Origin of the sequence: Vibrio sp. MACH09 (assembly GCF_033238805.1) — a bacterium.
In the GTDB taxonomy this organism is placed as follows: domain Bacteria; phylum Pseudomonadota; class Gammaproteobacteria; order Enterobacterales; family Vibrionaceae; genus Vibrio.
Window position 1 is genome coordinate 56,744 of the sequence record NZ_BSFZ01000002.1, and the last position, 57,671, is coordinate 114,414.

Annotated in this window: 54 protein-coding genes and 2 pseudogenes (2 of these 56 running past the window's edge); 26 read left to right on the plus strand and 30 right to left on the minus strand. The window is 42.7% G+C overall.

Annotated elements, in window-relative coordinates:
• The 7 genes from CHJ_RS15445 to CHJ_RS15475 all read right to left on the minus strand — a co-directional run.
• Nucleotides 1–432, minus strand: the 5' portion of a protein-coding gene (locus CHJ_RS15445) for a cytochrome D1 domain-containing protein (RefSeq protein ID WP_317918179.1). It extends 2,484 nt beyond the left edge of the window; only the first 432 of its 2,916 coding nucleotides appear in the window; its start codon is at nt 430–432; its stop codon lies off the left edge, out of view.
• A gap of 92 nt (nt 433–524) precedes the next feature.
• The gene (locus tag CHJ_RS15450) at nt 525–1,988 is read right to left on the minus strand and encodes a hypothetical protein (RefSeq protein ID WP_317918180.1); all 1,464 of its coding nucleotides are present in this window, start codon (nt 1,986–1,988) and stop codon (nt 525–527) included.
• Nucleotides 1,988–2,581 carry a hypothetical protein gene (locus CHJ_RS15455; RefSeq protein WP_317918181.1) on the minus strand — a complete coding sequence of 198 codons (594 nt, stop codon included), beginning with the start codon at nt 2,579–2,581 and terminating at the stop codon, nt 1,988–1,990. Before CHJ_RS15455 ends, CHJ_RS15450 begins: the two co-directional genes overlap by 1 nt.
• Before the next feature lie 34 nt (nt 2,582–2,615).
• Entirely contained in the window at nt 2,616–4,037 is a 1,422-nt protein-coding gene (locus tag CHJ_RS15460) for an FAD-dependent oxidoreductase (protein ID WP_317918182.1), read from the minus strand.
• The gene (locus CHJ_RS15465; RefSeq protein ID WP_317918183.1) at nt 4,034–4,852 is read right to left on the minus strand and encodes an FTR1 family protein; all 819 of its coding nucleotides are present in this window, start codon (nt 4,850–4,852) and stop codon (nt 4,034–4,036) included. The genes CHJ_RS15460 and CHJ_RS15465 overlap by 4 nt, the downstream gene beginning before the upstream one ends.
• Nucleotides 4,853–4,883: 31 nt before the next feature.
• Nucleotides 4,884–5,375 (minus strand): hypothetical protein, encoded by a 492-nt coding sequence (locus tag CHJ_RS15470; RefSeq protein ID WP_317918184.1) that lies wholly within the window; start codon nt 5,373–5,375, stop codon nt 4,884–4,886.
• A gap of 111 nt (nt 5,376–5,486) precedes the next feature.
• Nucleotides 5,487–7,502, minus strand: a complete 2,016-nt coding sequence (locus CHJ_RS15475) for a hypothetical protein (RefSeq protein WP_317918185.1) — start codon at nt 7,500–7,502, stop codon at nt 5,487–5,489.
• 351 nt (nt 7,503–7,853) lie between these two features.
• On the opposite strand from CHJ_RS15475, the gene CHJ_RS15480 reads away from it, so the two are divergent.
• From CHJ_RS15480 to CHJ_RS15535, 12 genes are all read left to right on the plus strand, one after another.
• Entirely contained in the window at nt 7,854–8,984 is a 1,131-nt protein-coding gene (locus tag CHJ_RS15480) for an S-(hydroxymethyl)glutathione dehydrogenase/class III alcohol dehydrogenase (protein ID WP_171751576.1), read from the plus strand.
• 108 nt (nt 8,985–9,092) lie between these two features.
• A complete protein-coding gene (gene fghA, locus CHJ_RS15485; protein WP_317918186.1) occupies nt 9,093–9,941 on the plus strand; it encodes an S-formylglutathione hydrolase in 849 nt (282 codons plus the stop codon).
• Between the two features lie 288 nt (nt 9,942–10,229).
• Complete coding sequence (locus CHJ_RS15490; RefSeq protein ID WP_317919194.1) at nt 10,230–12,059, plus strand: ABC transporter ATP-binding protein; 1,830 nt, start codon at nt 10,230–10,232, stop codon at nt 12,057–12,059.
• Nucleotides 12,060–12,170: 111 nt separating this feature from the next.
• On the plus strand, nt 12,171–13,079 hold the full coding sequence (locus tag CHJ_RS15495) for a dienelactone hydrolase family protein (protein WP_171751572.1): 909 nt from the start codon (nt 12,171–12,173) through the stop codon (nt 13,077–13,079).
• A 206-nt stretch (nt 13,080–13,285) separates the two neighbouring features.
• Nucleotides 13,286–13,666 carry a hypothetical protein gene (locus CHJ_RS15500; protein ID WP_317918187.1) on the plus strand — a complete coding sequence of 127 codons (381 nt, stop codon included), beginning with the start codon at nt 13,286–13,288 and terminating at the stop codon, nt 13,664–13,666.
• Nucleotides 13,667–13,794: 128 nt separating this feature from the next.
• Nucleotides 13,795–15,129, plus strand: coding sequence for a TolC family protein (locus CHJ_RS15505; RefSeq protein WP_317919195.1), 1,335 nt, complete (start codon nt 13,795–13,797; stop codon nt 15,127–15,129).
• Nucleotides 15,126–16,829: an efflux RND transporter periplasmic adaptor subunit gene (locus tag CHJ_RS15510; RefSeq protein ID WP_317918188.1), complete on the plus strand. Its 1,704-nt coding sequence runs from the start codon at nt 15,126–15,128 to the stop codon at nt 16,827–16,829. The genes CHJ_RS15505 and CHJ_RS15510 overlap by 4 nt, the downstream gene beginning before the upstream one ends.
• Nucleotides 16,826–19,951, plus strand: a complete 3,126-nt coding sequence (locus tag CHJ_RS15515) for an efflux RND transporter permease subunit (RefSeq protein ID WP_317918189.1) — start codon at nt 16,826–16,828, stop codon at nt 19,949–19,951. Before CHJ_RS15510 ends, CHJ_RS15515 begins: the two co-directional genes overlap by 4 nt.
• A 59-nt stretch (nt 19,952–20,010) precedes the next feature.
• Nucleotides 20,011–20,511 (plus strand): copper-resistant cuproprotein CopI, encoded by a 501-nt coding sequence (copI, locus tag CHJ_RS15520; RefSeq protein WP_317918190.1) that lies wholly within the window; start codon nt 20,011–20,013, stop codon nt 20,509–20,511.
• 36 nt (nt 20,512–20,547) lie between these two features.
• Nucleotides 20,548–21,126 (plus strand): c-type cytochrome, encoded by a 579-nt coding sequence (locus CHJ_RS15525; RefSeq protein WP_317918191.1) that lies wholly within the window; start codon nt 20,548–20,550, stop codon nt 21,124–21,126.
• 8 nt (nt 21,127–21,134) lie between these two features.
• Entirely contained in the window at nt 21,135–21,599 is a 465-nt protein-coding gene (locus tag CHJ_RS15530) for a DUF411 domain-containing protein (RefSeq protein WP_317918192.1), read from the plus strand.
• A 69-nt stretch (nt 21,600–21,668) separates the two neighbouring features.
• Nucleotides 21,669–22,139 carry a hypothetical protein gene (locus CHJ_RS15535; RefSeq protein WP_317918193.1) on the plus strand — a complete coding sequence of 157 codons (471 nt, stop codon included), beginning with the start codon at nt 21,669–21,671 and terminating at the stop codon, nt 22,137–22,139.
• A gap of 153 nt (nt 22,140–22,292) precedes the next feature.
• Here the strand turns inward: CHJ_RS15535 and CHJ_RS15540 are convergent.
• From CHJ_RS15540 to CHJ_RS15560, 5 genes and pseudogenes are all read right to left on the minus strand, one after another.
• Nucleotides 22,293–22,747, minus strand: a pseudogene (locus CHJ_RS15540) (hypothetical protein).
• 40 nt (nt 22,748–22,787) lie between these two features.
• On the minus strand, nt 22,788–24,128 hold the full coding sequence (locus tag CHJ_RS15545; protein ID WP_317918194.1) for a heavy metal sensor histidine kinase: 1,341 nt from the start codon (nt 24,126–24,128) through the stop codon (nt 22,788–22,790).
• Nucleotides 24,125–24,808 carry a heavy metal response regulator transcription factor gene (locus CHJ_RS15550; RefSeq protein WP_317918195.1) on the minus strand — a complete coding sequence of 228 codons (684 nt, stop codon included), beginning with the start codon at nt 24,806–24,808 and terminating at the stop codon, nt 24,125–24,127. Before CHJ_RS15550 ends, CHJ_RS15545 begins: the two co-directional genes overlap by 4 nt.
• A gap of 34 nt (nt 24,809–24,842) precedes the next feature.
• The gene (locus CHJ_RS15555; RefSeq protein WP_317918196.1) at nt 24,843–25,178 is read right to left on the minus strand and encodes a P-II family nitrogen regulator; all 336 of its coding nucleotides are present in this window, start codon (nt 25,176–25,178) and stop codon (nt 24,843–24,845) included.
• 155 nt (nt 25,179–25,333) lie between these two features.
• Nucleotides 25,334–25,615, minus strand: coding sequence for a hypothetical protein (locus CHJ_RS15560; protein ID WP_317918197.1), 282 nt, complete (start codon nt 25,613–25,615; stop codon nt 25,334–25,336).
• Nucleotides 25,616–25,803: 188 nt separating this feature from the next.
• Here CHJ_RS15560 and CHJ_RS15565 point away from each other — a divergent pair, with 188 nt between their 5' ends.
• Nucleotides 25,804–26,202, plus strand: coding sequence for a DUF302 domain-containing protein (locus tag CHJ_RS15565; protein WP_317918198.1), 399 nt, complete (start codon nt 25,804–25,806; stop codon nt 26,200–26,202).
• 118 nt (nt 26,203–26,320) lie between these two features.
• Nucleotides 26,321–27,215, plus strand: a pseudogene (locus CHJ_RS15570) (IS5 family transposase).
• 698 nt (nt 27,216–27,913) lie between these two features.
• Here the strand turns inward: CHJ_RS15570 and CHJ_RS15575 are convergent.
• From CHJ_RS15575 to CHJ_RS15605, 7 genes are all read right to left on the minus strand, one after another.
• Nucleotides 27,914–29,866, minus strand: a complete 1,953-nt coding sequence (locus CHJ_RS15575) for a methyl-accepting chemotaxis protein (protein WP_317918199.1) — start codon at nt 29,864–29,866, stop codon at nt 27,914–27,916.
• A gap of 174 nt (nt 29,867–30,040) precedes the next feature.
• Nucleotides 30,041–30,313 carry a hypothetical protein gene (locus CHJ_RS15580; RefSeq protein WP_317918200.1) on the minus strand — a complete coding sequence of 91 codons (273 nt, stop codon included), beginning with the start codon at nt 30,311–30,313 and terminating at the stop codon, nt 30,041–30,043.
• Between the two features lie 102 nt (nt 30,314–30,415).
• Complete coding sequence (locus CHJ_RS15585; RefSeq protein ID WP_317918201.1) at nt 30,416–30,742, minus strand: hypothetical protein; 327 nt, start codon at nt 30,740–30,742, stop codon at nt 30,416–30,418.
• A 176-nt stretch (nt 30,743–30,918) separates the two neighbouring features.
• Nucleotides 30,919–33,639, minus strand: a complete 2,721-nt coding sequence (locus tag CHJ_RS15590; protein WP_317918202.1) for a heavy metal translocating P-type ATPase — start codon at nt 33,637–33,639, stop codon at nt 30,919–30,921.
• A 2-nt stretch (nt 33,640–33,641) separates the two neighbouring features.
• Entirely contained in the window at nt 33,642–34,127 is a 486-nt protein-coding gene (locus CHJ_RS15595) for a MerR family transcriptional regulator (RefSeq protein WP_317918203.1), read from the minus strand.
• A 329-nt stretch (nt 34,128–34,456) separates the two neighbouring features.
• Complete coding sequence (locus tag CHJ_RS15600) at nt 34,457–34,624, minus strand: SHOCT domain-containing protein (RefSeq protein ID WP_317918204.1); 168 nt, start codon at nt 34,622–34,624, stop codon at nt 34,457–34,459.
• Between the two features lie 59 nt (nt 34,625–34,683).
• A complete protein-coding gene (locus CHJ_RS15605; protein ID WP_317918205.1) occupies nt 34,684–35,007 on the minus strand; it encodes a hypothetical protein in 324 nt (107 codons plus the stop codon).
• 180 nt (nt 35,008–35,187) lie between these two features.
• Here CHJ_RS15605 and CHJ_RS15610 point away from each other — a divergent pair, with 180 nt between their 5' ends.
• The 4 genes from CHJ_RS15610 to CHJ_RS15625 all read left to right on the plus strand — a co-directional run bounded on the left by CHJ_RS15610 (nt 35,188) and on the right by CHJ_RS15625 (nt 38,889).
• On the plus strand, nt 35,188–35,913 hold the full coding sequence (locus CHJ_RS15610) for a response regulator (RefSeq protein WP_317918206.1): 726 nt from the start codon (nt 35,188–35,190) through the stop codon (nt 35,911–35,913).
• Nucleotides 35,906–37,306 (plus strand): HAMP domain-containing sensor histidine kinase, encoded by a 1,401-nt coding sequence (locus tag CHJ_RS15615; protein WP_317918207.1) that lies wholly within the window; start codon nt 35,906–35,908, stop codon nt 37,304–37,306. Before CHJ_RS15610 ends, CHJ_RS15615 begins: the two co-directional genes overlap by 8 nt.
• A gap of 226 nt (nt 37,307–37,532) precedes the next feature.
• A complete protein-coding gene (locus CHJ_RS15620; protein WP_317918208.1) occupies nt 37,533–38,219 on the plus strand; it encodes an SDR family oxidoreductase in 687 nt (228 codons plus the stop codon).
• A 238-nt stretch (nt 38,220–38,457) separates the two neighbouring features.
• Nucleotides 38,458–38,889: a GNAT family N-acetyltransferase gene (locus CHJ_RS15625; protein ID WP_317918209.1), complete on the plus strand. Its 432-nt coding sequence runs from the start codon at nt 38,458–38,460 to the stop codon at nt 38,887–38,889.
• Nucleotides 38,890–39,036: 147 nt separating this feature from the next.
• Here CHJ_RS15625 and CHJ_RS15630 read toward each other — a convergent pair whose 3' ends face one another.
• Nucleotides 39,037–41,133, minus strand: a complete 2,097-nt coding sequence (locus CHJ_RS15630; RefSeq protein ID WP_317918210.1) for a diguanylate cyclase — start codon at nt 41,131–41,133, stop codon at nt 39,037–39,039.
• A gap of 302 nt (nt 41,134–41,435) precedes the next feature.
• Between CHJ_RS15630 and CHJ_RS15635 the strand changes: the two genes are divergently transcribed.
• Nucleotides 41,436–41,786 (plus strand): putative quinol monooxygenase, encoded by a 351-nt coding sequence (locus CHJ_RS15635; RefSeq protein ID WP_171751564.1) that lies wholly within the window; start codon nt 41,436–41,438, stop codon nt 41,784–41,786.
• A gap of 98 nt (nt 41,787–41,884) precedes the next feature.
• Here CHJ_RS15635 and CHJ_RS15640 read toward each other — a convergent pair whose 3' ends face one another.
• From CHJ_RS15640 to CHJ_RS15650, 3 genes are all read right to left on the minus strand, one after another.
• A complete protein-coding gene (locus CHJ_RS15640) occupies nt 41,885–42,634 on the minus strand; it encodes a metallophosphoesterase family protein (protein ID WP_317918211.1) in 750 nt (249 codons plus the stop codon).
• Between the two features lie 275 nt (nt 42,635–42,909).
• A complete protein-coding gene (locus tag CHJ_RS15645; protein ID WP_317918212.1) occupies nt 42,910–44,454 on the minus strand; it encodes an alpha-glucoside-specific PTS transporter subunit IIBC in 1,545 nt (514 codons plus the stop codon).
• A 56-nt stretch (nt 44,455–44,510) separates the two neighbouring features.
• Nucleotides 44,511–45,839, minus strand: a complete 1,329-nt coding sequence (locus CHJ_RS15650) for a 6-phospho-alpha-glucosidase (RefSeq protein WP_317918213.1) — start codon at nt 45,837–45,839, stop codon at nt 44,511–44,513.
• A 186-nt stretch (nt 45,840–46,025) separates the two neighbouring features.
• On the opposite strand from CHJ_RS15650, the gene CHJ_RS15655 reads away from it, so the two are divergent.
• The 5 genes from CHJ_RS15655 (at nt 46,026) to CHJ_RS15675 (ending at nt 51,195) form a co-directional block, all read left to right on the plus strand.
• Nucleotides 46,026–46,742: a GntR family transcriptional regulator gene (locus CHJ_RS15655; RefSeq protein ID WP_317918214.1), complete on the plus strand. Its 717-nt coding sequence runs from the start codon at nt 46,026–46,028 to the stop codon at nt 46,740–46,742.
• A gap of 55 nt (nt 46,743–46,797) precedes the next feature.
• Nucleotides 46,798–47,154 carry a MerR family transcriptional regulator gene (locus tag CHJ_RS15660; protein WP_317918215.1) on the plus strand — a complete coding sequence of 119 codons (357 nt, stop codon included), beginning with the start codon at nt 46,798–46,800 and terminating at the stop codon, nt 47,152–47,154.
• A 57-nt stretch (nt 47,155–47,211) separates the two neighbouring features.
• Nucleotides 47,212–47,601 carry a carboxymuconolactone decarboxylase family protein gene (locus tag CHJ_RS15665; RefSeq protein WP_171751562.1) on the plus strand — a complete coding sequence of 130 codons (390 nt, stop codon included), beginning with the start codon at nt 47,212–47,214 and terminating at the stop codon, nt 47,599–47,601.
• Nucleotides 47,602–48,024: 423 nt separating this feature from the next.
• Nucleotides 48,025–48,756, plus strand: coding sequence for a transporter substrate-binding domain-containing protein (locus CHJ_RS15670; protein WP_317918216.1), 732 nt, complete (start codon nt 48,025–48,027; stop codon nt 48,754–48,756).
• Between the two features lie 24 nt (nt 48,757–48,780).
• Nucleotides 48,781–51,195, plus strand: a complete 2,415-nt coding sequence (locus CHJ_RS15675; protein ID WP_317918217.1) for an EAL domain-containing protein — start codon at nt 48,781–48,783, stop codon at nt 51,193–51,195.
• Between the two features lie 74 nt (nt 51,196–51,269).
• Here CHJ_RS15675 and CHJ_RS15680 read toward each other — a convergent pair whose 3' ends face one another.
• The 3 genes from CHJ_RS15680 to CHJ_RS15690 form a co-directional block, all read right to left on the minus strand.
• Nucleotides 51,270–51,716 (minus strand): GNAT family N-acetyltransferase, encoded by a 447-nt coding sequence (locus tag CHJ_RS15680; protein ID WP_317918218.1) that lies wholly within the window; start codon nt 51,714–51,716, stop codon nt 51,270–51,272.
• Between the two features lie 69 nt (nt 51,717–51,785).
• A complete protein-coding gene (locus tag CHJ_RS15685) occupies nt 51,786–51,968 on the minus strand; it encodes a hypothetical protein (protein WP_317918219.1) in 183 nt (60 codons plus the stop codon).
• A 132-nt stretch (nt 51,969–52,100) separates the two neighbouring features.
• A complete protein-coding gene (locus tag CHJ_RS15690) occupies nt 52,101–52,454 on the minus strand; it encodes a tRNA-binding protein (RefSeq protein WP_317918220.1) in 354 nt (117 codons plus the stop codon).
• Nucleotides 52,455–52,569: 115 nt separating this feature from the next.
• Here CHJ_RS15690 and CHJ_RS15695 point away from each other — a divergent pair, with 115 nt between their 5' ends.
• Nucleotides 52,570–53,481 carry a LysR family transcriptional regulator gene (locus CHJ_RS15695; RefSeq protein ID WP_317918221.1) on the plus strand — a complete coding sequence of 304 codons (912 nt, stop codon included), beginning with the start codon at nt 52,570–52,572 and terminating at the stop codon, nt 53,479–53,481.
• Between the two features lie 30 nt (nt 53,482–53,511).
• On the opposite strand, the gene CHJ_RS15700 is transcribed toward CHJ_RS15695, so the two are convergent.
• Together CHJ_RS15700 and CHJ_RS15705 are read right to left on the minus strand one after the other, a co-directional pair.
• Nucleotides 53,512–54,381 (minus strand): hypothetical protein, encoded by an 870-nt coding sequence (locus CHJ_RS15700; protein ID WP_317918222.1) that lies wholly within the window; start codon nt 54,379–54,381, stop codon nt 53,512–53,514.
• Between the two features lie 55 nt (nt 54,382–54,436).
• The gene (locus CHJ_RS15705; RefSeq protein ID WP_317919196.1) at nt 54,437–55,291 is read right to left on the minus strand and encodes a LysR family transcriptional regulator; all 855 of its coding nucleotides are present in this window, start codon (nt 55,289–55,291) and stop codon (nt 54,437–54,439) included.
• Nucleotides 55,292–55,451: 160 nt separating this feature from the next.
• On the opposite strand from CHJ_RS15705, the gene CHJ_RS15710 reads away from it, so the two are divergent.
• Nucleotides 55,452–56,102 (plus strand): glutathione S-transferase family protein, encoded by a 651-nt coding sequence (locus CHJ_RS15710; RefSeq protein WP_317918223.1) that lies wholly within the window; start codon nt 55,452–55,454, stop codon nt 56,100–56,102.
• A 59-nt stretch (nt 56,103–56,161) separates the two neighbouring features.
• Here the strand turns inward: CHJ_RS15710 and CHJ_RS15715 are convergent, their stop codons facing one another.
• Together CHJ_RS15715 and deoC are read right to left on the minus strand one after the other, a co-directional pair.
• Nucleotides 56,162–57,052: a DeoR family transcriptional regulator gene (locus CHJ_RS15715; protein ID WP_317918224.1), complete on the minus strand. Its 891-nt coding sequence runs from the start codon at nt 57,050–57,052 to the stop codon at nt 56,162–56,164.
• On the minus strand, nt 57,039–57,671 hold the 3' portion of the coding sequence (deoC, locus tag CHJ_RS15720) for a deoxyribose-phosphate aldolase (protein ID WP_411861584.1). 27 nt of this gene lie beyond the right edge of the window; only the last 633 of its 660 coding nucleotides appear in the window; its start codon lies off the right edge, out of view; its stop codon occupies nt 57,039–57,041. Before deoC ends, CHJ_RS15715 begins: the two co-directional genes overlap by 14 nt.

Below are 57,671 nucleotides of genomic sequence, written 5' to 3' on the forward strand. Positions count from 1 at the left end.
TTCACCTGAACGATTAATTACCAGTAATTTACTGCGCTCAAAACTGGTGACATAAAACACCTGATGGCGGGCGCTAAAAACCACACCGAACGGACGGGATGGCACGGTTGTTTTCTGCACCACTTTTAATGTTTTGGCATCAAGCAACAGCACTCGGTCATTTAAATAGTCCGTCACCATCAACAACTTTTCATCATCACTTATGGCAATACGACGAATATCTCTCCCTACCGTGGCCTCTTTGAGTAAAGAACCATCAGACCTTGAGAGAATACTGACGCTACCAGTATCAAAGTTTGCACTGTAGATCTTGTTGTTATCCTGACTAAGCCGAAAAGAGCTGCTTTTGTCTGCAGCGACCGCTAACTGAGTCACACACGCGAGCATAAACAAAACTAACCATCGCGCCATTTGATACTGATTACTAACCATTATTTGCCTTTCACATTTACTCTGAGCCAGAGCAGATCTGACTCATGTTATAGATATCCCACCTAACGCTATTCACGTCAGGCAGATACACCTTACTCTTTGTTCTTATTCAGCCGATAAAGATAGAGTGATCGTTCTCCACTAAACCGGGCAGGAAACAGACCTTCTAACGTCTGATCAGCTAATTTTGTTGCGCTCAGTCGCCACGCTCTATCCGCTTGATTAAGCGCCAACTGACTACTGGCGTAATACATGTCAAATATCGACCGATCAGCCAACTGATCCCGTAACAAATTAACGCTGTAATTCGTGCCAATGACTTGTATTTCATTTCGCGCAGATATCCATTCAATCGCCTGCTGTGAAGGGGATTTTGTTACACTCAAGGTGATATTTTGTAGCCCTGCCAATGCAAAATAAGCCAGTATGCTGATGGCCAACAATGGCATATAAACCGAAAACGGTGAGGAAGTAGACGCCACTGATTTGCAGAGAAGTGGCCCCATTGCGTACTGAGACGAAGGCTGACTCACTCGACACAACTGCAATGCGATCAATAGGGAAAACAGCACCACAATAGGTAACCAATGACGCAAGTTGTCTGGGTTTTGCGCCACAAACACCCAGATTAGATAGCTGACCGTAATACAAGTGACCACGCTAACTTGTGACGATTGGCGACAATATTCCGTGTTTACAGCGACGGTTGATGTGCTCTTTACAGCAGATAGATATTTAAAGGTAGAGACAACAGCAATGCACAGAGAAGCGAACATCACGCCCAAACCGACAGCACCATATTGAGGTAGCAAAGAGTGTAACCATTGAATCGGCAAAGCCAAATCACTTGCTTTAGTATTACCCCAAATTGAAAAGTGTCCCTGAGTAAACCGAATACCTTCATCAATATAGGTTGCGCCATCCGTTAACCAAATGAAGATAAAACTCAGCAAGCCAACCAAGGTTATGCCGGCTATAGACGATAGATAATTGTTCAATACTGAACGGCCATTTCTCACTATCAACGGCGCAATAACAAACCCTATCGCTAACGGAAAATAAGAGGGACGAGTTGACAACATTAGCCCTACACACAATCCCGCCAGCCCATATCGACCACGAAACAACGCCACTAAACTCAGTAATAAGCAGGCCACTCCTAGTGAGTCAGTTAATCCACTAAGAGCAACGGATGCCATTAAAGGTTGAAGCAAAATAATCAGCGCAGCAAAGCCCGACCAGAAATAGTCCCCACAACAACGATAAACCACAGCAAACACCAGCGCAGGAATCGCAATCGCAGAGAGATAAGAGATCCATACATTGGACACCTCTCCGTCCACCAGCAAAGCAGCGATACGACTCGCAGATACAAATGCAGGATACCCCGGGAAATGAGGTCGAAACTCCAGTACAGAAAATCGCTCTACCGCACGAGAAAAGTTAACAGCATCATCACCGGTCAGGTCAAAAGGATAATGACCAAGCCAACTTAGCCAGATTAGATACAGTAACGACAGTACAAGTAGATAACTGCGACCGGACATAGCATTCATTAATGAAGTTTCATCTCATCAAGTGCCAGCAATAGCTGTGCTTTTTGCCGAGCAAACTGCTCTGGGTCCGCTGGCGCCTGACCGACACCAAATACCCCAGGGTTACCGATTGACGCTAACACTCCTTGAATAGCTGTCGTCGCAACGTCTCGGTTGTTGTCTGACAACTTTGGCAGCAGCAGATCAAGGAAGAGCTTACTTTTCACCACCAACACTTTGGCCACTTGATAATCAGCAAGATTTTTCTCCGCTCCCTCTAAGCGACGAATGATCTCCTCGACCAATGCTTGATCAATCACGGCGATAATTTGCTGTTCATTTTTAACATCAATGGCGCTTTTCATCGGTGTGTAGAGATCAACATTATGATCAGTTAATAAGTAATCAAACTCCTCTTTTAAATTAACCACTGCGCTATTTATCGAGTCATAATCTCCACGACTTAACGCCGTTAAAATTGCTTCTCTTTCTTCAATTAATGGCTCTTTACCCGCAGCGGCATATGAATAAGCTGACGCCGTAGCGTGAAACATTAGCCCGATCATAATAGCGATAACCGCGACAACATATCGGCTGTAACTGGCTGTTTTCATTTATCATTCCTACTTATTTAAATCGGTGTTTGGCTTACGCCACACTTTGCACTTCAATGACGATATTCTCGTTTCGATAATCAAAGATTTCTCTACGCCTATCTTTCCCGTCAATAATGGACTCCGCCGCCATTAATCCCATTTCCATGGCGGTATCAGTAAATATGTAACGGAATGTACCTTGGCGGCCGGTCATGATCAGGTTATCGAACTGGCATAAGTGGCTAATGGCTTTCTCCCGCTTATCTTGATAGTCCATGTCCATCAGCGGATAGGCGTGTTCGCTGTATTCGGTAAAGTACTCTCCGGTCGCCAATGTCGAGTTGACTCCTAAGTTATCTAGGTCACTCAGCACTCTTTTTTGTAACTCCTCACCCGGCATCGTCCACACGTCATCCCCCTTGTTACAAGGGATTTCGATCATGACTGAGGTTTTGCCTTGAGGTGACATATAACTGGAGCGCCGTTTTGGTTCTTGCAGTCGGGTGCCAATAATTTCGGGATCAGATAAGTATTGCCATGTGTTGTCGGAAATATTGTCGGTGTCCATCGGCATATTCAAAAAACGCAGTGAACGGAAAGAGAGGCCACTTTCAAAATCGGTAAAGCCACACATCAGCGGCAATGGCAGTGTTGAAATTACCTTATCGCTGTTAACAACGAATAACTTGCCGTCTTTTTGGTAGGTAACCGCACTGATCTGCTTAGATTCATTAATCGTTAACTGGGTAACCTCACTGGATAAATGAATCGTTACCCCCTTCTTTTGCAGCTCTTCAGCAAGTCGGGAATAGAGTTGGCCAAAGCCCCATTTAGGATAACGATATTGTCTCGCATAGGTTCTAACATTGGACTTTTTGCCGGGAAGCAACCGTCGGGCGATATCTTTTAAATCGATGAGGCTGATCCGTTGTGATGCCCAATCCCCTGACAAGAACTTAGGGTCGATACCCCATAATTTTGCGGTGTAGCCTTCAAAGAAATGCTTGTACAACGTTTTGCCAAAGCGACTTTCAATCCACTCAGCAAAACTGACTTTTGAACGCTGTTTTGGTTTTGTGACGAAAAGCTGTTTAACCAGATCCAACCCTCCTCCAACAAGCAGAGATAGCGGAGCATTCTTAATAAGATCGGTAAGAACTAATGGGTATTGATACACTCTTCCCCGGTAGCGAATGACACTTTTTCGTTGGGCAAATAACAGCTCTTCTCCCATCAGTTCATCGACAAACTTCAGTAGCTTGGGGTTCTTCGTTATAAAGCGGTGTCCACCAAAATCAAAACGATACTCGCCCTGTTTTCCGGTAAATGTCTGTGTGGCACACATTCCTCCGGTATAGGACTCTTTCTCTAAAATAGTTACCGAATAACCCGCTTCAACCAGTTCCCATGCTGCCATCAACCCAGCTGGGCCGGCGCCGAGAATAACCACCTGTTCTTTTTTTATCTGATTCATGCTGTTTTATATCCTTTTTTCCAGAATAGAGTGAATATCAGCATGTATCCCAACCACACCATAAGTTGAACCAAACCCGGTGAGGAGTTATAACCAAACAGCGCACGCAGGAAGGTTCCAAAAACGCCTCTGTCATCAAGAATATGCGAAATATCAAAAACTTGAGCATACACAATAGGCACTAGATTCGCCGCTTGTAACATATTGATGGCTGACGACAGTAGACCCGCGGCAATAATGATAATCAGCAAACTGGTCCATTTAAAAAACTGAGCAAGCGGGACTTTTTTGGCACTCTTCATCATTGCCCACACCATCACATACGCCAGCACTAACCCCAAAACCGCGCCAATTAACGCATCTTGAGTTGATAATTCTCCAAAGCTTGAATACATCAAAGCAGAGAAGAACAGTATGGTTTCAAACCCTTCTCTCAATATCGCCAACATGGACAAAAAAACCAATCCCATCAAATTACCCGTGCTTACCATTTCGGTAATGTCTTGTTGAACCTGCGCCACTTGACTCTTAGCCTGCTTTTGCATCCAAATCGCCATATAGGTCAAGACCACGGTTGCAAACAGCAAAATGCCCGCCATGAGATAATTTTGGTATAGCGCATTGCTAAACTGATCAATAACCACTTGAAAAACAAAGGCCACAGCTAACGACAGCACCAGCCCCACGGCCACGCCTAGATAGATATACTTGTTATAATGACGTGCATTTAACTTAGCTAGATAAGAGAGTGCGATTCCCACCAATAGAAAGGCTTCCAATCCTTCACGTAGGGTAATTAAAAAACTTGCAAACATAATTCCTCACAGGCTCGTTATGAGCTCACTATTACGACTTTGTTTTTGATTTTATTATTTTAAGAATGCTCCAGCGCATTGCGTGTCGAAACACTAATGGAGCCAATAACCAAGATGAGTAAAAATGAATATCTGAAATAATGACACCAAGCGTGTTACCCGGCGTACCATAGAAAAACAGGTAAAAACCCGTTAATGAACAGACAATCAACAGCCACTCAATAGCCGTACCTGTTTGACGCAAAAAGGGTTTCTTGCTTGATACGATTAATCGACGATGAGATGCCCAAAACGCCCCCACAATCACGCTGAATAAAGAGACACCCATCAGCATATGGACCAACAAAATCCAGCGTTCCGCCATCCAACTGACTTCAATACGAGACCAGAGCAAAATGCCGCTGATAAACATCAGATATAAGGTGGCTTCTGCCCACTGGTGATGATAAGCAAGGCGCTTCCACCAGTGACTCAATCGACTTTCGTCCGCCTGAGATTGTGACGACATTAAATGACTAGACATTTTTATTACCTACAACAGTCAATAAACCCGTTTTTTGAAACGACAAAAGCAGCGATGATTTATCGCTGCTTGTTTTGTCAAATTAGGTGTCATACTTCCATAAAAGAAGTATTACTTAACGCTGACTTTGTTCGCCATTGTCATTGCAGTCCCAAACTGACCACCAGCAGCGATGACTTGATGAACGCCATCTTCGTCTGTATCCGTAGAATCACTGCCTTTGATCTGGTTTTCACCTGAATCACCCATCCACTCAGACAACTGCATACCACCATTGATCACGCCTCGGAACCAGCTCACATAACGATCTGTTAATGCGGTTAGTTCTAGCGCTGGCTCATTTTCACCCTCTTCATTTTTAAGGTGTAAAATCGCTTCGCGCAGGCCAGCAGAAATAGCGGCTGAGGTGTAAGGCGTATGTATTGTCGCTTGGCCCGGCTTCGCTGCCCATGTATTAATGCTGCTATCAAACATGTTCTTCTCTACCGCTAGGTAAATAGAACGCGCTGCTTGCTTATATTTCACATCATCAGTGGCCAAGAAAGCCGCAACCAGTCCGCGAATAGCCGCAAACTGAGCGTCTAGTGATTGGCTACTATCCGCTTTGCTTCCCAATGTCATGCCGTCTGCAACCAATCCATTTTTCGCGACTAAGTTGGCGAGGATAAAGTCCGCTTGCGCTTTTATCATTGCCAGTGCTTTCTTACCTGATGCCGACTTAAGGTTCACATCTGTGGTTTCAGCAGAGGCATAACCAACAGGCAGTGCATCTTTTGCACGCTGGTAAATTGAAAGAGCGACCATAGAGTAAGCGGCGTCATACAGATCAACGCGGTTACCTTGTTTGCCGTTTTTATATTCCGTCACAAAGCTGCCACTCTCTTCGTTAAAGTGAAGTGCCGCCATGTTTTGGAAAAGTAAGTTTGAAATATTGTTTGCTAATGAGAATGCATCTGTTGCAGTAACATCATTACTCTCATTTGAATCGATGTTCGCAGCAGGAGCTGCGGCAAAAGGTTTGCCATCAAATACCGCTTTAAACGCTGGGTTTTGCACACTGTTCGCGATACGCTGATCAGTAAAGGCAAAGAACTCCGCAGTTGGCCACAGCATCAACCATGTGTCACGTAGTTGAGATGAACCATCACTCACGGTTAGGCCTTTAATAGACTTAACCCCATTTTTAGTTCCCTCTTCTACGGCAACTTTATGAGCAAACCAAATCGGGCCGTTTTTAGGGTTATAGTCAGGAGTAAATTTCACTCCTAATGTCTTACCATCAAAACCTAACTGCTGTTGCATAATTTGCAGCTTATCGATAGACATTTCCGTTAGCATCATGCCATTAAAGCCGTCAGCTGCTGACACCCCTAAGCTATGCTTACCGTCTTGATCCATTGTCGCTGAATCAGCTTCAACTTCTTCATCACTTTCTGTTACGTGCATTCCACCAAGAAAGTCTTGTGACCACATCACTTCTTTCAGGAAAATACCGCCAGTTGCAGCCGGGTTAAATGACGTATCAAACGAAGCCGGATTCCATGCCAGAGTTTTGTAGTCACGAAAATAGGCAGGCACAACCACCTGAACGGTTTTGCTGTTACCCTTTGCCGTTGTGATCTCAACTTCGTCACCGTTTACGGTCGTAGTATCAGGTGCTTGAGCGAACTCAGGGCTACCAGATACATAAGGAACAGAAATTGGGTACATGTTCTGTGGCACTTCACTTGGCGAGAAGCCAACTGCATTTGCCATTTCAATCACGCGTTTACCCAGATCAGCCATGGTGCCACCACGCGCCATGTTAACGGGACCATTAACCAGATGAGGTCCCATTTGTGATTGGTAGTTTAGAGCGTACATCGCTTCTTCAGAATACTCATAACTTTCAATACCAGCAGCGAAGTCAAAAGGGGTTGGATCATTGGCTACATTCGGGTCTAGTACATCAAGGTCGAGTCCTAAAGACTCCGCTAAAGGTTCTCCAGATAATTCAAATTCGGTATAAGCAAGGAAGCTACCTGCTGGTTGGTGAGTCTTATCCAACACGGTAACTTGGGGTGCGGCTTGAACTGCGGCGGCAAATACGGCGGCAGAAACAGCTAGGCTAATTGAAGACTTTTTCACGACTAATCCTTTGTTTTCTTGGGTATTTATTAACGTTATGATATCAATTCGCACATGCTATTGATATTCATTATCATTTACAATGCCACTTTAGGGGTAGAGTATGCAATGCATTGTCCCAGATCAATAAAATGCGAATTATTTGCATTCTCAATAGTTAACATGGAGCAATTACAGACTTTTCTGAATAGCCTGGCTCTGTCCGATTGTTACCACTGAGTAAAAATAATTTACCATTTAGGCCGATTATCATTCTTTCGCAAATAAATATACTGTATTCACCGTTGAGTGAGTCGAGAAAAATCGACTACGCTTAAGTTTTCATTCCAAAGATTTTAAAAAGGACAAAAAATGGCTGACCAATTTATTAAATCTCGTGCGGCAATTGCTTGGGGACCAAACCAACCTTTAAGCGTTGAAGAAGTCGATGTCATGCTGCCAAGAGCGGGAGAAGTTCTGGTAAGAATCGTGGCAACTGGTGTTTGTCACACAGACGCTTTTACTCTCTCAGGCGAAGATCCGGAAGGCATATTTCCGTCCATTTTAGGTCATGAAGGTGGCGGTATTGTTGAACAAGTTGGTGAAGGTGTAACCAGCGTAAGCGTTGGTGACCATGTTATTCCGCTTTACACTGCCGAGTGTGGCAAATGCAAATTCTGTCTCTCTGGTAAAACCAACCTTTGTCAGGCTGTACGCGAAACACAAGGCAAAGGCTTAATGCCAGATGGAACCACCCGTTTTTATAAAGATGGTCAACCTATTTACCACTACATGGGCTGTTCAACCTTCTCTGAATATACTGTCCTGCCGGAAATTTCTCTGGCTAAAGTCAACAAAGATGCACCGCTTGAAGAAGTGTGCTTGTTAGGCTGTGGCGTTACCACCGGAATGGGTGCGGTACTGAATACCGCTAAAGTAGAGAAAGGCGATACCGTCGCTATCTTTGGTTTGGGTGGCATAGGTTTGTCTGCCATTATCGGCGCAAGAATGGCGGGGGCGAGCCGTATCATTGGCATTGATATTAATGAGAGCAAGTTTGATTTAGCAGGCCAATTAGGCGCGACCGATTGTATTAATCCACAAAAAATTGATAAACCCATCCAAGATTACATTGTTGAGTTAACTGATGGTGGCGTTGACTACTCATTTGAATGTATTGGTAACGTTAATGTGATGCGCCAAGCATTAGAGTGCTGCCATAAAGGTTGGGGCGAGTCCGTCATCATCGGTGTTGCGGGCGCAGGGCAAGAGATCTCAACTCGACCTTTCCAACTGGTAACCGGAAGAGTATGGCGTGGTAGTGCGTTTGGTGGCGTGAAAGGCCGTTCAGAACTGCCTGAAATTGTTAACCGCTATATGGATGGTGAGTTTGGTTTGCAAGAATTCATCACGCACACAATGAGCCTAGAAGAGATCAACGACTCTTTTGATCTGATGCATAAAGGCGAAAGCATTCGTACTGTCATTCATTTTGATAAGTAGTCGCTTTGAAAGGCTGTACTACTAAAAGTAAGCTTGCAAGCATCTTGCACCTCTAACCTAGACGCCTTGGTTTAATCTAAGGCGTCTCTATTTATTTAGGTGAACTAAATGAGCATTGAAAACATCAGCCAAGCTAAAGTTGCTGGCGGTTGGCACAAACAATATACCTTTCACTCCAAGTCATTAAATGGCACCACTCGTTTCGCTATTTTTTTACCGGAGAATGCAAGCCAAGAGACTCCCGTTCCCGTTATGTACTGGCTATCAGGACTCACTTGTAGCGATGAGAACTTTATGCAAAAGGCTGGCGCATTTAAATCGGCCGCAGAGCACGGCATTGCTATCGTCGCCGCAGATACTAGCCCAAGAGGTGATGATGTTCCCGATGATGCGGAAGGCGCATACGATTTTGGCCTAGGAGCAGGGTTTTATGTTAATGCCACGGAATCGCCGTGGAACAAACATTACCATATGTACGACTTTATCGTTAATGAACTCCCAGACGTGATCGAAGCGAACTTTCCGGTTTCTGATCAGCGTGCTATTAGTGGTCATTCTATGGGGGGTCATGGTGCGCTGATGATTGCGCTACGCAACCCTCAGCGATATTCATCGGTTTCTGCGTTTAGTCCAATCGTCAACCCTATCGCTGTTCCGTGGGGACAAAAAGCCTTTAGCCACTATTTAGGCAACAATCGCCAAGAGTGGGAAAAATACGACAGTTGTAAGTTAATGGCGTCGTTTCAAGACACAGCCGTTCCTGCACTGGTTGATCAAGGTGATAAAGATGACTTCTTACAGAACCAACTAAAAACCGAGCTATTGGCCGCCGTTGTTAAAAAAACCGCCTACCCAATGACGATAAGAATGCAGCCCGGTTACGATCATAGCTACTTCTTTATCTCTACCTTTATCGCCGATCATATTCAGTTTCATGCTCAACATTGGAAAAAATAACCTTCCAATAGGCTGTTCAATATCTGCTATAAACAACAAACGCTCTTGCCACTAAAGAAGGGCGTTTATTGTTAACATCCACGGCTATCCCCTGCTGTTGTTATCCGGTTCTGCTTGTTCTGTTCGCCTTCTCTTTTCTGCACCACTAATATGTGAATCTCATCACTAAATAGTGTTATTTTATTGTTATATGCGGTAAGTTATTATCCCCTCCTAATCACTCTTTTTCATATTCAACCTTAATTAGCAAATGCGCTAATCGTGGAGGGAAAACAAAGGATAATAATGATGTACAAATTCTTTGAAGGCTTAACAAAAGCTTTCCCACAACAAGAACCCGAACAACCGCCAACAGGGATCTACGCTTTTTGTCGACATTACACAAAAGGGTTTGAGAAGCCATTACTGTTGATGGCACTGCTTAGCACCATTGTCGCCATTATTGAGGTTTCTCTCTTTGGGTTTATGGGGCAATTGGTAGATTGGCTCTCCAGCAGTAACCCCGACACTTTCTTAGAAGAGAATAGCAGCACACTTTGGGGCGTAGGAATTGTGCTTTTGGTTGTGATGCCGATATTGATTACTGTCTATTCCCTGTTGATCCACCAAAGTTTATTAGGCAACTACCCAATGTCGATTCGTTGGTTAGCGCATCGTTACCTGTTGAAACAGAGCTTGTCATTCTACCAAGATGATTTTGCAGGTAGGGTTGCGACCAAGGTGATGCAAACATCATTAGCCGTGCGTGAAACGGTTATGAAAACTGCCGATGTGTTTGTTTATGTCATTGTTTATTTCACCGCAATTGTCGTGATGCTGGCGCAGGCCGACTGGCGCTTAATGATGCCTATGCTGGTTTGGCTGGCCGCTTATGTCGCCATTCAGATATATTTTGTTCCAAGATTGAAAGCGGTCTCTTCTGAACAGGCAGATGCCCGCTCATTGATGACTGGGCGTATTGTTGACAGCTACACCAACATCACCACTGTAAAACTCTTCTCCCACAGCAAAAGAGAGACCGAGTACGCCGAAGAAGGGATGGATGGTTTTCTCGATACCGTACATAGACAAATGCGTCTGGTGACGGGTTTTAATATCAGCGTAGAAATTACCAACTATGTCTTGGTGTTCTCTATTGCTTCTATTTCCATCTACTTATGGATGCAAAGCGCAATCACCATAGGCGCGATCGCGATTGCTATCAGCTTGGCGTTACGTCTTAACGGCATGTCGATGTGGATCATGTGGGAAGTCGGAGCCCTGTTTGAGAACATGGGCACCGTGGTTGATGGTATGTCTACCCTATCAAAACCTATTGATATTAAAGATAAAACCAACGCTCAACCTCTGAATGTAGAAAAAGGGGTGATTGAGTTTGACAATGTAAGCTTCCACTACGGTGAAAAAGATAAAGGTGTCATTAGCAACCTTAACCTAAACATCAAACCGGGCGAAAAAGTCGGTTTGGTTGGTCGCTCAGGTGCCGGCAAATCCACTCTGGTGAATCTGCTGTTGCGTTTTCATGATGTGGAGAGCGGTAATATTAAGATAGACGGGCAAGTTATCTCGGATGTCACTCAAGATTCGCTACGCAGTAACATAGGTATGGTCACGCAAGATACGTCATTGCTGCACCGCTCCATACGCGAGAACATTTTGTATGGTAACCCTGACGCAACTGAGCAGCAGTTGATAAAAGCGACCACACAGGCACAAGCCCATGAGTTTATCGAAACCTTGACTGATCCGCATGGTAACCGTGGCTATGATGCTCAAGTGGGAGAACGAGGGGTTAAGCTATCCGGCGGACAGCGTCAGCGTGTCGCTATTTCTCGTGTTCTGTTAAAAGATGCACCACTGTTGATTCTGGATGAGGCAACCTCTGCCCTAGATTCCGAAGTTGAGTCTGCTATCCAAGAGAGTCTTAACGAGCTTATGGAAGGCAAAACCGTTATCGCCATTGCCCACCGTTTGTCTACCATTGCCGCGATGGACAGATTAATTGTGCTGGATAAAGGTCAAGTGGTTGAGCAAGGCACACACCAAGAGCTGATCCATGGCGACGGTATTTATGCTCAGTTATGGGTGCACCAAACCGGTGGTTTTATCTCAGATTAGTGGCGTTGAACGGCTAACCGCCGATAAAAGCAATAAAATTGATTGATCGTTCAAATTCGTTTTTTTTCTACTATAGTTAATTTGCTCAACAACTCACAACAAGGAAAAGTTATGAATAAAAACACCGAGTCTCAATCAACATCAACTAGGCTTATCCCTCAAGAAGCATTTGATTGGTATGACGAATATGCGCACGGCCTAATTGATCGAAGAGAGTTTATGGCTCGACTATCAGGCCTGACTGTACTTGGCTTAACCATGACAACATTAACTTCTGCTCTGATTCCTAATTATGCAAAAGCAGAACAAATTTCTTTCAATGACCCTTCCATCAAAGCAACTTACCAGAATTTTCCGTCTCCTAAAGGGCACGGAGAAGGGCGTGGTTACTTAGTCGTACCAAAAGAGCTAGAAGGAAATGCACCGGTTGTATTAGTTATTCATGAAAATAGAGGCCTAAATCCGTATATAAAGGATGTAGCACGACGACTCGCGTCGGCTGGGTTTATTGCGTTTGCACCGGATGCACTTCATTCGCTTGGAGGATATCCTGGCAATGATGATGAAGGTCGAGCGATGCAGAAGTCTCTATCAAAAGAGCGCATTGAAGAGGACTTTATAGCCGCTGCGAACTTTTTGAAATCTCATGAGAAAAGTAACGGAAAACTAGGCGCGGTTGGGTTTTGCTTTGGTGGCTATATCGTGAATATGTTGGCTGCGGTAATGCCAGAGCAGCTAGATGCAGGTGTTCCATTTTATGGCACTCCGGCAGCACCTGACTTAAGAAAGAATGTGAAAGGACCACTACTTATCCAATTTGCTGGGCTGGATAAACGTGTTAATGCAACTTGGCCCGACTATGAGACAGAACTCAAAGAGATTGGTGCTGAATATACCGCTTACACCTATGATGGTGTGAACCATGGCTTTCACAACGATTCAACTGGCCGATACGCTGAAGAAGAAGCAGAGTTAGCATGGACACGTACGATTGAGTTCTTTACTAAGCAACTTTCTTAAAGGGTAATGCTACCGCACTAATCTCTATCCAGAACCTTCACAGTAGGCACTTCGTAGCTCCGAAGCGCCTTATTATCATGTTGAGCCGCTGTTTATCAGTACATCATAAGTTTGTGTTTGAGCAAATCTGTTGCTGAAATATCTTCTTGACAGAATACCGATGCTAATAGATATTTATAATGTTTTGCTAAATATAAGAGTTTGTGATGCGACAAAAAATGCACACAATTTGGGTAACAGTACTGACGTTAGTGACAATTCTGCTTTCTAGCGTAGTAAGTAGTGCCCCTCTTATGCCTTTGCAAATGCTCGCAGACTCTCAAATGAGCATGTCAACAAGCTCAAGTAGTTCGCACTGTGCTTCACCCCACGAAAATGTCTCTAACGAACAGCAAGAGTGTTGTGATGGAAACAGTATGACCTCCGAACATCAATGTTGTTACAGCAGTTGTGTCACCAACTATTCTGTTCTCACCACACCAAACTATGAGTTGTCGCAGACCTCAGATCTCGTTCTTATCTCAAAAGATCCAATAAGTCGCGTCAGTTCTATAGCCAGCGCTCTGTTTCGGCCACCCATCGCTTAAATTCCAACGGATGACCTAAGGTCATCATCTTCGTTTCACGCGGTTTTTCCGTGTGCCTTATTCTATTTGCAAACTATTGGTTTCGGCTAACTGTTTGCATCAGTAAACGATTGGAATTAAAAGTGAAAATTAAACCAGTTGCGTTAGCACTTGTATTGAATGCAGTGTTGACACCTTCCTATGCCAGCGAAGGTCAATTTACTCTAAACAACATTATTGAGCTTGCTGTATCCCGTGACCAAGGGTTAGTTCAGCTCAATTCACAAGCACTCTCACTTAAAGAAACCGGTGCTGCCAGCGCAACATTGATGGATCCGAAGATTAAGTTTGGGGTTGGCGGTCTGCCTGTAGACAGTTTTAAGTTTGATGAAGACGCCATGACCAACATTTCTGTAGGGCTCTCTCAACAGTTTAGTCGCGGCGCTACTCTCGACTTATCCAGAAAACGATATGGGCAGCAGGCTCAGATTGTCAGTTATCAAACGGAATTACGAAAACTTGATATCGCAAGAAGCATTACTCAACTCTGGATAGAACTTAAACATCTGATCCGAACAAGTGAGCTTACTGAAGAGATGCGTGGTCTCATGATAGAAATGAGTCAGTTTATTGAGACCAACTATTCTCTCGGCAAGAGCGAAATGCAGGACTTACTATATGCAGAGCTTCAAGTCAGTCAGCTCGACGAGAAACTTCAGAAAAACCGACAAATGCAGCAGCGTATTCGCGCTCAACTCTCTGAGTGGGTAGAGCCAGAATACGTTCGAGAAGCTCAGCTAAATACCTCTCTTGAGCCCCATTGGCAGTCGTTACTCGATATCGAAAAAGTAACCAAAACTAATTCAACGGAATATTATGATGTACTGGTTACCCACCCGAAAATCAAAGCCGCTGAACAAAATATACAAAGTAAGGTAACTCAGGTCTCTATCGCCGAGCAATCTTACACTCCTCAGTTCGGTGTCGAGGTAGCGTATGCCTACAGGCAGGCAAACGGAATGAATGGTCAACCGGCCTCCGATTTAGTCAGCGCTTATCTGACCATGGACATTCCTTTGTTCACAGAAAAGAAACAAGACCGAAAATATGCAGCAGCTCAACATCAGGTTGGCGTAGCCAAGTCTCAAAAAGATCTCCTTCTGGTTCAGATGAATGCCAGAGTCAACACCCTCATTTCCGATAAACATAATCTGGAAGAGCGTATTCAGCGCTACCAAAAAGTACTGGTTAAGCAAGCGAAAGAGCGCACTCAGGCAATCGAACGTGGATACGAAAACAATACAGTTCAGTTTAGCGAACTGATAACCGCCGCCAGAGATGAACTCATGATCGCGAAAGAAGAGGCGCGGCTAATGGCCGATCTGAATAGTACCCAAAATGAACTTGCCTATGTTCTTAACCAATATGACCAGAATATCGCCGAACTAAGCGCAGCTTATGAGCTTGAGGAGAACAATCAATGAAATCATTACCTGTAGCCACACTGGCACTGCTTATCGGTGGCGTTTTAGGTTTTGCCGGAAATCACTATTTGATGGGTGGACATGATATGTCGTCAAGCTCTATGTCCGATTCAGGAGAAAAAGAACCACTTTATTGGGTTGCACCCATGGATCCTAACTATCGCAGAGACGCTCCGGGCAAATCTCCGATGGGGATGGACCTAATCCCGGTTTATAAAGAAGAGTCCGGAGGTAACGCAAAAAAAGGAACGGTTAAAATTGACCCAGCAGTAGAAAATAACCTTGGAGTTAAAACCGCCAATGCCTCCTTCAACAAATTGGCACCACAGATTGATACCGTGGGATACATCAATTTTGATGAAAGTCGTTTGTGGCAAACCAACAGCCGGGTGAGTGGCTGGGTGGAAAAACTGAATGTGGATGCAGTTGGAAAACAGGTATCTAAAGGGGATGTTCTTTTTACCCTTTATTCTCCTGAGCTGGTGAAAGCTCAGGAAGAGTTGCTCAACGCCTACCGCTCTGGCCGTAAAGGGCTGGTTAACGGAGCAAGAGAACGCCTGATTGCCCTAGGACTGGATAAAAGCCAGATTAACCAAATTGTAAAACGAGGACGAGCGAGCCAGAACGTTGCCATAAAAGCCCCGGCTGATGGGGTGATTGCGCAACTGAATATTCGTGAAGGGGGCTATATATCTCCTGCTCAAACAGTTATCAGTGCGGGGCCTCTCGATGAAATGTGGATAGATGTCGAAGTGTTCGAACGTCAGTCTCACTGGGTCGATGTGGGCAGTAATGCCACTATGGCTTTAAGCGCCTTTCCGGGGCGTAGTTGGGAAGGAAAAGTTGATTTCATTTATCCCATTCTGGATGCGAAAACACGAACCCTGCGAGTACGCTTAAAGTTCGCTAACGAAGATGGTGCGCTTAAACCAAACATGTTCGCCAGCGTAATACTTCAGGCGGAATCTGAAGCACCAGTACTGACTATCCCACGAGAGTCGGTCATTCGCTCAGGAGGAATGACCCGAGTTGTATTGTCTGAGGGCGAGGGTAAATACCGCTCCGCACGAATCAAAGTAGGCAGAGAGGCAGGAGAAGTCATTGAAGTGCTAGCCGGGCTCTCTGAAAACGATAAGGTCGTGACCTCCGCTCAATTTATGCTCGACTCTGAATCCAGTCAAAGCGCAGACCTTGCCCGAATCAATGGGGTGGAAGTCGATAACCCTAGTGTCTGGGCCAAGGGACAGGTTACCGACATGATGGCCAAACATCGAATGGCGACGATTAATCACCAACCTGTTGAAGAATGGCAGTGGCCGGGTATGGTCATGAACTTTACCTTCGCTGAGGGGCTGGATATCAAAACCGTTCAGTCGGGCCAGTCTATCGAATTTGAAATCCAGAAAACAGAATCCGGTCAATATGAAATTCTGGACTTTACCGTCGGAGATTCTGTTATCGCTAATGAGCTCTGGATCACTGGTGAGATAAGCATGCTCATGGCAGATTTCGGTATGTTGACCGTCAGTCATGAGCCAGTCGCAGATTGGAGTTGGGATGCGGGAGAGATGAATTTCTCAGTGGATGAGGCTGTTGATTTGTCCCCCTTTTCTGAAGGACAACCGATTCGTTTTCTGATCAATAAGTCAGGTAATGAGCCCAAATTAATCGCGCTTGAACCGACAGGAGGTCAACAATGATCCCTGCCATTATCAGATGGTCACTGAACAATCGATTTGTTGTTCTGGTGTTTACTTTGTTTTTGGTGTTTGCTGGGCTTTTCAGCGTCAAGAACACGCCTGTTGATGCACTGCCAGATCTTTCGGATGTCCAAGTCATCATCAAGACAAGTTATCCGGGGCAAGCACCACAAGTTGTTGAAGATCAGGTGACATACCCGTTAACAACAGCCATGCTGGCCGTGCCGGGTGCAGAAACGGTTCGTGGTTACTCCTTCTTCGGAGACTCTTACGTTTACATCATCTTCAATGATGATACAGATATGTACTGGGCCCGGTCCAGAGTACTGGAGTATCTAAGCCAAGTCGCCCCCAACCTTCCTGTCAATGCTAAACCGACACTTGGGCCAGATGCTACTGGTGTAGGTTGGGTATACAGCTATGTGCTTCAGGACAAAACAGGACAGCATGACTTGTCTGAGCTGCGTAGCTATCAGGATTGGTTTTTAAAATATGAACTGCAAACAGTCGATGGGGTCTCTGAAGTGGCTACCGTTGGCGGCATGGTTAAGCAATATCAGATACAGATTGACCCTGCCAGGTTGCGCGCTTACGACCTGACGCTACAGCAAGTCAATAACGCAATTAAGATGGGTAATCAGGAAACCGGTGCTTCCGTAATCGAAATCGCCGAAGCCGAGCACATGGTGCGAACAACGGGTTACTTGTCAGGTATCGAAGATATCAAAGCACTCCCACTCAAGGTAACAGAGAAAGGAACCCCGCTACTATTGGGCGATATTGCCGACATCAACTTGGGGCCACAGATGCGTCGAGGTATCTCCGAGTTTAATGGTGAAGGAGAAGCTGTCGGTGGTGTTATCGTGATGCGTTTTGGTGAGAATGCCAGCGAGGTTATTACTAATGTAAAACAGAAACTCTCTGAACTTCAATCCAGCCTGCCGGAAGGAGTTGAGATTGTTGCTACTTATGACCGTTCAACACTTATCAATAAAGCGGTCGAGAACCTGTGGGAGAAGCTGGCGGAAGAGTTTATCGTGGTTGCGATTGTATGTGCGCTCTTCCTGTTCCATATCCGCTCGTCGTTAGTCATTGCGCTCAGCTTGCCTGTGGGTATTTTATCCGCCTTTATCGTCATGCATTGGCAGGGCATCAACGCCAACATCATGTCACTTGGTGGTATTGCTATCGCCATTGGTGCCATGGTCGACGGGGCTATCGTGATGATAGAAAACGTACACAAGCATATTGAGCGGACTCCGTTAACGGATAAAAACCGATGGCAGGTGATTGGTAAAGCGGCTGAGGAAGTGGGCGCCCCCCTATTCTTCTCGCTGCTTATCATTACGCTGAGTTTTGTTCCGGTATTCGCACTCGAAGGGCAAGAAGGAAAAATGTTCTCGCCACTGGCATTTACCAAGACCTATGCCATGGCAGCGGCAGCGGGCTTGTCCATCACTCTGGTGCCGGTCTTAATGGGCTATCTGGTTCGGGGGAAAATTCTACCTGAGCAAAAGAACCCGGTTAACCGAGTTCTTATCGCCTTGTACAAACCGGTGCTCAATATCAGCCTTAAGTACCCTAAAAGCATGGTACTTATCGCGCTTGCCCTAATGTCATCCGCATATGTCCCTATCACCAAGATGGGTAGCGAGTTTATCCCTCCTCTGGATGAAGGAGATCTGATGTATATGCCAACAACCTATCCGGGCATCTCCATCGGTAAGGCTCGTGAGCTGTTGCAGCAGACCAACAAGCTTATTAAAACTGTACCCGAAGTAGCAACGGTCTGGGGCAAAGTTGGACGGGCAGAAAGTGCGACAGACCCAGCTCCACTGACCATGATCGAGACGGTTATTCAACTAAAGCCGAAGGAGGAGTGGCGTGATGGGGTCACAACAGACACTCTACGAAAGGAATTTGACAGCCTAATTCAGTTCCCAGGCTTAACCAACGCATGGGTAATGCCGATTAAAACCCGTATCGATATGCTGTCGACGGGTATCAAAACACCTATCGGGATAAAAATTGCCGGTCCAGACCTGAAAGTTATTGAAGACATTGGTGCGGAGCTCGAACCGATTCTCAACAACATCGAAGGTACAGCCTCAGTCTATGCTGAGCGTGTTGCCGGTGGCCGTTATGTGACCATTGATATCAAACGCAAACAAGCGGCCCGTTATGGCCTGAATATCAAACAAATCCAGCAGGTAATCTCAACCGCGATAGGTGGTATGAACGTGGGCGAAACAACCGAAGGTCTGGAGCGTTATCCGATTAATGTTCGCTACCCTCAGGTATATCGAGATTCCATTGAGAAACTACAAAGCCTTCCACTGGTGACACCAAGCGGAGCACGCATCGCGCTAGCGGATGTGGCGGATGTCCGTTTTGAAGATGGGCCACCCATGATTAAAACTGAAAATGCACGTCCTAACGGGTGGGTATTTGTCGATATTACCGGGAGGGATCTTGGTTCATATGTCGCTGAAGCAAGGCAAGCGGTATCCGAGCAACTAGCTGTGCCAGCCGGATATTCCCTCGCCTGGTCTGGGCAATACGAATATATGGAGCGAGCAAAAGCGCGGCTTGGCATCGTCACACCCGTGACCATTGCCATCATCATGTTGCTTTTGTATTTCAGTTTCAGACGCATTGGCGAAGTCATGATCATCATGCTCACTTTACCTCTGGCGATGGTGGGCGGACTCTGGTTGATGCACTACCTGAACTACAACTTCTCGATTGCTGTCGGCGTGGGCTTTATCGCCCTATCTGGTGTGGCGGTAGAGATAGGCGTCATCATGCTGGTTTATCTCAATCAGGCATGGCATCACCGAAAGCTTGATTTGATGGAAGATAAGAAGCGGCTTACGACCCAAGACTTAAAAGAGTCGATTGTCGAAGGGGCAGGTCTGCGCGTTCGTCCCATCATGATGACGGTTCTTACGGTCATTATCGGTTTAATCCCAATTATGCAGGGCTCCGGAACAGGCTCTGAAGTGATGCAACGTATCGCGGCTCCCATGATAGGGGGAATGGCTTCAGCCATCGTTCTTACTCTGCTGGTTCTTCCAGCCATCTTCAAGCTCTGGAAACAGCGCGAAGTTAACAAGCAATAACGAACAACATGCGCCTGAACGCAGGCGCTTAATTAACGAATATAAAACTGAGGTTTATTATGAAAAAGACACTAACCACTCTGGCACTAGTAGCACTTTCTGGCACTGCTATTGCGGATGAAAAACACAACCATTCTGACATGAACAATATGAAAATGGACCACTCTGGCATGTCAATGGAAGGCATGTCTGATGTAGGTATGCCTGCGATGGGATCAAAACCGACTAAAGTGGTTCATGTTCTTTTGTCAGACGATATGAAAATCCGTTTTAAGAAAGAGGTAAAGATTGAGTCCAACGATGTGGTTCAGTTTGTGGTGATGAACACCGGGAAAATTGACCATGAGTTCTCAATCGGCAGTGCTGCTGAGCAAGTGAAACACCGCGAGATGATGAAAACCATGGGAAATCATGCGCACGACAGCGGCAGTACGGTAACGGTTAAACCGGGTAAAGCGAAACAATTGCTGTGGCACTTTCATGGTGACAAAAATATCGAGTTCTCATGCAACATTCCTGGGCATGCGGAAGCAGGAATGGTTAAGAACATTACACTTTAATGATGTCAGGCTCCAAAGCGACGCTTTGGAGCCCAGTTGAAAGGTAACAAACTTATGCTCTGTATAAAAGAAGCTATTGTCAGTATGACCCTACTGGTAATAACCACTTCCGTAACAGCAAAAACGTCTCAAGCCTTCATCGATGGTAAGCAGATATTTAGAACCGCTGGAGGGTATGGCTGCTCGACATGTCATGGCATGTTTGCTCAAGGAGGGGGCAATGTTGGTGGGAACATCCGGGGAAAAACGCTGGAAGATATTAATCTCAGACTTGATAACGAACCCACCATGAAGCTACTGAGCAACGCATTAACAACAGATGACAGAAGAGTGCTTGCCTATTATTTGGAAACGTTGGGTCAGCTTCCTCTTGTAGAATGGACAATTGATGATAAAGCAACGGATGTTGAGATATCGATAAACCAAGGAGTCCCAAGCCAACTGGTGATATTTAACAAGCGGCTCGAACCTATATCTCTATCTATTGCGCCTATTTCTGGTGCAACAGACATTACCATTAACCCCTACGAAACTCAGGCGTATGAATGGTTTCCTGCGCCAGGTGTTATTGAGTTAAGCCATAAACAGAGCAAAATTAAAATTCATGTTCAGTAAGTTGAAGCATGCAAAGTAAAGGGCAACAATCTATGAAATTTTTGATTAAAGCGTTAACGTTTTCTGCAATGACACTAAGCTTTTCAGTGTTTGCAAAAACCACCATCGAACTGTACAAGTCACCGACATGTGGGTGCTGCAAAGAGTGGGCAGCTATCATGGAAGACAAAGGGTACCAAGTGACTATCCATCAAAAGCGTGACTGGACCTCAGTAAAACGTAAGTTTGGCATGCCAGAGCAACTGAAGTCCTGTCACACTGCCGTCATTGACGGGTACATGATTGAAGGACATGTCCCGGAATCAGATGTAGCAAGGTTACTTAAGGAACGTCCCGATAATATTTCTGGACTGTCAGCTCCTGGCATGCCACAACATTCACCAGGTATGGCGGCGCCGGGGCAACCATACAGGGACTTCAGTGTTATAGCCTTCGACAAATCCGGAAAGATGAAGCTTTATAATAAGTATTAACCTTATCCGATAATAGAGAGGTATTCACCTCTCTATTACTCGCAATGTAGCACGGTCCAGGGAGAAGAAGTGAGACAGACCATATTCCCCAAACGCAATCATGAACCTTATTACATATTTGGTTACTCCTTTTTCATACATTTCTTTTGGGAAATGTGGCAAATGCCATTATTTGAGTTCTCGGAATCGTCTGATTTACTGGCAATGAACTGGATGTGCACACAGGCTTCATTAGGCGATGGAGTAATCGCGGTATTGGCTTACTATTTTGTATGCTTTGTAAAAAAAGGACCGTGGCTCTCAAGTGCCGCGACTATAGGGGATATGATTTTGTTTCTAGTTCCCGGAATTGTACTTACCATCGTTATGGAATATCTCAATACGCTTATTTTGTTTCGCTGGGCCTACGGCTCTTTGATGCCAGTAATTCCTGGGTTAAATATTGGTTTAGCACCATTTTTGCAATGGTTAATCATCCCTCCTTTAGTTTATCTGGCTTGTAAAAAAAAAACTGAGTCGTCGCTCAGCCTAAACGGATAACAAATTAACATGAAAAATTACTTTGCAGTGAATTGCTCCCCTGGGTTTTAACCCAGAGAACAGTTGTTATTATATATGGTCAAACCTGAGTTTTGTCTGACCAGAATATGACAATGCTGTCACTAACAATATAGGGCTTTCGTGACAAACATTTTATAGGTCATAGCTGCGGATTGGTTTTTTTAGTGTTAATGAATCCCGGCGAGTGCGCACATCATTCCATAAGCTAAGGCGAGAAGAATTACCCAACAGTTTTCCTCTGCCCTTTTCTTTCATAAGCCAAGGTAACGGCCATTAAAGCTATAGATAGGGAGCAGATCTTGACGAACCGTTGCCAATTTGATTTCGGGGTCAATATTGTTCAGGATAAGAGGAATGGCATCGACAAAATTCAATTGGTTAAAGAAAATGTTGACTTCGCTTAGTTGCTGTTCTTCGGGAAGACTATTGAGATTGACTAGTAATTGGCGCCAAGTCTCGCCCCTTTTCCCCGCTCTCTGTCCATATAATATAGATACAGAATCCACCCATTCCTGCTCCTGCAAGTTAAGTGCACCAGAGGCAAAAGGTAGGGCAAAAATAACCATCAGTGCGATCTGTTTTCTCAAGCTCATAATCAACACATGACATAAACCAAGGTACTAGATGTTAGGTGCCTTGCTTATCAAACACTAAGGTGAATACTGTTTTTTGATTTGAAGAAACGACCGAAATACTCCCTCCATGTGCTTGAACAATGGACTTGGCTATTGGTAACCCAAGTCCTGCACCTATACTCTGGCTATGTTGTCTTGACTTATCTGCTCTGTAAAACCGCTCGAAGATAAAGGATAAAGACTGCTCGGGGATGGTTTCCCCATGATTTGCGATGTTGACAATATTGAAGTTCTCATTCTCCAAAATCTCAATAGTGACAACGGAATCTCTATCACAATGTCGGAGAGCATTTGAAATTATGTTCCCAATGGCTCGCTGCAACATGACTTTATCTCCAAACTGAGTTGCACAGCCTTCCAAGGTCAAGCTCACCCCCTTCTCATCGGCTATGAAATCATAGAACTCCATCAGTGAGCTTATAAGCTCTTCAAGTTTCAACGCTTCCTTATTTCTATGGAGCAATTGGTTTTCTGATTTAGCGAGATATAGGGTATCTCGAATCGTTTTATTCAATCGTTCGAGCTCTTCAATGTTTGAACCCAGCACATCTTGATATTCTTCTACACTCCTACTTGAAGCGAGTACGACTTGGGTTTGAGTCATAATGTTCGTCAGTGGCGTGCGCAGCTCGTGGGCAATGTCTGATGAAAACTCACTTAGACGATTAAACCCAGTTAGCAAACGATCAAGCATTTTGTTTTGTGCTTCTACAAGTTCAGAAAGCTCCAATGGCAATCCTGTACTTGGGATGCGTATATCCAGGTTTTTTGAGCTCACTTTACTGAGATACCGATGTAATACCTGCAAAGGTTCTAAACCTTTACGGACAGTGAATACGGCATAGATACCAGAAACGGCACTGGAGAGTATGAACGTCCAAAACAATACGACATTAAATCGTTTAGAGAAGCTCGTATGATGGTCGATGTTTAGGCCAACAATCGCTGCGTAATAGAGAGGATGGTCTAGTTTGAATTGAAAAGCGCGGTAATCTTTTCCTTCTACCGACCATTCAAGGGACGCTGCGTTACGTAATTTATCAGGAAGCGGTATCGCGGAGTTGGTGAAATCCAAAATACCGTCTTTCTCTCGCAACCAAATGTACGTGTTATGCTCATTTAGGCTTAACTCTTTATCTGAGCCCAGAATCTCAGGTTGAGAAGACAATGTAATGAACGTGTTATGGGCAAGTTGATAGTCCTGTTCATAAAAGTGATGTTTGACTGAGTACTGAACGATAATAGCAAAAGAGGCCAACACCGCGAATGATGAACCAAAATACATCGCAATAAGCCTTTTTGCCATAGAGTACTCAGAGAGCTTGAGTTTCATTCCGAGAAATCATCCAGTTTATACCCCATACCACGGACGGTATGGATCAGCTTCACCTCATAAGGTTTATCTATTTTTGCTCGCAATCTTTTTACTGCCGCATCAATAACATTCGTATCACTATCAAAGTTCATGTCCCAAACCATCGAAGCAATCAGTGAACGAGACAAGACTTCTCCCCGCTTTCTTAAAAACAGTTCCAGCAAAGAGAACTCTTTTGCGGTAACGGAAATGGTATCGCTTCCGCGTTGCACAACCCGCTTTAACAGATCAATCGATAAATCAGAAGCAACGAGCGTGGTTTCTTTGTTTAAGGTACCGCCCTGTTGTCGTAATACATTTTTTACTCTGGCTAGAAGCTCTACAAAGGCAAAGGGCTTAACAACGTAATCATTGGCCCCCAACTCCAACCCTTTGACTCGATCTTCTACCTGATCTTTAGCTGACAGCATAATGATCGGAGTGTCCAACTGACTGCTCCTCATCGTTTGTAGAACTTGCCAGCCATTTAGTTTAGGTAGCATGATATCGAGAATGATGAGGTCATAATGATTACTGGTTGCCATATAAAGGCCATCTACACCATCAGATGAAAGGTCAACAATGTATCCGGACTCGGTAAATCCTTTCTTGAGGTAGCTTCCAGTTTTAGGTTCATCTTCAATAATCAATAACTTCATGTAACACCACTAAATATTCGTTTATTACGACATATTACCCTATGCGATTATACTCTGTATCATTTATTTGCATTTTGGTATTGACACTAAATAACTGTGAAACAGGCACAACAGAGATAACGCCTTCGTCTTCTCCTGACAAATGCAACTCTTCAAGAAGCCGGTCAATGAGATGAGTAACATGATGTTGACCGATATAAATATCGAGTTGGTAATATGTGCTTAGATAATGATTATCTATCATGTTGGCGAACTCACCTCTACCTTGTACCTGAAAGACCGTAAATCGTTTAATGCCTTCGCTTCTCAACAAATCTTCGACAATGATCAACTGTGACTCTTGAAATAAAGCTGAAATTTTACAAATCATATCCACACCTCCATCAGCACTATGGCTCAACAAGAGCCTCAGATAAAACAAGGACGTTAGTTATTTCTCTCCCTCTCAGCATAATGATAGTTGACTTCAACCACTCCTTTATATGAAAGTTGTCCTTGTGTGTTCATCAACTCGATCACGGTGACTTATCCATCATCGTTCAGATGAACCTTGCGCTTATCGACATCCAATCCCTGGATCCTAAGTTCCTTGCTAAGCATCACAGGTGAATCCATAGACAGTTGACGTAACTGGGCCAGCCCAAGCAGGAAGGCTTCACTTTTTGTTTGAACGGTTTTTGTCTCAAAGGTTCTTGTGCCATATCGTTCTACCTGACTATCCGACGTAAGCACGTTTTGGCCTGCTAAGGCGTACGCACTTAAAATCGTGAGCGTTGTTACTACCAGAGTCTTTTTGAGTAGTTTCATTGATATGTCCTTGTTCTTTTATATTTTCAGTTAGTCTTATTTTACTCTCTGGTAGATGACGAATTCCCACCATATAAATGACATTTTTATCATCTAAAACTGTAAAAAGAGAATTTTAGGAACAGCATTAAAAATCCGACTACAATTGCTTTAGTGACATAGTCAATACAAAGATAAGGATAAAGCATATGTATGGATTTTCAGTAAAGTACAAAGGAAGTTACGATGAAGCCATTGAAAGGGTGACTGATGAGCTTTCTCAAGAAGGTTTTGGGGTTCTTACGCAAATTGATGTTAAGGCGACTCTGAAAAAGAAACTAGGCATAGATAAACGGCCGTACATTATACTAGGGGCATGCAATCCCACCTTTGCCAATCAAGCTTTAACCCTTGAGCCAGATATCGGGCTACTCCTACCTTGCAATGTCGTGATTCGCGAGGAAGAGGACCGTTCCATCACGGTCTCTTTTATGGATCCTGCAGCGGTATTGAATCTGGTTGAGCACAAAGACATTCACTCGGTTGCAAGTGAGGTTAGAACGAAACTCTTAAGAGTTAAAGACAGAGTTAGTCGCGAGTTAAAGTGATGCGTTATGAGTTACGCGATGAAAGCCTGTGAACACCACGGCTTTATTGCTTAAATCGATGGAACTAAATCAAAAAGCTACGATCTGATCGGCTACACCCATCAATCGTCGTAGCCTCATGCCTAAACCGCGATAAAAACAACCAACTGGAAGCAGTACAATAAAGCCTTAATCAACCGTGGTTCTCTGATCTTTTGGTTTGATGAGGAAGCGATAGCCGAGTGGAAGCAAAATAAACAAGGCAAGCGTGGTAGACCTCGCCGATTCAGCGACTTAACCATTACTACCGCTCTGATGGTGAAACGCGTTTTCTCTAGGCCATTGAGAGCGCTGCAAGGTTTTCTAGACTCAGTATTTAAGCTGGCTAACATCCCGCTTGTTTGCCCACACTACACCTGTATAAGCCGTCGAGCTAAGGAAGTTGAGGTTTCATTTAAAACTAAAACCAGAGGTGCGATACAACACCTAGCCATTGATGCCACTGGTCTCAAGGTTTATGGCGAAGGCGAAGGTGAATGAAAGGTCAAAAAGCATGGTACTGACGGGAAGCGTAGGGTTTGGCGTAAGCTACATATCGCAGCAGATCTGAGCTTATCTAACGTAACCGATGCCGAAGTGCTTCCCAACTTGCTTGAGCAGACACGTCGCAAAATCATTGAGATATCAGGCGATGTCGCTTATGACACAAGGAATTGCCATGACGCCATACGGGTCAAGCGAACTGTTCCGCTCATCCCGCCAGAGAAGGAGCAGTCTTCTGGGAACAAGGGCATCCTCGTAACTTAGCGGTAGGTTGCCAGAAGCTCTACAGCTCCAACAAGAAGTGGAAAAAGCGGTATGGCTACCATAAGTGCTCTCTGTCAGAGACCGCAATGTGCCGAGTAAAACAGCTGCTAGGTAGGAAATTAAGCCTAAGAAATTACAATGCTCAGGTTGGCGAGACTTACGCTATGATCAAAGCGCTGAACAAGCTTACAGGGCTTGGTATGCCTGCAACTCAGTATGTTGTTTAAGAACTGCTCAACATGGGGCTATCATGTCTTCTCATCGAATTAAGCAACAAAGCCTAATTTCATTGCTGTTTCCTTCTGTTGGCTTGTTGTTCGTAATGTAGTGTAAGCATACCGTTTCAATCGTGACGGTATCTCGCCAGGCACATAACAATTTTGTCATTATTGGACTGCCGCAAAATTAAATGTGAACAACACATGCTTTAGAGGACGATGTCAGTGATTTGGTTGGTTGTATAGCCAGTTGCAAAACAAGAAAACGGAACTCGCTTAAAACACACGAATAAAGAACCGCTGGAGCAAATACTGGTAAGCTGGTGTAACCATCCCCTATCAAGTTGGTATTTTTCAGTCTGCAGCATAAAGAGGTGCTGTCTTCTGATGAAATCATGGGAAAGCATACGGCTGGTTTGGAGTTTGAGATGGAGCACGCAAGAGAGTTTGCACGACAAATAAAGCAATCTTCGTAAGAAGGCGAACTCTGTACTTTCGAGCTATACAGGAAGCCATCAGATAAGTGGGCACTCGAGGCACTAATCAATACAGTGAGCTAAATTCTTTCTGAGAAATACAGAGAATACCGTCGGGTCTTCACTCAAAGACAACCGACGTTCGTGATACTCTGACTGTTGCAAGGAATGTTTTAGTGGGCATCAGACAAGATGCCCACTATAGGCGCTTCCTTAATCTATGCAAAAAAGCTAAACCTTAAACTGATTGATAAGTTTGCTCAGATTCTCGGATAATCGGTCAATATCGGTACTCAACGAGTTAATTTTCACAATGGTGGCCGTATTGACGCGCGCAATTTCTCGAACCGATTCAATATTTTCACTGATGCTTTCTGCAACAGAACTTTGCTGGCCCGATGCACTGGCTATTTGTGAGTTCATGTCAGAAATCACCAAAACGGAGTCTTCAATCGCGCCTAATGCTTGACCTGTTGTACCGATTTGGTCAACGCTAGACAGGGTTTGCTCTTTACCACTGTTCATCGCCAGAACCGTCTCTTGTATACCATTTTGTAGTTTTTCAATAATGGTATGTATCTGAGCTATTGACTCCTGAGTTCTTTGTGCCAGATTGCGCACTTCATCAGCGACCACCGCAAAACTTCGCCCTTGTTCACCTGCTCGTGCTGCTTCAATAGCTGCATTTAGGGCTAGAAGATTAGTCTGGTCGGCCACTTCGCGAATAACATTGAGTATATCTCCAATATCATCAGAATCAGACTCCACGACAGCCAGTTTGTCCGCAGAGTTAATGACACTTTCTGCCAGAAGGTTGATGGTACATACGGTCTCTTTTGCAAGACTATTCCCTTCGCTTGCCTTTTGTCTGGCTTCTTCCGCTGCTTGCTCTGCATTGAGCGTATTTTGAGCCACGTCTTTAACCGTCGCTGTCATTTCTGCCATAGCCGTAGCTACCGATTCTGTTTCTTGCTCTTGTGTCTGAATACTGTACGAGGATTTTTCTGTCAGACGAATCATCTCTGATGAGGCTAGGTTGAGTTCTTTACCAGCTTGTGTGATGGTACCCACCATTTCCCGGAGTTTTAATGCGGTCAAACTGATTGCCCCCAATAAAGTCCCTATCTCATCCTTTCGAGTATTGTCGAATTGGTCAAATGTTACCGATAAATCGCCATGGGAGAGCTTTTGGGCAGCCTCTATCGCTTCCAAAACAGGTTTGGTAATGGAGGTGGTTATCTTGTAGGCCAGGACACCACTGGTTACAACAGCCGCAATAGCGATGATAATGCTGAACTGGATACTTTGATCGGTCGCCGACTTAAGCTCAAGTTCTGTCGCCTTTTTGTTGTCGTTCGCACTTGATTGAATTCTCATGGCGTCTTTTTCGATCTCGGCTTCCGCCCCCTTTAACTGAACCTCGATCAACTCTTTACGCACAATTTCAACCTGTTGGATCATCCCCATTGCATCCAGATAAGCTTTATGTGAGCCGTGGTACTGCATAAGCAACGTATGTAACGAGCTATCCGTTAATAGCGCTTCTAACTCCATTACCTCACGTTGTAGCTCCTGCATGTTTTCTAGTGCAATACCATAGTTCTCTTCACGGCTAGAATGCAGAAACTTCATCACGTAAAGGCGGGTAGAAAGAAGTTTTTCTTGTACATGAGAAGCGTAATAGGCTGACTTCACGTCACCGGCATCATAGGCTTTTTTTGCTAGCAAGTTCATCGTACTAAGCATTTTCTCACCATTTGGCTCTAATGACTCGAGTAATATCTTACTTCGCTTTATTGTCAACTGGACCACTTCTGAAAAGATGGCATCATAGCGAGAAAGTTGTTTTGAAATGTGCTCAAGCACCTGTGCATTATTGGAATCAAAAGAAGAAAGGTGGCTCTGCAGCGCTTGTTCCAGATCCGAGATATGTTGGTTATAGTCCTGAATATCAACATCACTGTTTGACAACAAGTACGCTTGTGCTTTTTCTTTGACTTCAAATAACTTGTTTCGAATATGGTAACTGAACTCTAATGTGTTGCTCTGACGACTGTAAGATTCAATCCCTGTATTAGCGTTACTCAAAGCAAAAATATTAATTAACATCACCATGGACAAAAACACCATCAGTATTGCAAAGCCCAAGCCTATTTTTTGACCAAGTTTTAAGTTATTAAACATATTCATTCATCCGAAGTACACTGCTTGACTGTGTTGGTTATATATTAATTCAATGGGTTAGCTAATGATTTACGTCATTTATCAGATCGGTTCTCATGGCAAAGACAACAAGCCCGATCATAAGACTCGAGCTTGGTAATACGCGGGCAAGGTTTTTAAGTAATATGGCAACAATTAACTTTCCGTTTTCTCCATATTTCCCATCATGTTAGCACAACCATTCTCAGACATCATTTGGTGCATATCTGCCATCATGGCATGCATCTGTGTCATCATTTGTTGGTGGTTCTGCATCATCGTCCCCTGCGAGGAAACGTTTGTATCGCTGGTCGCATTATGGTGTTGATTGTGTGAGCGCTCTTCAAGATATTCATTGGCCTGCTCATTGGCAAATAGCGGAGCAGAAATAAAGCTGCCTAGCAGTAGAGTGGTGAGTAGAGTTTTCATTTCTTGTTCCTTTATTTTTTTGAATATTGCTTTTTAGTAAGGGTTATAAAGCGCCAAAAAAAAATCATAACTCAGTATTATTCTCTTTGGCGTTTATAAGGTTCAGGCGTTAAATCGGCTGGTGTCACCAGATTTTTGTTCAATCATTTTTACTTCTATTTTCTCTTGTGCATTCTCTTGTGAGTTAGTTTGTTCTTGCTTACTGTCTGACATCATGAACTTCATCATCACGCCATGCATCACCAGACACAATATCAAGGGAAGAAGTGCCGTTGCGAGTAGAGGGAAGCTAAACATGCTCGTCGTTGACGAGAGCGTCAGAAACGGGATGCCGACCATCAACAGGACACATAAAAGCATCATCAATCCATGGGCTTTATGGTGACCCTGCCCCGAATGGCAACTCTTTTTTTTGTGGTTAGTGTTCATCTCTTTCTCCAGTTCACATATTTACTTAACTACGATAAATAGTAACCTGCGATACCTGTCAGCAACCCGATAGTAATGATGACAATTTAGTCATCTTCCGTTTATTTACCCCAAAACCACCAGATAATAAATAAAATCGCAGTGATACCTATAAAATTGACCAACATACTGACCTCCTATTGGTTTGATTTTGGTTGGCGGGGCGCATACAAACGCAAGCGATTGGCATTCGTGACAACAGTCACTGACGATAAAGACATGGCCGCCCCAGCAATGATTGGGCTAAGAAGCCAACCGGTAAAAGGAAATAATAATCCTGCTGCAACAGGGATCCCTAAGCTGTTATACAAAAAAGCTCCCCATAAGTTTTGTTTGATGTTTTTCATGGTCGCACTACTAATACCTATTACATCGGAAATCCCATGAAGGGAGTTTCGCATCAAAGTGATATCTGCACTTTCAATCGCCACATCGGTACCGCTGCCAATAGCAAAACCAACATCGGATTGAGCCAGCGCAGGAGCGTCATTGATACCGTCACCAACCATCCCAACGACTTTCCCTTTGCTCTGAAGCGCTTTAATCCAACGAAGTTTGTCTTCGGGCATCAGTTCTGCGTAGAACTCATCGATGTCTGCAAGACTGGCTATCGCTCTTGCCGTAGTCTCATTATCTCCGGTTAGCATAACCACATGGATACCTTGCTCATGAAAACGCTGGATGGCACTTTGAGCATCCATACGTATTGGGTCACTAATACCAAATAAGGCCTGCACTTTATTCTCTACCGCAAAGTAAACCACGGTATTGGCATCTTGCTCCCACTGAACCGCATCTTTATCTACGCTTTGTGTTTTCAGACCATACTGTTGCATCAGCGTTCTATTACCCAACAACAACCTTTTACCTTCGTACAGGGCTGTCACCCCCATACCGGTTAAAGATTGAAACTCGGAAACCTTGACCACATTGTCAGGTGATGATTTGTGTGTCAGGGCGTAATTGGACAGTGCCTGAGCTAACGGATGATTCGATCCTCTTTCCAAGGCTTCAACCAGTGATAGAACATCCTCACCTTCTGACAGAGTACGAAGGTTGGTGACTTTAGGTTTTCCTTGAGTGATGGTGCCGGTTTTGTCCAATACAATCACATCGAGTTCACTTGCTCTTTGAAGGGCTTCACCATTTCGGATCAGTCCACCCACTTCAGCGGCCTTACCGACACCTATCATAGTTGAGATTGGCGTAGCCAAACCGAGTGCGCATGGGCATGCAATAATAAGCACTGACGTAGCCGCGACTACCATATATACCAATGTAGGCTGAGGCCCAAAGTTGTACCAGGCCAAGGCGGTGACAATAGACAAAATCATCACTGTTGGTACAAAAACGGCAGACACCTTATCGGCTAAGTGACTGATCGGTGGTTTGGAGTTCTGCGCATTCGAGACCATATTGATAATTTGTGCCAGAACTGTATCACTACCTACGTTTTTGGCCTCAAAGATAAAGCTGCCTTGATCGTTGATAGTGCCTGCAGATACCTTGCTCCCCAGTTGTTTTTCGACCGGGATGGGTTCACCGGTCAACATTGATTCATCTATGGTGGTTCGGCCCTCTATAAGCACCCCATCAACCGGGATTTTTTCACCCGCTCTGACCCGAATTTTGTCCCCCACAATCACCTGTTCTATTGGTAAAGAAATCTCGATTCCATCTCGAATCACAGCGGCAGTTTTTACTCTCAGATCAAGAAGTCTTTTTATGGCCTGAGACGTTCTTCCTCTGGCTTTCAGTTCAAGCGCTTGACCTAAATTGATAAGACCTATGATCATCGCGGTAGCTTCAAAATAAAGGTGTCTGGCACTTTCCGGTAACCACTGAGGACCAATAACGACAACCATTGAATACAACCAAGCAGTACCTGTTCCCAGTGCAATAAGGGTGTCCATGTTGGCGTTTCGGTTCATAAACGCCTTCCAGGCACCAGTAAAAAAGTGTTTACCCGCTTTGAGCAATATTAAAAAAGTGAGTAGACCAATGCCCAACCAAACCATTTGTTCTGACGTCGTATTCACGTTCATAGGGCCTCCGAATAGGCCATAGCCCATCAATGGCACACCTAACCCAAGACCGACAATACTCTGCCTAATTTTTACCCAGTACTCCTTAGCTTCTCGTTCTGTTTTAGCATCATCTGCTGCCTCTTCATCTACAATTTCGCTGGCATCGTACCCAACTGCCTGAATCGCTTGAACAAGTGAGGAGGTAGTTTGAGACGACCGAACCAATGCGGTACGATTTGCAAAGTTAATATCAACTGAATCAATACCGGGTAGCGATGCGAGTACGCCTTCAATCGTATTCACACAACTGGCACACGTCACCCCGCTCAATGCCAGATTAACCGTATTTAAATCGGGTACCAGGCTCTTTTGATTGTTGGCTTCATCAGATTCAGCAAAAGCCTTAAACGGCTCTTGTGGATTCTTTATTTGGTTATACCCTAGTTTGCACAGAATATTTTCGATTTCCGAACCACCTAGATAACTCGTTGTGGCGAGCTTTTGAGTCTGAACATCAACGGATACGTTGGCATTCACATCTACCTCTTTAATGGCATTGACTATTTTTTGCACACAGCGTTGACATGAGACGTTAGCAACAGACGTTTCATATTGCTGAGCAGAAAGCAACGATGCGGAATATCCAACACTGGAGATGACGTTAATCACTTTTTCTGGTGTCAGTGTCGTGATCACGTCAGCTTTAAGTTTGCTGTCATTAACGACTAGAGAGACATCAGGATCACTTTCCCTTAAAGCGGAGACCATCTTTGCTACACATTTGCCACAACTGACACCTGATAACGCTAGAGAAAACGGTTCTGCATTCATGGTTACTTCTCCTTAGACTCAGTAAGTGGCTGTCTTTCAGACCAATCCTCAATCAGGCAACAGATGGCTTTTCCATTGGGAATCATATCTGGTTCGTTTGTCCATTCGGCGTAGGTTTCCTCCATGAGCTCAAGGTGTTTTTCATACTCTTGAATTTTTTGCTTGGTCTCAGAAATCTTATCGCTCAACATCTGCCTTACTTTGGGACAAGGTGTTTTTCCTTGTTGGGAGTATTCAATGATCTCTTCAATCTGGCTAAGACTAAAACCAATATTTCGTGCATGGGTAATAAAACGCAATCTATCTACAGCGCTTTGTTGATAAACCTTATACCCGTTGTTAGGATCTTTTTCCGCAGAAAGTAGTCCCTTTCGGGTATAAAAGCGGACCGTTTCAGCCGTAACCCCGACTGACCTGGCAATTTCAGTTGTTAACATCTCTAACTCTCCTGATGACACCGAAGTAATGTATCCAAGTAACTTACTCATTGACCAATATCTAGACCTAGCCAAATATGAAAGCGATTAAGAAGATAACGGCAAACATGATCAGCGTTACCTTTAGCAGTAGTTTGGGGTTGTTGCTTCCCCCGTTTGGCGCTTTGTTACAACAACTCATGGTGTGCTCCCTAATGGTATTGGTGTTTAACTTAATCCTAAAACCTATGTGTAGCACACAGGTCAAGTTTTTTTTCGCATGAACACACAAAAAGTGAAATAAGGGTGATGAGCAGACTGCTACTGTGGTAAGAGCGCCGTTTGAAGGGAGACATAAAAATAGAGCCATTTGTGCTTGGTGACAAATGGCTCTGAACTATCTATAGGTTTTGCTTGATGTTATCCAACTCCTCACGGGTGATCTCTCCTTTGGCATAACGCTTTTTCGCTATATCCAAAGGGGTTTCTCGTTGCACTAGTGAAGCGCCTTTCGGAGAAAAAATCACCCAAAGAACAAACCCAATAATCACGATCCATAACAGCATCATAGGCATATGTCCTATACCAAACCCGAAATCATAATATCCATGCATAATGACCTCACAAACTACTCAGAAACTGGTGCTTGTTTATTGTTAAAGCGATTTCCCAGACATCCAAATCCACCTTTCTGGTTTGCATAATCTTCTCCATGTACCTGATCCATCCATTCTCGCATTGCTTCTGGGTCGTCATGCATACTTTGCATCCATGCTTGCATTGCTTCTGGGTTACCTCTAAGTTCAAGCATAGCTTGATATTGAGGACTGTCTGTATTCATCATTGAATGCATAAATCCAGAACCGCCTCTTCCTCCTCCCATATGTGCAAATACACCGACAGAAATGGTGAGAACTGTGGCGGTTACTAGTATTTTAGTTAGTGTTTTCATGATTCGTCCCTCAGTTGTCTTCTTCACTCTTATTACAGCAACTTTGGCGCTGGAATGTGTGCCACAAATCCATTTGTTTCTGACAAATGATGACAAAGCCTCAGATTGACACAGTTTGTCACACATTCTGTAACAAACTGGTTATATTGAATAATGTATAGAGAACGTTAAGGATTTTTAATGAAGCAGACCTATAAAATCTTAGTAGTTGATGATCATGCTGAGATTCGAGAATTATTAAAACGCTTTTTGACGCCTCATAGCTTTAATGTAGTTACGGTTGAAGATGGTGACAGTATGGAAATAGCAATGCGTCAGCAGCCGTTTGATCTTATCATCCTTGATCTGATGTTACCCGGTAAAGATGGTGTAACTTTGTGCAGGGAAGTCCGAATGACATCGAATATTCCTATCATTATGCTGACTGCTCTGGGAGAAGATATCGATAGAATTATAGGGCTAGAGGTTGGAGCAGATGATTATCTTGCCAAGCCATTTAACCCAAGAGAACTGCTGGCTCGAATTAAATCTGTACTAAGACGACATTTCGCTATTCCGAATGTCAACGAGCAAACCTCAACGACTCACTCAAGCTATATATTTTCTGGTTGGGACCTAAATACAACCACAAGAGAGTTGTTTGATAGCAGCGGCGTTTTAGTCTCTTTAACATCTACAGAATTTGAGCTGTTGGTTGCCTTTTTGACTCATCCTAATGCCGTGTTATCACGAGAGGATTTGTTAAAACTGGTCCAAGGGAGAGGGGCCGATGTTTATGATAGAGCGATTGATACGCTAATTAGCCGACTTAGACGAAAAATCGAAGTAAATCCCAAGGAACCCAAGCTCATCAAGACAATCTGGGGCGGTGGGTACCAACTTAGTTGTGAGGTGCATCATGATTAAGTGGATTCGAAGCCTTAAATTGATATACCAAATTGGCTCCGTCGTCTTACTTGGCTTTATCACTAGTTTTTATCTTTCACTTAATTTACTTTCTTCCGAGAGCGTTAAAACACTAAGCTTACTGTCCTCTTCTTCTGCTGTGCAAAGAGTGATGACGATGGTTGAACTTTTGGACCAAGCACCTGAGTCACTTCATCCAGCAATTCTTGAAGCAAGCAGTAGCTCCGACTTAGCATTATCCATAACAACGCAACCACATATAGCGGCCACAAACGATACGTCTAATGAAACGGCTCAGCTAATCGCTAGATTCAAAGCAAGAGGGATAGATGGGGTTAATTTATTGCTAGTAAAACAAGCTCGTCCTCTGGTAGAAATGCATGATATGCACAATGCAATGATGTCGGGGATGTCCATGCAAGATCGTCGCGCGCTTCGTATGGGGTATCTCGCCACCATTGATGGTTCTGTTCAATTACCAAACAGAAAGTGGTTGAATTTCTCATCAGGCATTCGAGAAGACGTTACTCACTGGTCAACTTATGTTGTATTCGCTTTAAGCATGGTGATGCTAGTAACGATTACTCTTGCCATATTAATCATTCACCGAGCTCTAAAACCTATTCAAACATTACGTGATGCAGTATCTGAGTTTGCTATTAGTCGCAAGGTATCGACGGTTGAGGACGATGGACCAAAAGACTTAATGCCAACTATCAAAGCATTTAATAAAATGCAGATCGATATTTCTGAATTTATTCAAGAGCGTACGCGCCTACTTGCTGCTATCTCTCATGATTTGAGAACACCTTTAACCAGCCTAAGACTTAGGTTGGAGTTTGCACAAGAAAGTGAAGATAAAAAACGGATGTTAGAATCAATCTCCATCATGGAGAAGATGTTAAAGGCAACAATGAGCTTTGCTAAAAACGACAATGAAATTGAAGAAAGGCAACAGACAGATATAGATAGCTTATTACAGACCATCGTAGACGAGTATAGCGATAGATCAGTGATAGTTAGATATCAAAATACTGGTAATTTAGTAGACAAAATTCCGCCCATTACAGTTCGAAGAATGATTGAGAATCTAGTGAACAACGCGGTTCAATATGGTGGGGAGTCTTGTGAGATATCATTAAGTACAGCTAAACATTCCAACTTTATTGAGTTCACTGTTTCCGATACAGGTATCGGTATAGACAGCTCGAAGCTAAACGAGGTAATTAAGCCCTTTACCCGCCTAGACTCAGCAAGAAGTACAGATAACTCCAACGTCGGTTTAGGACTTTCTATCACAAAAGCGTTAGCAAGCAATTATGGTGGTAGACTGCTGTTAAGTAGTAATAAACCCCATGGTTTGAAATGCACTTTTACAATTGCCATATGTTGATGTATTACCGGTTTATACCCATTGGAAGTATCAATTGTTGGTTGAGCGAGTGTATCAATATCTTATTAGAAGAGCAGTAATTCATCGTTCCTTATTGCCTTCTTCTTTCACTAGCTCTCACTAAAGATAAATTTATTGCGCTTATGCTGCTAAGCGCCAGTTGGTCATTGATTTTTTCATACTAAGTGAGCAAAATTAAGCAGTATCACCACACTAAGGAACGACTATGAGCGTCATATTTATTACAGGAGCTAACCGAGGAATAGGTTTGAGCTTAACTCAACTCTATTTACAGGCTGGACACACCGTCTACGCTACATACCGGAATGCCGACTCTTCAAAATCACTGTTGGAACTGCAAACAAAGCACTGCAATTTATCCTGTGTGGAACTTGATGTGACAGATTACCCTTCTGTTCAAAAAATAGCAGACTCCATCGACAGCATTGATTTGTTGATTAATAACGCGGGCTACTACGGCCCAAAAGGCTACGACTTGGGAAACACCGATGTGGATGAGTGGCGTCGAGTTTTTGAAATCAACACTATCGCGCCTTTAAAGTTGGTGGAAGCATTTTTAAGTGCGCTCAGACAGGGTCAAACAAAGAAAATTGCCTGTCTATCATCGAAAGTTGGTAGCATAGCTGAGAACACATCAGGTGGCGGATACATCTATCGTTCCTCAAAAGCCGCGTTAAACTCGGTGGTCAAAAGCTTGAGCAACGACTTAACTTCTCAAGGCTTTACCGTTCTCGCACTTCACCCCGGCTGGGTACAAACAGAGATGGGTGGGCCTAATGCACTGATTGATACCCTTACATCTGCTCTGGGCCTCATGAAAGTAATTGAGACTAGCGAGTCGTCAATGAGCGGTCATTTCATTAACTATGACGGTTCTGCTATTCCATGGTAACGTTCTAAACAAACCCTGCTGCGTTTCATTTCCTCTTCAATCTTCAGCACTGAAATGAAGCGCTGTGTAGCTCACTTTTCCCCAATCGGTGCTAGCCTTGCTATTTATCCCTGTACTGATTATTGTTCTTTTCCCAAACAAAAGTAACATCAATGCTAATTAGACGGACATATACTTTGTCGGTAAAATACCCTTTCGCGGCTGCACATGAATTTCAGTCAACTATAGAGAAAACCCAATGATTGTAGAAAATGTGCTTCCTGAAAATTATGCCGAAATGCTTAATGTTTGGGAAAATTCAGTCCGAGCAACTCATGACTTCATTACAGAAGAAGATATCGAGTTTTTTAAACCCATTATCATTGAGCAGGCTTTTCCTGCTGTCACGTTAAGATGTGTGAAAAATGAAAGTGGTTCAATTCAAGGTTTCGTGGGTATTCACGACTCAAAAATTGAAATGCTGTTCATCTTAAATGAGACAAGAGGACAAGGCGTTGGTAAATGTTTGCTGCAATACGCAATAGAGCAGTTAGGCGCAACCAAAGTCGATGTAAACGAACAAAACCCACAGGCAGTAGGCTTCTATCAGCATATGGGATTCAAAGTCGTTTCACGCTCGCCACTTGATGATATGGGAAAACCTTTTCCAATTCTGCATATGACACTTTAAAGCTCGGTTTGTCGTAACCAAATTTGTTAGAAGAAACGCCCAAAGCTAATAACTTTGGGCGTTTCCGTATATGCGAGCGTTGCTATGGTTTGACTAACTTTTATCCAATAATGAGCTATTCGGCGAATAAAGTATGGCCCCAAACATTCATATTTGATCATATCTAGTGACGGCATTTCTGCCCTTGCCTTTACTTGTATATAGAGCTTTATCAGCATTTGAGAGAAGCTGTTCAGCACCATTATCAGTGGTTGGCACAAGAGAAGCGACACCAAAACTTGCGGTTACGATCCCCTTTGTAGACGAAACATTAGGAAGAGCCAGAGATTCTATCGCTTCACGGAGCTTTTCAGCGAACGCTTCCGCTTTAGATAACTCAGTACGGGTCAAAATAACAAACTCTTCACCACCATACCTTGCCACAACACTACTCGTTTGCTTAGCCTCAACTTTTAATGTTGCAGAGATCTGTTGTAAACAATAATCGCCTTTCTGATGACCGTAATGGTCGTTGTAACCTTTGAAAAAATCAACATCCACCATGATGATAGAAATGGGTAATTTTAATCTAGAGTGCTCGCGCCAAGTATCCGTTAACAGATGATCAAAATGGCGACGATTGTATATACTGGTTAAGCTATCAATTTGACTCAACTGCAACAAACGCTTGTTTGCTATTTCTAAGTGTTCTGTTCTCTCTTTGACTAAACGTTCCAACTCCATATTTTTATCTGATAGTTTTTTCTGAGAAAGGTGAACTTCTTTCATCATTTTATTAAACGAGAGAGCAAACTTTTTCAGCTCACCATTAGGAACGATATCAACCATTTCATAATCTTCATCATTAATTACGGCCTCTACGTTGCGACTCATTTTTCGAATCTGGCGAGTACTGCGAACAGCATAATAACCCGTAAGTAATGCCATGATTAAAGAACCTATGATAGCCAAATTAAAATCTGATCTCATAGCATCTTCAGATACTTGATCAAAACGTTCATAAATGTAACTTTGAGTGAGTTCGATATCATCAAGAGGAAGCACTGACGCTAAGTATAATGAACTTCTTTTTATCGAAGGATTACCTTCCCATAAATTGTAATCCAATATTTTCTCTATATAGAGAAGGTGTTTCTTTTCATTATCAACAAAAGTGAATAGTCGTGAATCTAGATTTTCTTCAAGAAGAGGTTTAACTTTTGAGATACCTTCGATATTACTGCTTGCCAAGTTAACTTCTAAAATTTCAACACCATGGTTATTATCGTCTTTCTTTGTGTTCACTCGGAGTTTTTCAGCAATTTCATCAGAGGCGCCAAGAATATTGCCCTTACTGTTTATAATAAAACTAAATCCACTATCGTTCTCCCCGCTATCATCAACGATATCAACTATACTTTTAACATGATAATCTATGGCGACAGCACCATAATTTTCCGTTCTTTCAATATTCCATAATGGGTAGAAAAACGTCACCATAAAGCCAGTACCACCAGCATCTTTATATAGCTCAGTTACTGTAATTTGATTTTTCGGCTCTTGATGATCAACTCCCCCTGACTTAGTCCAGTTATTCCATCCCTCAATTATTCCCGGGAAAAAGAAATCCCAAAGGTTGTAATTATTATTTCCCGGATAATTTCTCTCGTATTCTTCTGCCAGAGGAAACCATGGTGACACCATCATTATTGGCATCTCATAAGGCCCTAATATATAGACAAAACTTTTATCTAGCCCATATTTACTTAAGTTTGGAATAAGGTTTTTCAATGGAGTAATCGTATCGATATACTCATAAGCATCAGGCAGTAGTTTGTCTTTATTTTCATGAAGATATTTCCAAGCACACAAATTAACTTTGTATTGAGACTTTGGAATACACGACCACCGGTTAACTGGATCATATTCTAAATATTGTGACAGTGACGTTATAGATTTAGAAGAACTCGTTGTTTTTTTATTGTCTATAAGATTTTGAGATACCGCTCTAAATATACTAAGTTCATTCTCTATAGAATCCAACTTTAGTTTAACTTGAGCGGAAAGACGGGAGCTTTTATTTTTAATTAGCTTAGAACTATTTTCAATCACTCGTTCCCTTGCTTCATTTGCAAGTTCCTCTGCTAGCTCTTTTGAGTGTACTACATATACTGTTGCCATCATGAGAGATATAAATAATACGGGTAGCGTAGATAGTGCTACGACTTTTAAGGTATACTTATCAATATATTTATAAAACAACATAAATATTAATCCTTTTTAAAATCATAAAGTCCTAGCAGACACTTCCCTAGCATAAAAATTCCAACACAATACCTACACAAACTATAGCAGATAACAAACCATCAACTACGTGAATTTCTCATATTACTTTTCATTTCAACCAGATATGAGTCTAACTGTATAATTCAACGGATTATGACACCAACGGATTATCAGGCCTGTCCTTTTAAGTTCAAATTTATCATTTCAGCACGAAATAGCTCTGGCGTTTTCATTTTTGCTAGGTATATTTGCCGCCTCAACACCAGTAGGAAAGAAAAATAATGACTAGCCGTGTTTATGTTTTAGCACAATTTAAGCCAAAAGAAGGAAAGGAACTGGAGCTGTTTGAGGTGTTAAAAGCACTTGAACCAGATTCGTACCGCGAAGAGGGTTGCATTCAATACATGCTAACTCGCCAAATAGACCATCCAAGTGCCACAAGAAATGATTACCCTATCGTCTTCAATGAGATCTGGGAAAATGCGCAAGCATGGGCAGCACATGGCCGAAGAAAACAGATTCAATCGTTTTTTGAAACTCAGGTAAAAGCCGAAACAGGTTTAGTGGCAGATGCCATTGTAACGGCTTATACCGATGAAGGGCACGATTACGACGCGCCAATATTTGAGTAACAGCAGCGATTAAAACGCACGTATTTAACTGAGCTCCATCGTTTAAATACGTGCGGAAAAAAGATGAATAGTACTTCTAAGACATTGCCCTGATTTCACTAACCGCATCGACCTGTTGTTAAGTAGTCAACCCAATCAGTTCGTCCTCTCGCTCTGGCTTTATCTACCGCCTCTGTTACATCGTAACTCACCCGATTAAAGGAAATATCCCAACTGCTATCCGAATGCTTTTGTAAAATTACATAAGACGCCCGAGGGGTAAAGTTCTGCATAACATGAGCAACAGGTTCTTCATCTTGGTAGGCTTGCAGCCCAACACTGCCGGGATTTATAACTACTTGTCCGCTAGACAATTCCACGCAACGTGGAATATGGGTATGTCCACACAATATGACTTTTGATGAAACATCAACGAGTAGTTCGCGTATATTCGGATCACTTCTGACCGAGGCTTCACCTTTAGAAACATCTTCCAATAAATAGATTAGATCGTCAGTGGGTGTGCCATGACATGCGTATATGTCATCAGTTATCTGCAGAGAAAACGGTAACGACTTCATCCATTCTAACGGAGCGTTACCAAGATCTTGTAGGATAAACTGCATGGTGGGATTCACAGCAATTTCTGAAGCGGTAGCTTGATAAATCTGCCTATCTTGATTCCCTGAAATTGTAATAGCGTCTATGTCGCACAGGTAATCATAGGTTTCTCTTGGTGCTATTGGCCCATAGAGAATATCCCCTAAGTTTACAAACTGAGTTACTCCTTTTGAACGCGCATCTTCCACCACCGCTTTTAGCGCATATACATTACTATGTATGTCTGATAACACTGCATATCTTTCCATGAAACGCCCTATTTCTCCCATCGGCCTATCAACACTTTAAAGATAAAGTGACAAGTTAGGAAGTCCAATATAGTGCTCACTCTAAACTGACTCGCTATATAAAGATTTTTGCTTGTTCAAATAGCTCTAGATAAAAAATCCCGCCAATGTTCTGCACTGGCGGGACGTAAAATTTACAAAAGTAACGGCTAAAGATGAATACCTAACTGTCGGTTTTCAAAACCTCTTCAACCTCTTCTGCTCAAGCTAATCTGTTCAAGCTTTTCTATTCCGAACTAAGCTTTTAACATCTGAGACATCTCTTCTCTAACTTGTGGTACCGTCAAGCCAACGATGATTTGCAGGCTATCACCATTTCTTACCACGTTTACCGCACCTTGCTGTTGGAAATATTCCGTTGGTTTAACAAGTTCAGGATTAACCACTTTAACTCTAAGGCGAGTGGCACAGTTAGTTAATAAAGCGATGTTTTCCTCTCCACCTAATCCATCCATAAATGCCGCTGCTTGTGATAAATCCATGCCCGCACCTGCTTTAGCCGCTTTGTAATCCGCCTTGCTATAAAGCTTTGCCTCTGCGTCATCGCGTCCCGGAGTCATGATATTGAATTTCAAAATCAATGTTTTGAACAAAAAGAAGTAAATCGCAGTAAAGCTAAGACCAATGGCAATTTGAATGACATAGGTTCCCATATGGTTTGCACCTAATGGCATCCAGTTCTGGAAAATAAAATCGATAAGACCCGTTTGGAAATTACCTGACACACCCATAGTAAACGCCAATGTTGCCATCGTTGCTGAAAGTAGTGCATGCAAAGCAAACAGAGCTGGAGCAATAAACAGAAAGGTAAATTCAATTGGTTCGGTAATACCGGTAAGAATAGCGGTTAAAGCCGCACCGACAACCATACCCATAACCATTTTTTTCTTTTCCTGTTTCGCAGTTGCGTACAGCGCTAATGCAATACCCGTACAACCAAACACCTTGCCCATACCAGTTAGCATCAAGCCACCTTGAGGGAACTGATCTGTCAACGGTAATTCACTTGCCGCGAACTGCTGCATATTCTCGATCCAATAAGCAACCGTTCCTCCATCGATGGCTACAGGGCCAAAGAATACAGGACCATACACAAAGTGATGCAAACCAGTTGGAATAAGAATTCTTTCTAAAAAGGTGAATATCCACACCCCAAAGGCACCTGCGTTAACCAAGAAGGTTTGCAAGTTGTTGATGCTGTCCTGAATACTCGGCCAGATGAAACAAGTCACGATGGCAATGGCAACCATAATTGGAAAACTGATAATAACCACAAGTGGTGTACCACCAAACACCGCCGCCCAGTTTGGCAGTTTAAAATCAAAGTAACGGTTATGAACCCAAACCGAAATACTCGCAACCAAAATAGCACCAAGCAAGTTTGTATCTAATGTAAGGATGCCACCAATTTCAGTTAAACCGCGTTCGCCTGCTGCGTAATTGACTCCGAAATCTGCTCCCCAAAATTGCAGAATGCCACCGATGACATAATTAAAAGTAATGTAGGAAACGAGGGTAGCCAGCACAGCACGTCCAGAAGCAACTCGCGCTAAAGCGATAGGCAAGCCAACCGCAAAAATTAGCGACATATTTTTGAACACAGCTAAAGATGCTTGAAGCAAAATAGTGGAAACGCTGTGCCAAGTTGATCCTGGAACTGCCCAAGGGAACAGGTCTTGGTTGAGCAGCAGCACAGTCAAACCCAATAGCATACCCGCTGCAGGGAATAGGAGTACCGGAACAAACATTGCAGCCCCAAATCGTTGTATCACGTCTTTCATAATAAACCTCATTTAATTGTCATCATTGAGCCTGCGAGACACAGGCTCAAATATTTTTATTTTGAAAATTGTTGTAAATAGGAATGGTTTTCTGCCAATACCTCATCGACAATCGCTATCGCAGTAGGGACATTCACGACAGTACGGTTGAGGGTTAAAGCATTAATTAGTTTTTGACGACTGCCTTCATACCATGCATCAACAACCAACTTTTCGTAACCTAGCTGGCTTTCAATCATGGCTTTCTGGAAAGTAGGGATTTTTCCAACAGCAAACGGCAGCGGCCCATCGTTGGTCAATGAACAAGGCACTTCAACCATGGCATCATCTTGAATGTTGGAGATAACCCCGTTATTTGGAACAATAACTAAGTAGGTATCACCCATGTTGTAAGCCAATGACGCTGCTACGCGAACCATATAACGACCATGAATGTCCGCATGTAGTGTTTCGTTAGCGGTTGTTCCAGCATCGATGATGCGCTGATTCAGTTCAAATACTCGCTTATTGCGTCCGTTTATAACCTGACGTCCACGGGTATTATTAATATCTTCTTTAGAGACCATTTTCTCTGGGTAAAGATAGTATTGCAGATAGGTGTTCGGCAGGTACTCTGGGTTATCTTGCAATAGCACTCTCATGTTTTGGAAAGTGGCTTGCCAAGAAGGGTCGTCTACAATTTCAGGGTCTACCGCAGTAATACCTTTATTAAGGATGATGTTTTTGATTTCATCCGTCAGATCTTGACCTTGTTTGTTCTTAATTTTGCTAAACCAGCCATAGTGATTAAGACCAAAATACTCAGGAACCAAATCCCAGAATTCGCAACCCAATATTTGTGCGTAGCTGACCATAATCGCCGCAGGCATATCGCAGATATTTAAAATGCGCTTATCCTCTGGAAACTCTCGGTTAAGTGCTTCGGCAACAATGGCCGCTGGATTAGTGTAATTTAGAATCCAAGCTTCTTTACTGTAAGCACGGATTTCATCAACCAGTTCAATCATGTCACCAATAGAACGCAAACCATAAGCCATTCCACCTGCACCACACGTCTCCTGACCTACACAACCATGAGCTAGTGGAATTTGTTCATCCCGCTCACGAGCCTCTAAGCCACCAGTACGGATCTGAATAAAGAAAAAGTCCGAATTAGCGAAAGCGAGTTTTTTATCTGTGGTGTAAATAAACTCTTCTACTTCTGGGTACTTCTCGCGAAAAAGTATCTCTGTCGCTTTAGCATTCGACTCTTGGCGTTCTGCATCAATATCATAAAAAACCACTCTTTTTAGCGGAAAGGTCTCTTTCTCTGCTATTAGGCTGTTCATCATCCCCAATGTATAAGTGCTGCCAGCACCTACAACAGTTAAATTTTGTTTTTTCATAATCAGTATCACCTCATTTATCAATGACGCAAATGTATCTTAAAAGTATCCTTTATGGAATACATTTAAGATACGTAATGCTCATTTCAGTGATCTAGATCGCTTAACCTCAGAGTAAAAGTATCCTTAATGTATTATCGATTGAAGAATTTGTTATCATGCGGCAAACAATCATGAGGGGATAAAATGAACAAACCGCGTTACCTGCAAATAGCCGAACAGCTCATAGACCAAATCAATAATGGAGAGCTTGCCGCTGGTTCTATATTGCCAACAGAAAGCGAACTACAAGAAAGGTTTGGTGTGAGCCGAGTAACCATTAGAAAGTCGATGAAACTACTGGTTGATAAAGATTTGCTGTTCAGGAAGCGAGGCAGCGGGACGTATGTAAAACCACCAAAAGCGACCCATAACGCCATTCAACTTAGTGGTTTTGTTGAAGAAGTGTCTAAACAAGGAAAAACCCCAAGTTCAAAGATAATCACGTTTGAAGTCATTGAGAGTGATGCCATTATTGCGGAAAAACTGCACCTTTTAGAAGGTGACGAAGTGTACTCTATCCGTAGATTAAGGCTAATTGATGACGAACCTGAGATTCTTGAGCACACCTATTTACCAGTTAATATGTTTCCAGATCTTAGTATTGGTGCAATGCGCAGCTCTAAATATGAGTACATTGAGAACACCAAAGGGCTTAAAATCAAGCTTTCTCGTCAAACTGCTAAGCCTGAAATCTTAACCAATCCAATCGCAAAAGAACTAAATGTTGCAGAGAAATACCCAGTCATTCGCGTCGACTCTGTCGGTGAATTGGATGATGGCAGAGCATTTGAGTACTCAATACACTACTTTAGACTAAACCAATACAGCTTTGATTATGTTGCCTATAGAGAGCTAAGTTGATTGCCGGATGACAACCAAATAGGCATTAAGAGAAAAATATACAAGGTCGCGTTCAATGAACATAACAACATTCTCAAACATAGTCGGTGTATCAGCGTACACGCTTCGATATTACGAAAAAATCGGTCTGTTAAAAAACATACATCGTTCCACTAGCGGCCATCGATTCTATACACAAAATGATGTTGAATGGGTTGGGTTTATTGTCCGTTTAAAAAATACCGGAATGGATCTTGAAAGAATTCAACAGTATGCAGATTTAAGAGAATTAGGAGACCGTACTTTGCAGCAAAGGAAAGATCTTTTGGAGCAGCATCGTATAAAATTAAAATCAAACATCGAATCACAGCTCACTCACCTAACAGCACTTGATGAAAAGATTGTCTTCTATGAAGAAAAAATATCCTCTTGACTTAGAGTTAACTCTAACTAGTAACCTTCTGTAACCAAACATACAAAGGGTTAGAAAATGAGCAATACAAGATACGAAAGAGGCCTCAAGAAACTAGGTCAAATTGATGGCGAAGCCGGACACAAAGTAATAGAAAGTCTTAAAGATGTTTGCCCTGATTTGGCAAAGTTTACCGTTGAATACCCATTTGGGGATATCTACAGCCGTGCTGGACTAGATTTAAAATCTCGTGAAATCGCGACAGTAGCGGCATTGACCGCTTTAGCAAACTGCCAACCACAACTTAAAGTACACTTACATGCTGCACTAAATGTTGGTTGTACCGAAGAGGAGATAAAAGAGATAGTTCTTCAAATGTCTGTTTACGCTGGTTTTCCCGCTGCGTTAAACGGTATGTTCGCAGTAAAAGAAGTATTAGCAGAGCGCGCAAACAACCAAGAGTCTTAATTTCAATACCTCTAGTCATTAGAACAATGAGTTAGGCAACCTGCTCCTAGCTCATTACTCTAAATTTGGAAACTATCTACAGAGACTATCTATAAACGCCTTAACCCTACTTCCATCAAAGCCATCCATAAACATCTGTTTTCTCTATTATCAGTGAATCACCTAAAACTATCGGCTATGTCGATAGGAAAAATTGAAGTCAAAGAGCTCCAGAATTCCGACTTAAGCGTCGTTTAGAACAGATTGCCCTTAAAGCAATGTAAACATTTAACATTGCGACTACACTATAAAGGTCCATTAATTCATGGAGTTTCGGGCTTAATAAGCTCATAAATGTAACGTTATTGTTATAAAACTCAGTTGCCTTTCATCGTTTAAAAGGTTAGTTTTATTAGCATTCACTAAGGCTATATGGTGAGCTATATGGTACGAACACTTAATTTATTGTTTACACTCTTTTTTAGCAGTCTGGTGTTTTCTGAAGAGTCTTTGACCTTATACGTTGTAAATTATCCTCCTTATATGATTGTTAATGCTGACAATGAAATATCAGGAATGGATGTTGACGTTGTCTCTGCGGCCTTTCAAGAAAGCGGACAGTCTGTGGTATTTGAGGTGCTGCCTTGGAAACGTCAGATGAAACTGATGCAAGTCGGCGAAATAGTTGGCGGCCTGTCATGCAGTAAACGAGAGGGACGCGAAAAATACATGCTCTTTAGTGATTCTATCAGTACGACTCAGCAAACGGCGATCAGCCGAAAAGGCACCAATACCGATCAAATTACCAAGCTCTCCGACTTAAAAAACTATAGCGTCACCACCATTTCTGGTTGGGGAACAGAAAATCAATTAAATGATAACGGTATTGCCTATGTCCCTTCTAAAGATATGCGTTCTGCATTGGTGAGTGTGCTTCATCGTGGCGTAGACGTTTTTTACAGCTCAGAGATCCCAACAATGCACATTGCAAAAAAAATGAATGCACAAGATGAGCTGAAAGTTACCTACTTAGACGATGTACCCGCCAATAAACTTCATTTATGTCTTAGTCAGTTTTACCCCAATAATGATGAGGTTGTCGCCTCGTTCAATCGTGGACTAAACATAATCATGCAGAATGGAAAATACCAAGAAATACAAAGAAAATATTTTTAGAATGCAGTAGATAAGTAGGCGTATATGAAACTGAGTATTTCCATAAAACAGACTGTGTATATTTTTATCGCATCGATGCTTTGTGGTGGTATATCTTCTCTGGTTAACGTTTATCTTCTGTTACAAAAAGATAGAGTTGAACAAGCGAAAAGTATTGCTCGTTCCGTTGACTTACATAGAGATACACTCAGTAGTGCGGTTTACACCTTAGACGAAAAACAAACAGATGGAATATTAACCTCACTGATACGGCAACCATTGATAAAACGAGCAGCGTTTTATGATGATTTCGATGATGTTCTAGGGGATAAAACTCGCCCAGAAACCTTTACCATGTCCACCCACCTTCAAGTCGCCTCCTATTTTGCTGATATACCTTCACAACAGTCTTTTGAGATCGGTGTCAACTCAAGAGATCGGCACGCCACTTTAGACATTTATATTGATGAATCGGTATTAGCCAAAGAACTGGTTGGGGCATTGCAGACCAACATTACTATTTCGCTGGCTTTCACATTGTTGCTGGCAACGATTCTCGTGATGTTGAGTTACGTTTACGTCTCTAAACCGGTGATGAGAATTGCTCAATGGGTGACAAATTTAGGCACCAGTAAAAACATCTTCCCACTGCCCTACACCAAAGAAGATGAACTAGGGGTTTTGGTTGAACAGTTCAGCAAAGAGTGGCAAGCAAATCAGACAGCGTCAAAAGAACTGACCAAAATGTTGGAGAGCCTTAAACAGAGTGAACGCTTTTCTCGTCTATTGATGGAAAACTCCAGTGACGCAATGTTCCTTTGCCACCCGGGAACGCATGTTCATCTCGTCAATAATTTAGCAGAACAACTGGTTGGAGAGAGCTTCGACCAGCTCAAAGGGAGAAGCTTAGCTGAATTTAGTTTGAACTATACCGTTAGCGATATGGAAGAGCTGTTTCAAAAAATCGCCGTTCATACTGTCTACAGCTTTGATGATGCCTTTGAAAAAACCGTGGAAGGAGAACGCATCAATGTGCACTTAGATTGCCGAGCGACACACATTGACGTCGACGGTAACGAGTTTGTGATGGTCAATGCTAGGGATGTAACTGAAAGAGTGAATGCACAAAGAAAGATTCATGAGCTAGCCTACTATGATGCGCTAACACACTTAGCCAATCGCAGTCTTTTCTCTCAACAGATCGAAGAGTTAATCATAGAACATAATACCAATCACCAATATGGCGCATTGATTTACTTTGATTTAGACCAGTTTAAAAAGATCAATGACTCTCTTGGGCACTTTGTCGGTGACCGCGTATTGATAGAGGTAGCATCGCGCACCAGAGAAGTATTTTCCACCAAGGCGGTGTGTGGCCGATTGGGCGGCGATGAGTTTGTTATTGCCCTACCAAATCTCGCCGATAATCTTGATTATGCAGCAGAGAAAGCGATGTTGCTGTCAAACTCCCTGTTGTCTTGTCTCTCTGAGCCTTTAGAAGTTGATGATATTACTCTGCATGCCACCGCCAGTATTGGCATTGCCTTTTTCCCTGATGAGAATGTCGATGCTAACGAGCTAATTCGACGAGCAGATACCGCGATGTACAAAGCCAAGTCACTGGGCAGAAACGGCGTACAGTTCTTTGAGCGAGAAATGCAATACGCCGCCCAGCATTTGCTTGAACTCGAAGAAGGCATTTATGAAGCACTGGCTCAAAACCAGTTTGAAGTTTGGGTTCAACCTCAAATAGGCAATAACAACAACCTGTTGAGAGGGGAGATACTTGTTCGATGGAATAACCCTAAACATGGCTTGGTTATGCCCGGTTTTTTCATTCCTCATGCTGAAGAGAGTGGGCTCATTATCGATATCGATAAATGGGTGCTTGAAGAGAGTATGACTCTCTTAACCAAATGGCGCGAAGAGGGTTGTTTAAGTCAGTTTGGAAATCTGGCTGTGAATGTTAGTCCTGCGTTTTTTCTGCAAGTAGATTTTGTCGCCTACATTACCAACTTACTCAATAAGTATGATATTCCCGGCCACTTTATTGTTCTGGAGATAACAGAAAACCTGTTGTTAAATAATTTTGAACTCGCTAAAAACAAGATGCTTCAGTTAAAAGCAAAAGGGATAGCATTTTCTATCGACGATTTTGGTACCGGTTATTCCTCGCTAAAATACCTAAAAGAGCTTCCTCTTGATGAGCTAAAAATTGACCGTTCTTTTGTGGAAGGCCTCACCGACGGCTCGGATACGACGCCACTGATAAAAGTCATACTGACGATGGCCAAAAGCTTAGACTTGGATGTCATTGCCGAAGGGGTTGAGACTCGCGCTCAACTGGATTCACTTATTAACCTAGGTTGCGAGAACTTTCAAGGCTACTATCTTGGCTACCCCGTTCCTAGCGATGATTTTATAAAAGAAGGCATATCACCTCAAAAACGAAGCCGTTAAACGTTCAAAAGATAATGGGTGAAATGTTCTGGTTGTCGAACGTAAGCCCCTATAAATCTGAATACTGCAGCGTATTAGCAAATGATCGGCAGTTCCATTTCAACCCTGTGCATGTTTGGTCCCCACCCATTCTCCACTTCAGATAACACGACTGCACCATGCTTTTCAAAAAATTGGTATGCTTTATGACTAGTAGAAATCACCATTACCTTTGCTTTTAAATCAATAGCTTGTGACAACACATGGCCCATGATGAAAGAACCAATACCGTGACACTGTTTATCAGGACTTAGTAATATCCAGTCCAGTTTTACTCTACCGTTGTTTTCAGAAAACAGACCAAATGCGCCGATTATTTCCTTATCAAGCTGACATACTAGGTAACCATCCATAACCTGAGCAAGGAACTCCTCATAATCCTTTCTCTCGTTGACAGCAAAATATTCAGGGCAGTTTTTATCAAAAAGTGAAAGGCATTCATCTTCATCACTCATTAAATATTGTCGAAATGATATGTTCATAAAATCCCTTAATTATTAATATCTATTTAGCAAAAATAACAAGGGAACAATATTCCCCTTTATTAATTTTCATTCTGAGTTAGATCGTATCTCTATTTCTGGTTCACTCTCTCCTACACTGTTATTATTATCTCCACTTTCATACACAACTTCATAATACATGCCTGCTGAATCGAATGATTTCTTTAACGCCTCTATATTATGGTAATGTGTCATCACCCTACCCGATGGGAAATATAATTTTATTTTCATTTTAATCACCAAAGTTAGTTAATAAATAACAAATATAATTACTGAAGGTAATTTTTATACACAATTCGTCTATACATATAAGGGAGAGTATAAATCAGTTTTTAACCAGAAACCTGCACATAGGAGCAAAGATCAACCCGCTCGGCTACCGTTAAGTATTGCTGTTTCAGGAATCGCTAAGCATGGTACTAACTTGTCTGCATAACCGATATCAAACACCATGCCTTGGGAGGTTTCTCCAGCCATTTTTCGTTCTGGCAAATTAACAACAAATAGAGCCTGCTTGCCTTTAATTTCATAAGGGTCATTTCTTTCTCGTTTTATCCCAGATAAAATACTTCTTTGATGGTCACCAAAATCAACTATTAACTTCATTAATTTATCTGACTTATTTACGTCCAATACATCTATAATAGTGCCGACTCTAACATCTATTTTATCCAAATCATCAATTGTAATTAGCGGTTTAATCTCTGCTTGTTTCATATTTTCACCTGACTTTTTAACTGCTTCATTCATTATTCACAAGATAACAGTTTTTTTCTGGTGTTCAATTTACAAATATGCGAACCTAGCATTCCATTTGATCATGTGAAAAACGATGACCCCTTACCCTGACTTACCTCATACTCATAATAATTTGAAAGCGTTCGAATCTGTGGCGAGACTAATGAGCTTTACACAGGCAGCACTGGAACTGAATATCACCCAAAGTGCGATAAGTCGGCAAGTAAAGCAGCTAGAAACTGAATTAAACCACACTCTTATTATACGAAAACATAGGCATATCGAGTTAACAGCAAAGGGAGAAGCACTTTATAGTGCTTTAAAGGTTAACTATAAAGAACTTCAATCTGTATTTTCTTCATGGAATCAAAGTGAAACAAAAAAGGTAACGATTAAAGCGGTATTGGGTTTTGCCAATCGAGTGTTAATACCAAAATTAAAGCAGCTCAATGATAACTATCCTGAATATGAGTTTATCGTAATTCCGTCGGTTGATGAAAACGAACAATTAGCGGGTGACGATTTTGATTTGCTGGTATTCAACTCTAGAATCGGAGAGCAGTACACTGACAAGGAAGAGATCACATTTCTCAGAGAAGAGTACATGGCACCCGTATTCTCTCCAATATTAATCAAAAAAATGACTAATGAATCTCTTCTTAGCATGCCAAGATTACACGCTAGTAAAGATCATCATGACTGGAAAGAGTGGCTATTGAAGGAAAATATTCAAGATACCGCTAAGTCTAAAAATACCTCTTTTTATTCCTTAGATCTTGCGCTCAATGCTTGTGTGTCGGGAGTTGGAGCGACTATTGCTGATTTACTGCTGGTTCTTCCTGAGCTGGAAGATGGCACGTTACTATCTCCAAAAGAGTATCAAGCTCATAAAAGTGATTGGAAATATTTTTGTTACGCAAAGACGCAAACTCCAATTATAAAAGAGATAGTTAACTGGTTAGAAAACGAAACCAAAAACGACATAGAAAAATTTGAATCCCTATAATGCTAATCAGCATGCAGACTAGAATATTGATTACTGTGGCATAGAAGCCATGATTGGACAATGATCAGACAGCATTGTGTCATCACTGTCTTCTATACCATCACCGTTTTTGTCGACATAGTGAATCATCGATACCTTAAGCCTATCGAAACTCGAAATAATATGATCTATACCCTGACTTGAAGAGTATCTCTGAACACAGCTATTGAAAATACTCGTGTGGGCAGTAATGTCTCTTTTCATAACAGCATTATTGAGAAAATAATCGTTTTGGCCAAATTTATGGTTAAAGTCACCTAACATTACCAACTCTTTTGATTTGGGTTGCGTATTAACCCATTTTGTTAGTGCATCAAACTGCTCTTTTTTAACATCGCAACCTTTGCCGTTAGACAGCACATCGCCACTATGACACGCAGACTTTAAATGCACATTCATTAGTGTTGCTTTTGGTAACTGAATAACTAAACCGTACCGTAAAGAGCTGTCACCAGCTAAATCTAACTTGGTAAGATTTTCTGATGGATTGTAGTTATAGTTAACGGACTTTTTAATGGCGTAAGCTACTCGTTGTTGAGTGGTTTTGTTTTTTTTATTGTCTCGGCAATCGTATATTTCACCGGTTCGTGGGCTCACAATGAAATCATAGATATCAGTATCAAACACTCTTGCCAAAGCTTGTGCTGATTCAACTTCTTGCAACGCGTAGATGTCTGCATCCATTAATTTAGCGAACTCAGACAATCTTTCATAATCCGCATTGGTTCTTGGAGCGCAACTTGTATTACTCTTCGCAGTTAAAAACTCTACATTCCACGTAACAATTTTTAGCGAACTGGCGAAAGCACTGCTACTTACTAGAATGAGAGCAAAAAGAGTCCCTAATTTTTTTAGTGTCATAACGCCTCTCACGTTTTGTGAACTTGATTACCAACAGGTCGCTACTAATAATAGCCTAAATTACAGAAGTGGCATTCTGCGATGACATAATTTCAACCAATTGGGAGAGACACTTTTTATCTAATACTGGATGAGGCTCAATACCGGTAACCAGTACTATTTCGACCGCAGGCAGTGGCGGCATGTTATCGAGAATTTTAAGGTCATCGCTTACACTAATACTTCCCATTGCACCTACGGACAATTTCGAACGCACAATAGCGCGTTGCGCTGAAGCAGTATTACAGCAGGCCAACAACTGAAACGATATTCCTCGTTTTGTTAATCCATCAACAGCTGCGGCATGGTACTTACAGTCAGTTTGAAACAAGGTGATCGGCAGTGGTTGAGAGTTGTCTATTTCAAATTCAGGATGACTAATCCATACACCTTGGTCATTGGCTAACCAGTGACCTTCTTCGCTACCCGGTGCGCGTGTAATAATAGCGGCATCCAATTTACCGTGATCAAGCATATCTCTTAGATTAATGCTTGGCTCACTGATCACTTGAATTGAACAGGTAGGGTTAGCTTGCTGAAGGACGGAAATAACTTTGGCTAAGATGTTGTCGTTGTAATCTTCAGGGCAACCTAAACGTAAAGGGCGTTTGTTTTCATATCGTTTCACTTGATTAACAGCATGATTGTGCAAGCCGATTAACTGTTCGGCATGAGAACGTAGCGCCAATCCTGCTTCACTTAGGACAAGATTTCGCCCCTCTTTTTCAAACAAACTGACACAGAGTTCATCTTCAAGTTTTCGCATCTGGGCGCTAAACGCAGACTGAGTTCGATTAATTTGCTTGGAGGCACGAGTAAAACTGCCTGTTTCAACAAAAGCCAGAAAGCTACGTAGCGCTTCGATATCCATATCCAATTCCATCCATCGTTTTTGTTGAAGTAATCCATCAAAACTATCCATTAGTCGAACAGAAAACTATCAGATATTGTAAATTCACAATTTAATGACTTTTAAGCTAATGACTTACTCTTAAATAACTTACTACTATTTAAACCGCATGGAGGCTTCAATGCAATTGTTTATCGGCAACCAAAACTACTCAAGCTGGTCACTTCGCGCCTGGTTGATCTTTTCTCAATTCGATTTAGATATCGAAGTGTTCAAGCTAAAGCTATTCACTAAAGATTTTTACCAAACATTAGAGAAGATAACACCCACCGCAAAAGTACCCACCCTAGTGGATGATGATGTCACCGTGTGGGATTCACTAGCAATTTTGGAATACGTAAATGAGCAACACTTGCAAGGAAAAGCATGGCCCGTGAGTGCCCCAAAAAGAGCGAAAGCTCGTGCCATTGCCGCCGAAATGCACTCAGGCTTTTTCGATTTAAGAAATGAGTTGCCAATGAACATTCGTGCTCGCAGAAAAGTTGAACTTAGCGACGGAGCGCTAAAGGATATAGCCCGTATCGACACCATTTGGTCAGAGCAAATGAAACAGTACCAAGATGGCTGGCTGTTCGGTCAATGGTCCATCGCCGATGCCATGTTTGCACCTGTTGCGCTACGATTTCAAACCTACGGAATTAAACTGTCTGATGGCGCAAAAGCGTATCAACAAAAGGTCTTGGCCAGCACGTCATTGCAACAATGGCTAATAGAGGCTAGCCAAGAAACGGACATTGTTGAAGAGGATGAAGCTGGGGTAAATTTAAATTAGTGGCAAAAAAGGCTTAGTTATTCATCAGCTAAGCCTTTCGCACTGCGCATTTTATCTTACTATTTACTCGGCACAAGCACTTGTAACCGAGCATCATGACAGGCAGTTTCAAATTTAGATGGTAACAAATCATCAGAAATCAAATAATGAAAATCAGTTAAATTACCTATTTTGTAGGTCGCGGCTTGGTTGATATTCCCTTTTTCTACAATTAGGTACTTTCTCATGCTTCGCTCCATTACAAGATTGGCGACATTAGACACCAATATGTCAGAAGCAGTAACACCAAACTTGTCATGCACTCCCGCCGATGAAATAAATACCTTTTGAAAGATCATCGAAGTAAGAACATCGTTAGATACAGAACTGAAAACATCATGAACTGCGTTGTAGTCTCCACCTTGTAATATGGATTTGCAGTTAGGCTTATTTTTGAGAGCTAAAAACACGTTAATTGATGACGTAACACCAGTAAACTTAATTTCATCAGGTATTGAGCCAATAATGTCTGCGTTTAAAACACCATTATCGAAATAAACCACATCATTCACTTCAATAAAGTCAGATACGACCGTTGAAATATAACTGTTTACCTTCGACGGAGGACAAGCATTTACGCTATCTGATGCTTTAACAGGAGTAATATACTGTTGAGGCTCTAACGATTCTTCCTGATCTAACAAAGAATCATGATGAACGATCGGTGTACCACGGCGGATAAATCCACCGTAGTACTCAAGAGGAAATGAATGAGCAGCATTAGAGCTTAAATCACGACGAACCGTCATCTCAGATACTTCTAACAGACGGGCAACTTCTTTTAGATGAATCTTATCACTGTGTTTGAGACACGCTTCAATGCGTCGTAGCCTCTCTAACTGTTTTGTGACCATACTTCTCCATTTTCGAGCTTTTACTGCCGAAGGCGTTTTACTCTTAGTAGTCATCATTTACTGGAGCTTCACCTGTGACAATACTAACACTAGCACTTGCACCAACTCGAGATGCTCCTGCATTAATCATTGCTAGTGCTGTTTCCCTAGTGCGAACACCACCCGATGCCTTCACTCCTATTTCTGAGCCAACTTTATCACGCATTAACGCAATATGCTCCACTGTTGCGCCACCAGTAGAAAAACCTGTTGAGGTTTTCACAAAATCAGCACCTGAATGTTTACTAATGTGACAAAGTTGCGCTATTTGCTCGTTATTAAGTAAGCAAGTTTCAAAAATAACTTTAAGTAAAGTTGATCCACACGCTTGTTTTATAGCGATTATTTCTTTACTAACTCTTTCCCACTCTCCATCCAGAACATTACTAATGTTAACGACCATGTCAATTTCATCGGCGCCTAACATTATGGCATTTTGAGTCTCAAATACTTTCGTTTCAGTGGTATTAGCGCCCAATGGAAAACCGATGACTGTGCAAATCTTAACATCTGTTTCCTCTAGACGCTTAGCGCAATGCTCAACAAAGCCTGGATTCACACACACAGAGAAGAACTTATGCTCACGAGCCTCATTACATAACTCATTGATTTGGCTAACAGTTGCATTAGAAGCTAG

Coding starts and splice junctions, on each gene's coding strand:
- CHJ_RS15700 (WP_317918222.1), bottom strand. CDS start 54,381: ATGACACTAAAAAAATTAGGGACTCTTTTTGCTCTCATTCTAGTAAGT.
- CHJ_RS15680 (WP_317918218.1), bottom strand. CDS start 51,716: ATGAACATATCATTTCGACAATATTTAATGAGTGATGAAGATGAATGC.
- CHJ_RS15660 (WP_317918215.1), top strand. CDS start 46,798: ATGAACATAACAACATTCTCAAACATAGTCGGTGTATCAGCGTACACG.
- CHJ_RS15650 (WP_317918213.1), bottom strand. CDS start 45,839: ATGAAAAAACAAAATTTAACTGTTGTAGGTGCTGGCAGCACTTATACA.
- CHJ_RS15480 (WP_171751576.1), top strand. CDS start 7,854: ATGGCTGACCAATTTATTAAATCTCGTGCGGCAATTGCTTGGGGACCA.
- CHJ_RS15645 (WP_317918212.1), bottom strand. CDS start 44,454: ATGAAAGACGTGATACAACGATTTGGGGCTGCAATGTTTGTTCCGGTA.
- CHJ_RS15550 (WP_317918195.1), bottom strand. CDS start 24,808: ATGAAGTTATTGATTATTGAAGATGAACCTAAAACTGGAAGCTACCTC.
- CHJ_RS15610 (WP_317918206.1), top strand. CDS start 35,188: ATGAAGCAGACCTATAAAATCTTAGTAGTTGATGATCATGCTGAGATT.
- CHJ_RS15620 (WP_317918208.1), top strand. CDS start 37,533: ATGAGCGTCATATTTATTACAGGAGCTAACCGAGGAATAGGTTTGAGC.
- CHJ_RS15655 (WP_317918214.1), top strand. CDS start 46,026: ATGAACAAACCGCGTTACCTGCAAATAGCCGAACAGCTCATAGACCAA.
- copI (WP_317918190.1), top strand. CDS start 20,011: ATGAAAAAGACACTAACCACTCTGGCACTAGTAGCACTTTCTGGCACT.
- CHJ_RS15500 (WP_317918187.1), top strand. CDS start 13,286: ATGCGACAAAAAATGCACACAATTTGGGTAACAGTACTGACGTTAGTG.
- CHJ_RS15675 (WP_317918217.1), top strand. CDS start 48,781: ATGAAACTGAGTATTTCCATAAAACAGACTGTGTATATTTTTATCGCA.
- CHJ_RS15510 (WP_317918188.1), top strand. CDS start 15,126: ATGAAATCATTACCTGTAGCCACACTGGCACTGCTTATCGGTGGCGTT.
- CHJ_RS15530 (WP_317918192.1), top strand. CDS start 21,135: ATGCAAAGTAAAGGGCAACAATCTATGAAATTTTTGATTAAAGCGTTA.
- CHJ_RS15685 (WP_317918219.1), bottom strand. CDS start 51,968: ATGAAAATAAAATTATATTTCCCATCGGGTAGGGTGATGACACATTAC.
- CHJ_RS15515 (WP_317918189.1), top strand. CDS start 16,826: ATGATCCCTGCCATTATCAGATGGTCACTGAACAATCGATTTGTTGTT.
- CHJ_RS15625 (WP_317918209.1), top strand. CDS start 38,458: ATGATTGTAGAAAATGTGCTTCCTGAAAATTATGCCGAAATGCTTAAT.
- CHJ_RS15565 (WP_317918198.1), top strand. CDS start 25,804: ATGTATGGATTTTCAGTAAAGTACAAAGGAAGTTACGATGAAGCCATT.
- CHJ_RS15470 (WP_317918184.1), bottom strand. CDS start 5,375: ATGTCTAGTCATTTAATGTCGTCACAATCTCAGGCGGACGAAAGTCGA.
- CHJ_RS15490 (WP_317919194.1), top strand. CDS start 10,230: ATGTACAAATTCTTTGAAGGCTTAACAAAAGCTTTCCCACAACAAGAA.
- CHJ_RS15665 (WP_171751562.1), top strand. CDS start 47,212: ATGAGCAATACAAGATACGAAAGAGGCCTCAAGAAACTAGGTCAAATT.
- CHJ_RS15605 (WP_317918205.1), bottom strand. CDS start 35,007: ATGAAAACACTAACTAAAATACTAGTAACCGCCACAGTTCTCACCATT.
- CHJ_RS15555 (WP_317918196.1), bottom strand. CDS start 25,178: ATGATTTGTAAAATTTCAGCTTTATTTCAAGAGTCACAGTTGATCATT.
- CHJ_RS15450 (WP_317918180.1), bottom strand. CDS start 1,988: ATGAATGCTATGTCCGGTCGCAGTTATCTACTTGTACTGTCGTTACTG.
- CHJ_RS15710 (WP_317918223.1), top strand. CDS start 55,452: ATGCAATTGTTTATCGGCAACCAAAACTACTCAAGCTGGTCACTTCGC.
- CHJ_RS15690 (WP_317918220.1), bottom strand. CDS start 52,454: ATGAAACAAGCAGAGATTAAACCGCTAATTACAATTGATGATTTGGAT.
- CHJ_RS15640 (WP_317918211.1), bottom strand. CDS start 42,634: ATGGAAAGATATGCAGTGTTATCAGACATACATAGTAATGTATATGCG.
- CHJ_RS15585 (WP_317918201.1), bottom strand. CDS start 30,742: ATGAACACTAACCACAAAAAAAAGAGTTGCCATTCGGGGCAGGGTCAC.
- fghA (WP_317918186.1), top strand. CDS start 9,093: ATGAGCATTGAAAACATCAGCCAAGCTAAAGTTGCTGGCGGTTGGCAC.
- CHJ_RS15630 (WP_317918210.1), bottom strand. CDS start 41,133: ATGTTGTTTTATAAATATATTGATAAGTATACCTTAAAAGTCGTAGCA.
- CHJ_RS15575 (WP_317918199.1), bottom strand. CDS start 29,866: ATGTTTAATAACTTAAAACTTGGTCAAAAAATAGGCTTGGGCTTTGCA.
- CHJ_RS15495 (WP_171751572.1), top strand. CDS start 12,171: ATGAATAAAAACACCGAGTCTCAATCAACATCAACTAGGCTTATCCCT.
- CHJ_RS15590 (WP_317918202.1), bottom strand. CDS start 33,639: ATGAATGCAGAACCGTTTTCTCTAGCGTTATCAGGTGTCAGTTGTGGC.
- CHJ_RS15715 (WP_317918224.1), bottom strand. CDS start 57,052: ATGATGACTACTAAGAGTAAAACGCCTTCGGCAGTAAAAGCTCGAAAA.
- CHJ_RS15455 (WP_317918181.1), bottom strand. CDS start 2,581: ATGAAAACAGCCAGTTACAGCCGATATGTTGTCGCGGTTATCGCTATT.
- CHJ_RS15460 (WP_317918182.1), bottom strand. CDS start 4,037: ATGAATCAGATAAAAAAAGAACAGGTGGTTATTCTCGGCGCCGGCCCA.
- CHJ_RS15580 (WP_317918200.1), bottom strand. CDS start 30,313: ATGAAAACTCTACTCACCACTCTACTGCTAGGCAGCTTTATTTCTGCT.
- CHJ_RS15705 (WP_317919196.1), bottom strand. CDS start 55,291: ATGGATATCGAAGCGCTACGTAGCTTTCTGGCTTTTGTTGAAACAGGC.
- CHJ_RS15670 (WP_317918216.1), top strand. CDS start 48,025: ATGGTACGAACACTTAATTTATTGTTTACACTCTTTTTTAGCAGTCTG.
- CHJ_RS15635 (WP_171751564.1), top strand. CDS start 41,436: ATGACTAGCCGTGTTTATGTTTTAGCACAATTTAAGCCAAAAGAAGGA.
- CHJ_RS15465 (WP_317918183.1), bottom strand. CDS start 4,852: ATGTTTGCAAGTTTTTTAATTACCCTACGTGAAGGATTGGAAGCCTTT.
- CHJ_RS15695 (WP_317918221.1), top strand. CDS start 52,570: ATGACCCCTTACCCTGACTTACCTCATACTCATAATAATTTGAAAGCG.
- CHJ_RS15545 (WP_317918194.1), bottom strand. CDS start 24,128: ATGAAACTCAAGCTCTCTGAGTACTCTATGGCAAAAAGGCTTATTGCG.
- CHJ_RS15600 (WP_317918204.1), bottom strand. CDS start 34,624: ATGATGCTGTTATGGATCGTGATTATTGGGTTTGTTCTTTGGGTGATT.
- CHJ_RS15560 (WP_317918197.1), bottom strand. CDS start 25,615: ATGAAACTACTCAAAAAGACTCTGGTAGTAACAACGCTCACGATTTTA.
- CHJ_RS15615 (WP_317918207.1), top strand. CDS start 35,906: ATGATTAAGTGGATTCGAAGCCTTAAATTGATATACCAAATTGGCTCC.
- CHJ_RS15595 (WP_317918203.1), bottom strand. CDS start 34,127: ATGAGTAAGTTACTTGGATACATTACTTCGGTGTCATCAGGAGAGTTA.